At 66.5% G+C, this 57671-nt stretch carries 42 protein-coding genes and 3 riboswitches (2 of these 45 running past the window's edge); of the genes, 27 read left to right on the top strand and 15 right to left on the bottom strand.

Annotated elements, in window-relative coordinates; translation table 11 throughout:
* Positions 1–13413, top strand: the 3' portion of a protein-coding gene (locus tag NR187_RS08905; RefSeq protein WP_256806286.1) for a leukotoxin LktA family filamentous adhesin. It extends 2946 nt beyond the left edge of the window; only the last 13413 of its 16359 coding nucleotides appear in the window; its start codon lies off the left edge, out of view; its stop codon occupies positions 13411–13413.
* Positions 13414–13424: 11 nt separating this feature from the next.
* Positions 13425–15119, top strand: a complete 1695-nt coding sequence (locus NR187_RS08900) for a ShlB/FhaC/HecB family hemolysin secretion/activation protein (RefSeq protein ID WP_256806285.1) — start codon at positions 13425–13427, stop codon at positions 15117–15119.
* A gap of 126 nt (positions 15120–15245) precedes the next feature.
* On the opposite strand, the gene bluB is transcribed toward NR187_RS08900, so the two are convergent.
* From bluB to cobU, 3 genes are read right to left on the bottom strand one after another with little or no spacing between them, the layout of a single operon-like run.
* Complete coding sequence (gene bluB, locus NR187_RS08895; RefSeq protein ID WP_256806284.1) at positions 15246–15878, bottom strand: 5,6-dimethylbenzimidazole synthase; 633 nt, start codon at positions 15876–15878, stop codon at positions 15246–15248.
* 2 nt (positions 15879–15880) lie between these two features.
* Positions 15881–16663 carry an adenosylcobinamide-GDP ribazoletransferase gene (gene cobS, locus NR187_RS08890; protein WP_256806283.1) on the bottom strand — a complete coding sequence of 261 codons (783 nt, stop codon included), beginning with the start codon at positions 16661–16663 and terminating at the stop codon, positions 15881–15883.
* Positions 16660–17163 carry a bifunctional adenosylcobinamide kinase/adenosylcobinamide-phosphate guanylyltransferase gene (gene cobU, locus NR187_RS08885; RefSeq protein ID WP_256806282.1) on the bottom strand — a complete coding sequence of 168 codons (504 nt, stop codon included), beginning with the start codon at positions 17161–17163 and terminating at the stop codon, positions 16660–16662. Before cobU ends, cobS begins: the two co-directional genes overlap by 4 nt.
* A gap of 140 nt (positions 17164–17303) precedes the next feature.
* Between cobU and cbiB the strand changes: the two genes are divergently transcribed.
* Together cbiB and cobD are read left to right on the top strand one after the other, a co-directional pair.
* The gene (gene cbiB / locus NR187_RS08880) at positions 17304–18227 is read left to right on the top strand and encodes an adenosylcobinamide-phosphate synthase CbiB (protein WP_256806570.1); all 924 of its coding nucleotides are present in this window, start codon (positions 17304–17306) and stop codon (positions 18225–18227) included.
* Positions 18228–18238: 11 nt separating this feature from the next.
* Complete coding sequence (gene cobD, locus NR187_RS08875) at positions 18239–19204, top strand: threonine-phosphate decarboxylase CobD (RefSeq protein WP_256806281.1); 966 nt, start codon at positions 18239–18241, stop codon at positions 19202–19204.
* On the opposite strand, the gene NR187_RS08870 is transcribed toward cobD, so the two are convergent.
* Together NR187_RS08870 and cobO are read right to left on the bottom strand one after the other, a co-directional pair.
* Positions 19193–20641 carry a cobyric acid synthase gene (locus NR187_RS08870; protein ID WP_211383061.1) on the bottom strand — a complete coding sequence of 483 codons (1449 nt, stop codon included), beginning with the start codon at positions 20639–20641 and terminating at the stop codon, positions 19193–19195. The genes cobD and NR187_RS08870 overlap by 12 nt on opposite strands.
* Positions 20642–20651: 10 nt before the next feature.
* Entirely contained in the window at positions 20652–21287 is a 636-nt protein-coding gene (gene cobO, locus NR187_RS08865; RefSeq protein WP_211383062.1) for a cob(I)yrinic acid a,c-diamide adenosyltransferase, read from the bottom strand.
* Positions 21288–21327: 40 nt separating this feature from the next.
* A riboswitch (cobalamin riboswitch) is annotated at positions 21328–21546 on the top strand.
* Between the two features lie 94 nt (positions 21547–21640).
* On the opposite strand from cobO, the gene NR187_RS08860 reads away from it, so the two are divergent.
* The 7 genes from NR187_RS08860 to cobJ are packed head-to-tail and all read left to right on the top strand — an operon-like array spanning position 21641 to position 29562.
* The gene (locus NR187_RS08860; protein ID WP_211383063.1) at positions 21641–22015 is read left to right on the top strand and encodes a DUF1636 domain-containing protein; all 375 of its coding nucleotides are present in this window, start codon (positions 21641–21643) and stop codon (positions 22013–22015) included.
* Positions 22012–23061: a cobalamin biosynthesis protein CobW gene (cobW, locus tag NR187_RS08855; RefSeq protein ID WP_211383064.1), complete on the top strand. Its 1050-nt coding sequence runs from the start codon at positions 22012–22014 to the stop codon at positions 23059–23061. Before NR187_RS08860 ends, cobW begins: the two co-directional genes overlap by 4 nt.
* Complete coding sequence (gene cobN, locus NR187_RS08850) at positions 23061–26309, top strand: cobaltochelatase subunit CobN (protein ID WP_256806280.1); 3249 nt, start codon at positions 23061–23063, stop codon at positions 26307–26309. Before cobW ends, cobN begins: the two co-directional genes overlap by 1 nt.
* Positions 26306–27469 carry a precorrin-3B synthase gene (gene cobG / locus NR187_RS08845; RefSeq protein WP_256806279.1) on the top strand — a complete coding sequence of 388 codons (1164 nt, stop codon included), beginning with the start codon at positions 26306–26308 and terminating at the stop codon, positions 27467–27469. The genes cobN and cobG overlap by 4 nt, the downstream gene beginning before the upstream one ends.
* Entirely contained in the window at positions 27469–28098 is a 630-nt protein-coding gene (locus NR187_RS08840) for a precorrin-8X methylmutase (RefSeq protein ID WP_211383067.1), read from the top strand. The genes cobG and NR187_RS08840 overlap by 1 nt, the downstream gene beginning before the upstream one ends.
* Before the next feature lies 1 nt (position 28099).
* Positions 28100–28831, top strand: a complete 732-nt coding sequence (locus NR187_RS08835) for a precorrin-2 C(20)-methyltransferase (RefSeq protein ID WP_211383068.1) — start codon at positions 28100–28102, stop codon at positions 28829–28831.
* Positions 28828–29562, top strand: a complete 735-nt coding sequence (gene cobJ, locus NR187_RS08830; RefSeq protein WP_211383069.1) for a precorrin-3B C(17)-methyltransferase — start codon at positions 28828–28830, stop codon at positions 29560–29562. Before NR187_RS08835 ends, cobJ begins: the two co-directional genes overlap by 4 nt.
* Here cobJ and NR187_RS08825 read toward each other — a convergent pair.
* On the bottom strand, positions 29538–30284 hold the full coding sequence (locus NR187_RS08825; protein ID WP_211383070.1) for a cobalt-precorrin-6A reductase: 747 nt from the start codon (positions 30282–30284) through the stop codon (positions 29538–29540). The two genes, cobJ and NR187_RS08825, sit on opposite strands and share 25 nt — an antisense overlap.
* Between NR187_RS08825 and cbiT the strand changes: the two genes are divergently transcribed.
* The 8 genes from cbiT to cobT all read left to right on the top strand — a co-directional run bounded on the left by cbiT (position 30283) and on the right by cobT (position 37486).
* On the top strand, positions 30283–31464 hold the full coding sequence (cbiT, locus tag NR187_RS08820) for a precorrin-6Y C5,15-methyltransferase (decarboxylating) subunit CbiT (RefSeq protein ID WP_211383071.1): 1182 nt from the start codon (positions 30283–30285) through the stop codon (positions 31462–31464). The two genes, NR187_RS08825 and cbiT, sit on opposite strands and share 2 nt — an antisense overlap.
* A complete protein-coding gene (locus NR187_RS08815; RefSeq protein ID WP_211383072.1) occupies positions 31461–31829 on the top strand; it encodes a cobalamin biosynthesis protein in 369 nt (122 codons plus the stop codon). Before cbiT ends, NR187_RS08815 begins: the two co-directional genes overlap by 4 nt.
* Positions 31826–32608, top strand: coding sequence for a precorrin-4 C(11)-methyltransferase (gene cobM / locus NR187_RS08810; protein WP_211383073.1), 783 nt, complete (start codon positions 31826–31828; stop codon positions 32606–32608). Before NR187_RS08815 ends, cobM begins: the two co-directional genes overlap by 4 nt.
* Entirely contained in the window at positions 32608–33918 is a 1311-nt protein-coding gene (locus NR187_RS08805) for a cobyrinate a,c-diamide synthase (protein ID WP_211383074.1), read from the top strand. The genes cobM and NR187_RS08805 overlap by 1 nt, the downstream gene beginning before the upstream one ends.
* Positions 33915–34646 (top strand): uroporphyrinogen-III C-methyltransferase, encoded by a 732-nt coding sequence (gene cobA / locus NR187_RS08800; RefSeq protein WP_211383075.1) that lies wholly within the window; start codon positions 33915–33917, stop codon positions 34644–34646. The genes NR187_RS08805 and cobA overlap by 4 nt, the downstream gene beginning before the upstream one ends.
* 45 nt (positions 34647–34691) lie before the next feature.
* A riboswitch (cobalamin riboswitch) is annotated at positions 34692–34912 on the top strand.
* Between the two features lie 38 nt (positions 34913–34950).
* Positions 34951–35628: an energy-coupling factor ABC transporter permease gene (locus NR187_RS08795; protein ID WP_211383076.1), complete on the top strand. Its 678-nt coding sequence runs from the start codon at positions 34951–34953 to the stop codon at positions 35626–35628.
* A 45-nt stretch (positions 35629–35673) separates the two neighbouring features.
* Entirely contained in the window at positions 35674–36423 is a 750-nt protein-coding gene (gene cobF, locus NR187_RS08790) for a precorrin-6A synthase (deacetylating) (RefSeq protein WP_211383077.1), read from the top strand.
* 10 nt (positions 36424–36433) lie between these two features.
* The gene (gene cobT / locus NR187_RS08785; RefSeq protein ID WP_211383078.1) at positions 36434–37486 is read left to right on the top strand and encodes a nicotinate-nucleotide--dimethylbenzimidazole phosphoribosyltransferase; all 1053 of its coding nucleotides are present in this window, start codon (positions 36434–36436) and stop codon (positions 37484–37486) included.
* A gap of 6 nt (positions 37487–37492) precedes the next feature.
* Here cobT and NR187_RS08780 read toward each other — a convergent pair whose 3' ends face one another.
* A complete protein-coding gene (locus NR187_RS08780) occupies positions 37493–38065 on the bottom strand; it encodes a histidine phosphatase family protein (protein ID WP_211383079.1) in 573 nt (190 codons plus the stop codon).
* Between the two features lie 72 nt (positions 38066–38137).
* Positions 38138–38340, top strand: a riboswitch (cobalamin riboswitch).
* Positions 38341–38454: 114 nt separating this feature from the next.
* Here NR187_RS08780 and NR187_RS08775 point away from each other — a divergent pair.
* Positions 38455–40824 (top strand): TonB-dependent receptor, encoded by a 2370-nt coding sequence (locus NR187_RS08775; protein ID WP_256806278.1) that lies wholly within the window; start codon positions 38455–38457, stop codon positions 40822–40824.
* Between the two features lie 12 nt (positions 40825–40836).
* Complete coding sequence (locus NR187_RS08770) at positions 40837–42270, top strand: PepSY domain-containing protein (RefSeq protein WP_256806277.1); 1434 nt, start codon at positions 40837–40839, stop codon at positions 42268–42270.
* Position 42271: 1 nt separating this feature from the next.
* Here the strand turns inward: NR187_RS08770 and NR187_RS08765 are convergent, their stop codons facing one another.
* Both NR187_RS08765 and NR187_RS08760 read right to left on the bottom strand, forming a co-directional pair.
* Positions 42272–43645 (bottom strand): amidase, encoded by a 1374-nt coding sequence (locus NR187_RS08765; RefSeq protein WP_256806275.1) that lies wholly within the window; start codon positions 43643–43645, stop codon positions 42272–42274.
* The gene (locus NR187_RS08760; protein ID WP_256806274.1) at positions 43620–44822 is read right to left on the bottom strand and encodes an MFS transporter; all 1203 of its coding nucleotides are present in this window, start codon (positions 44820–44822) and stop codon (positions 43620–43622) included. Before NR187_RS08760 ends, NR187_RS08765 begins: the two co-directional genes overlap by 26 nt.
* A gap of 26 nt (positions 44823–44848) precedes the next feature.
* Between NR187_RS08760 and NR187_RS08755 the strand changes: the two genes are divergently transcribed.
* Positions 44849–45184, top strand: a complete 336-nt coding sequence (locus NR187_RS08755; RefSeq protein ID WP_211383084.1) for a hydroxyisourate hydrolase — start codon at positions 44849–44851, stop codon at positions 45182–45184.
* Here NR187_RS08755 and NR187_RS08750 read toward each other — a convergent pair whose 3' ends face one another.
* The 6 genes from NR187_RS08750 to NR187_RS08725 form a co-directional block, all read right to left on the bottom strand.
* Complete coding sequence (locus NR187_RS08750) at positions 45185–46000, bottom strand: ABC transporter permease (RefSeq protein WP_256806272.1); 816 nt, start codon at positions 45998–46000, stop codon at positions 45185–45187.
* Complete coding sequence (locus NR187_RS08745; RefSeq protein ID WP_256806271.1) at positions 46000–46863, bottom strand: ABC transporter permease; 864 nt, start codon at positions 46861–46863, stop codon at positions 46000–46002. The genes NR187_RS08750 and NR187_RS08745 overlap by 1 nt, the downstream gene beginning before the upstream one ends.
* 4 nt (positions 46864–46867) lie before the next feature.
* Complete coding sequence (locus NR187_RS08740; protein ID WP_211383087.1) at positions 46868–47914, bottom strand: ABC transporter substrate-binding protein; 1047 nt, start codon at positions 47912–47914, stop codon at positions 46868–46870.
* 30 nt (positions 47915–47944) lie between these two features.
* The gene (locus tag NR187_RS08735) at positions 47945–49039 is read right to left on the bottom strand and encodes an ABC transporter ATP-binding protein (protein WP_211383088.1); all 1095 of its coding nucleotides are present in this window, start codon (positions 49037–49039) and stop codon (positions 47945–47947) included.
* Positions 49040–49146: 107 nt separating this feature from the next.
* A complete protein-coding gene (locus tag NR187_RS08730; RefSeq protein ID WP_211383089.1) occupies positions 49147–49899 on the bottom strand; it encodes an aspartate/glutamate racemase family protein in 753 nt (250 codons plus the stop codon).
* Positions 49896–50612, bottom strand: a complete 717-nt coding sequence (locus NR187_RS08725) for a GntR family transcriptional regulator (RefSeq protein WP_211383090.1) — start codon at positions 50610–50612, stop codon at positions 49896–49898. The genes NR187_RS08730 and NR187_RS08725 overlap by 4 nt, the downstream gene beginning before the upstream one ends.
* A 200-nt stretch (positions 50613–50812) precedes the next feature.
* Between NR187_RS08725 and NR187_RS08720 the strand changes: the two genes are divergently transcribed.
* The 5 genes from NR187_RS08720 to NR187_RS08700 all read left to right on the top strand — a co-directional run.
* A complete protein-coding gene (locus NR187_RS08720) occupies positions 50813–51553 on the top strand; it encodes an aspartate/glutamate racemase family protein (RefSeq protein ID WP_211383091.1) in 741 nt (246 codons plus the stop codon).
* A gap of 26 nt (positions 51554–51579) precedes the next feature.
* Complete coding sequence (gene hydA, locus NR187_RS08715) at positions 51580–52989, top strand: dihydropyrimidinase (protein WP_211383543.1); 1410 nt, start codon at positions 51580–51582, stop codon at positions 52987–52989.
* 556 nt (positions 52990–53545) lie between these two features.
* A complete protein-coding gene (locus NR187_RS08710) occupies positions 53546–55555 on the top strand; it encodes a hydantoinase/oxoprolinase family protein (protein WP_256806269.1) in 2010 nt (669 codons plus the stop codon).
* Positions 55552–57132 carry a hydantoinase B/oxoprolinase family protein gene (locus NR187_RS08705; protein ID WP_256806267.1) on the top strand — a complete coding sequence of 527 codons (1581 nt, stop codon included), beginning with the start codon at positions 55552–55554 and terminating at the stop codon, positions 57130–57132. The genes NR187_RS08710 and NR187_RS08705 overlap by 4 nt, the downstream gene beginning before the upstream one ends.
* A gap of 10 nt (positions 57133–57142) precedes the next feature.
* Positions 57143–57671: the beginning of an aminotransferase class III-fold pyridoxal phosphate-dependent enzyme gene (locus tag NR187_RS08700; protein ID WP_256806266.1), read on the top strand. Its footprint extends 767 nt past the window's final position; 529 of the gene's 1296 nt are visible here — the first part of the coding sequence; its start codon is at positions 57143–57145; its stop codon lies beyond the right edge, outside the window.

Raw genomic sequence — 57671 nt, 5'->3', positions numbered from 1 at the left:
AACGGCGACGTCCACGCCTACGACTCCAGCATCCAGATCGCGGCGACGACGACGACGGCCTCGATCGACGCCGCCGGCAATGTCGGCACGCTCGGCTTCCTGCCCGGCAACACGTCCGGCGGCTCCTCGGTGGGCGGCTCGCTCAATTTCGTCCAGTTCAACACCAGCACGATCGCCGGCGTTTCCGACCAGGCGACGCTGCGGGCGGCGGACGACATCGCCGTCAACGCGATCACCTCGGACCAGTTTGTCGCGGTGGCGCCGTCGTCCGGAAAGGCGGCCGGCGCGCTGGCGCTGAACGGCATCACCTCGCTCGGCTTCCTCAACAACACGACGCACGCCTCGATCTCCAGCCAGGCCAGCGTCTTTTCTCCGACGCTCAACATCCTGGCGCAACAGGACCTGTCGGTCGTGACGATCGCCGGTGCGGTCAATGTTGGCGGCGGCTCGGCGGTTGGATTGTCCGTTGCCTATCTGGGCGCGAATATGGATACGTCCGCCTATATCGGCGACAACCATTCCGACATCCGGCCCGGGCCGTTCAGCACCGACGATCCGTTTGCCGGCAACAGCGGCGGAAGCGGTTCGGTCAACGTCGACAACCTCACGATCAGCGCCACCACCTCAGGCCGGATCACGTCAGCGGCCGTCGCGGCTTCGATTACCGAGCCCTCATTGTCCAGCTTCGCCGACAAGGCGGGCGCCGCCAGCGCCGCCGCGACCGGCGGGCCGGCCGGAATTGCGCTGGCTGCAAACAAGATCAGCTCGAGCTCCGGATCGAGCACGAACGGCTTCACCATGGACCTCGCGGGTAGTTCGTCGGTGAGCGACGTCTCGCTCGGAACCAGTGCTTATATAAGGAATACGTCGGTCAATAAATTCACCACGGCGACCGCGGCGAACACGGGCACGATCGTGCAGGCGCTCAACGACACGATCCTCAGCAACGGCTCCGGCTCCGCCGCGGCCAACATGTCGGGCTCGTCGGCTCAGGGAGCCGCCGTCGGCGCCGCCATTGCGGCTGCGATGTCCAGCAATGCCACGCTCGCCTATATCTACGGCACCACGATGCAGAACCAGACGTCTGTGACGGTGCAGGCGCTCAATGGCGGGTCGGAAACCGTCGTCGCCATCGGGGTTGCGGGCGGGACGTCAGCCAATGCGGCCGCGCTGTCGGGGTCGGTCGGCATCATGACGGACAGCGCCAACGCCTACATCGAGAGCTCGACCATCACGGGCTACGCGACGGGGACCAATCGCGCGATCGAGGTCGACGCCTATCAGACCACGAACATCGCAATCGGCGGCGGCTCGCTCTATGTGTCCGGCGGTAAGGCCGGTGTCGGCATCGGGCTGACTTACGCGTCGATTGCCGATCCCACGGGCGGCAATGCCACTGACGCGCATATCCGCAGCACGTCGATCTCGAACTATGACAGCCTGCTGGTGCTGGCCGACAGCGCCAGCGTCATTGCCGCCGGTGCGGCCACGGGCGGGGCAGGGGCCAACGGGCTTGCCGGTGCGATCGTCGTCGACGAGGTTACGCCCACGACGACGGCCTATATCAACAGCAGCTCGACTGTGAACATCAACGTCGGGCGCGTGACGGTGCTGGCGGACAGCGGCGCCGTGTCGGACCTCGATACCGCGCTCGGAAATCTCGTCAAGAAGTCGAACAATAATCATCTCGCATCGGACACGTGCACGGCCGCCGCCGGCAATGGCACGCAGAACTGCATCGATTTCAGCGCGGCGGCGCTCAACGATGGCATGGGTAACGGTCCGGGCGCCAGCATCATCTCCGTTGCGGGCACCATCCAGGCCGGCAAGAACAATGTCGGCGCCTCGATGGTGTACGATACCATCGCGACGACGCATTGGGCCTATATCGCCAACGTCCGGATGTCGGCCCTCGGCAGTGTCAGTGTGAATGCTGTCGACACCACGAAGATCCAGTCGGTCACAATCGGATTCGGCCTGGCGACCAGCCAGTTTGCCGGCGTCGGCGGCATGACGATCAGCTCGATCGCCAATACCGTTTCGGCGGCTATCGGAAACAGTCAGTCCGACACGACGCAATCGACCGTGACGGCCTCCAACATCTCCGTCAGTGCGAGCGACAATTCCAGCATCACCGGAACGGCCGCTATCGCGGGCGCCTCGACGCAGGGCAGCGCTGCTGGTCTCGCGCTCGTCTACAGCAGCATCGCCAACAATGTCGGCGCCGGCGTCACCGGCTCCAAGCTGACCGCCTCGGGCAATCTCGCCGTCAGCGCGAACTCGAACGCCAGCATCTCGACCGTTGCCGTCGGTATCGCGATGTCCTCGCAGGTCGGCCTGGCCGGTTCGGTCGCCACCAATCTGCTGGGAACCAACGTCACCGCCGGCATCACCGCTGCCGGCACCAACGGTATCAACGGCGCCGATGTGACCGCGAACAACAATGTTGCCGTGATCGCCGGCAACAACGACAAGGCGGCGGTATTTGGCGGCGCCGTGTCGATCAGCAAGGGCGCGGGCGGCGCCGCGGGCTCGCTGGTGACCAGTCAGATTACCGGAACCACCGCGGCCTATATCAGCGGGACGAACACCAAGGTCGATGCGCGCGGAACCAGCGCGACCGATACGCTGTCGGTCAACAACGGCACGCTCGTTCATGCCTTCGATCTCGGCGCCGCACAGACGCCGAGCGACAACACGCCGGACCTCTCCGAGAACCAGGACACGGTGCGCGGCCTTGCCGTCGTCGCGAGCTCGCACCAGGCGGTCGTGACCAACGTGGCGTCGCTCGCCGCAAGCAGCGGCATTGCGATCATGATCAACCCGATCACCAATGTGATGAGCGGAGCGACCCGGGCCTATATCGACAGCGCAGCCATCGACTCTCGCCTGACCTCGTCGACGCTGGCGCCGCAGATCGAGGTCGCCGCCTCGAGCTTCTCCTATTCCGGCGCGTTGGGCGTCGGCATCGTGCCGCCCACCGGTAGCGGCGGCGGCGGCGCCACCATCATCAGCACGACGATGTCACGCGACACGCGCGCCTACATTACCAATTCCACTGTCGGCGGCGTGTCCTCGTCGAGCCCGACGGTCGGCGCCGTCACCGTGAAGGCCAATGCCGAGCAGGACGCGTCCTCGATCGCGATCGGATTCAACACCGGCTCGGTCGGGCTGAACGTCTTCCAGGCAACGACGGAAGCCTATGTCGATGGCGGCGCGCTGACGGCGGCGTCACTCACGGTAAACGCCAACAACAACACCGGCATCTTCTCCGCGAATGGCTCCGGCGCCTATGGCAGCCAGGCCGCGATCGGCGCGGCGTTCCTGGTCCAGGTGTCATCAAACCGGACCGAGGCGTATGTCGGTGACGAGTTCCACTATCAGGGCAACGGCGCCGCGCATACGACCGCGCTCAATCTGAGCGGCGCGCTCGACGTCGAGGCCAACACGAAGAATCGCTTCGAGGCCTATGCGGTCGGCGGCGCGCTCTCGACCGGGACGGCCGCGATCGCCGGTATGGCCAACATCGAGATCGCCAGCAACACCACCATCGCCGGCGTCTACGACACGACCCTGCAATCGGTCACCGGCGGGGCCGCCGGCGCGGTCACCATCAACGCGAACGAGGACGTCGCGATCAAGGAGATCGCCGGCGCGCTCGCGATCGGTGCCAGCGGAGGCGGCGTCGGCGTCGGAGCGGCCGCCAATGTCATCGTGTTCAAGAGCCAGACCACTGCCGAAAGCCGCAACAGCAATCTGAACTCGTCCGGTGCGATCAATGTCGGCGCGCTCAGCACCAAGGAAGTGCTGTCCTACGCGGTCACCGCCGGCATCGGCGGCAGCGTCGGCATCGGTGCGACCGTCGGCGTCATCATCATCGGCACCAACACGGCCGATCCGGATACGCAGGGCGAGCAGACCGGCCAGCTCAATCAGGGCGGCAACGGCACCATCGCGTCAGTAAACGCCGGCACCAATTCCTCGCACGGCAGCAACGCGGTCGCGAGCGGCACAGCTGGCAATCCGAACAATGCCAATGTGACGTCGACCTACGACGTCAGCAGCGTGCTCACGGGCGGCAATGACGGCGTCACCGCGCAGATCGCGGGCGGCAACGTCACGGGTTCTGAGGTCCATGTCGCCGCCACCAGCGCCAATGCGGCCAAGATGTACCTGCTCGGCGCCGGCTTCGCAAAGAACGTCGGCATCGGTGCTGGCATCGGCTACACCAGCGTCGACAGCAGCGTGCTGGCCAATCTGAGCGCGGTCGTGTCCGCGCCCTCCGTCAGCGTCGCGGCGGTCGTCAAGGACGCCAGCACCGGGCCTTATGCCGGCAAGACCATCGACACCGAGGCGATCGCCGGCGGCGCGGCGCTTTACTTCGGCGCGGACGCGGCCGTGGCGGTCGGTAACGTTGCCAACACCGTGATGGCACAGCTCGGCGGCCAGGTCACCGGCACCGGCGGCACCGGCGTCGCCGTCATGGCGCAGGACTCCTCGACCCAGGTCGTCTTCACCGGCGGCGTCACCGGCGGCGCCGTGGCCGTCGGCGCTTCCGTCGCCACCGCGGGACGATCGAGCTCGGTCGCGGCGAAGGTTCTGGACGACGCCACCGTCAATGCCTCGACGCTGGCGGTCGGTGCATCCGGCGCCGGCACCATGACCACGACGTCAACCGCACTCGGCGGCGGTATCGTCGCCGGCGTTGGTGCGGACGCAGAGGCGCACGAGAACTCGTCCGTACTGGCCGAGATCGGATCGGGCGCCTCGATCACCACGTCCGCGACCGGCGTCGGCACGCTGGTGACCGCGTCGATCATGCCCAATCTGTCGAGCAGCGCGATCGGCGTCTCGGTCGGCGGCGGCGCGGTCGGCGTGGCCGTCGCCAAGTCTACGGTCGGAGCCACGGTCACGGCCGATGTCGGCGACAATGCCGACTTCTCGGGCGGTGCGCTCGCCGTGACCGCCATGGCGCTGGTTCCGACCAGCGGCACGACGACCTACGCCTGGGCGCTCGCAGGGGGCGGCGGCTCGCTGATCGGCGCGCAGGGCAGTTTGGCCATGGCTTCCGAGAACGCGACGGTCAGCGCGTACGGCGGAACCGGGATTACGCTTCCCAACGGCGATGTGGTGATTGCGGCTGAAAACGACAGCAGCCAATACGCCCAGGCGACCGGCCTTTCGACCGGGTTCCTGGCACTGGGTGCGACCGTCGCCCAGACGTCGTCGATCGCGCATACCTACGCCTATCTGGGGGCGCCCGCGGATATGGACGCGACCCATCTCAATCACACCGACTACACCGGCATCCTGCAGATCACGGCCACCGGCAAGGATACCAACGTCTCCAGCGCAACGGTCGGCGCGGGCGGCACTTACGCCGGCGCCGCGGCGGTCGCGACGACGAGTTCGACCGCCGTGACAGATGCGCGGTTCGACGGTGGCGCGACGGATGACACGCTCTATTTCGGCGGTCTCAATATCCAGGCCAAGCACACCACGAATTATGCCGCCAGCGGCGACGCCTATCAGGCGTCCACGGCCGGCGTCTCCGCCGGCAACGCGCAGAACGACGTCGACTCGACCACCACTGCCGAGATCGGAACGCATCTGATCATCAACTCGGCTGGCGGCGACATGGTCGTCATCTCCAACGACATCGTCAACCAGGCCGGCGGCGGCGCGCGGTCGGGCTCCGGCGGCTCGTTCTCGGGCGCTGCCGCGCTCAGCGACTCCCACGTCACCCAGACGGTCACCACCAATATCGGCGCCGGCACGGTCCTGAGCCTGAACGGCGATCCGCGGACCTCGGCGGCGGTGATCAACATCGAGGCCTACAACACGCTGAACACCAACGACACGGCGAGCCTGGCCACGGCCAGCTTCTTCGCCGGTGGCGGCGCCGAATCCAACATGACGGCGAACGCCACGCTTGCGGTCAACATCAATGCCCGCGAGCTGTTCAGCGTCGGCAAGATCTATATCGGCACGGCTGCGAAGATGGCGGCGGCCAACAATGCCAACGCCAGTCTCTACGGCGCGATCGCCGGCGTCGGTGCCAGCACCAACAGCTGGGTCCACGCGGACCAGGCCGTCAATGTCGGCGACCACGCCAAGGTCGAGGCCTGGGGCCAGATCAACATCTATGCCGGCATGTCGGGCGATACCATCACCTTCAGCAGCGTGCAGGCAACCGCGACGACGGTGGTCTACAACAACACCGCCGTTCCGATCTCCGCGCTCTACCGCGGCACGGCCAATGCCGGCGACACCACGAGCCTGACACTCGCCAACACCTCGAGCGTGCTCGGCGTACAGAACATTGCCCTGGGAGCGACCCAGGGTCAGGTCACGGCCTCCGGCAACGGCAGCAACTACAATCCGTATCTGGGCATCTTCAGCGCCAAGAACAGCGACAACCACAGCCACACCAGCGGAACCGGCGATGTCGCGCTCAATGGCCTGGTGGTGGCGGGCATCAACAACGATATCACAATCACGATCGACATCGGTGCGAGTGCGCCGACCGCGAGCACGACGAGTGCTTACTCGTCACTGCTGTCCGGCGGTTCGTCGACACCCACCCTCGAATATGTCGCCGACGTCGATCACTTCAACCCGATGATGAGCTGGAACCATCAGGTGGTCCAGTACACCATCGTCGGCGGCTTCAATCCCTACCAGAACGTCGTCAACCAGCTCGTCACGCTGACCGGCCTGACCGAGACGCAAATCCGCTCGCAGCTCGCGGCGGCGACGCCCGCGGCGCCAGCGACGATGTCGCCGTCCGGCACCGATCCGACCGGCGACATCCAGCGCCAGATCAACACATTGATCCAGCAGGCGCCGTATACCTCCGACTCCCCCGGCAACGCCTTCGCATTCGGCGACATGCTGGTATCCGCCGGCAACGTCTCGATCCTGGCGCAGAAGCTGACTGGAAACAGCGGCACGAACCCCGCGGCGCCCGCGGTCATCGCGCGCAGCTCGCCGATGATCAAGATCGAGAACAAGGGCCTCGACTTCATCGACCTGGCCAACCTCACGGTCACCAATGTGACCGGAGGAAACATCACCTATCGCCAGATCGACCATGTCGACCCGGATTCGCACTCCAATGTGACCTTCACCGCCACACCGAGCGCGACGCCGATCATCGACATCTCGGCCACTTACAACCGCCTGGATCCCTTCAGCGGGCTCGGCGTCGACCAGAACGGCAACCAGCTGACCCGCACGCCCGACATCTACTTCGACGGCGCCGTCAATAACGAGAACGGCCTGCTCAAGATCACCAACAATCTCGGCAGCATCGTCGCGTCGCAGTCGCTCAATGCCGCGACCGTCCAGATGGTGGCGCCCAACGGCTCGTTCGTCTTCCTGGGCGGCCTTGGCAGCTTCTACACCTCCAACCACGATGTTCTCTCGCAATGGGCGGGTGTCGAATTCAAGCCGGCTGACGATGACACGCTGACGGCGGTCATGGCGGCGGCGACCTATCTCGGCGCCTATGGCGACTACGCGACCAGCCCGCATATCGGCGCGGGCGGCGGCCACCCGTATTCCTACTATTGCTGCGTCGACGGCAATACCGGCGTTCAGCAAACGGCGAGCAGCAGCACGATCTTCACCGCGCGCATGCTGGATCTGTACTACGACGGCCTGTCGCTCTATTCGGCGATCTTCCTGCCGATGGGCCAGGGTGCGCCGGGCAACGGTAATCCCAACGCCGGCAGCGTGCCTAACGCCGCTACGCTCGCGATCATGGAAGGGCCGACGGTTCAGACCATCTCCACCGCGCCGTGGGAACGGGATACCTATACCGGCCAGGGCGTCTACAGCAACACGACCTACGATTACACCACGACCTCGACAGATTCCCAGGGCAACACCACCACCACCAACCACACGTCCACGTTCTACTCGCCATTCAATTGCGCGGGGTGTTCTGCCTACTTCCAGGTCGTCAATATCCAGCCCGACGTGATCACGCCGAGGACCGCGCAATCGAACTCTTCCTCGAACAATAGCTCGACCGCGACCGCGGGGTACCAAACGCCCGCTAACGCGCCTTTCATCTTCGGCAAGGCGATCATCATCTCGGCTGGCGTCATCAACATCAACGGCACCATCCAGAGCGGCACGAGCAGCGATTACTCGGTCGATATCGGCGGCGCCGCGTTGACCGCTATCAACACCCTCAAGACCAGCAACAATGGCGCGGACTTTGCCCAGGCCCAGGCCAACGCGCGGAACGGCAGCTATTACGACATCACGGCCTCTGCGACGACGGAGGCCGCCAGCGACATCAAGATCGGGGTGAAGTACAACGCTCTCACCGACCAGATCATGGTGAACGGCGTGGTGCAGGGCTCGGGCGGCTACGTCTATTTGAACGGAAAGATCATCTCGACCTCGACCCAGGATGGAGTTTCCCAGGGCACTATCGCGGTCAAAGGCGGCGCCGGCTCGATCACGGTCAACAACTCAACCGGGCTCCAGCTCGTCACCAACACCATCAATACCGGCGTCAGCGCGCCGAGCGTGATCGAGATCGTCGATCAGCTCCAGCAGCAGACGACGTGGTACGTCTACAATCCTTCCGCTGCGGGCAGCCAGCAGGTGTCGACGTATCGGACGAGCGGCGTCAATGCGAGCCAGTACACCGACTCGATGCTGACCGGCCTCAGCGGCACGGCAGGCATCCAGTACGCGCCGAAGGCAAACATGTATTACCAGTGGGTCGATACGGCCACGCTCGATCGTCCGACGGACTCGACGCAGTTCGACTACGGCTGGCATTACACGCCTAATTCGACCACCGGGCAGAACTGGACCCGCACGATCAGCCTCGTTTCGAATGTGATGCAGGCCACGGGCGGCGGCGGCAACACCGGCCAATTGCAAAGCAGCAACTTCCAGGAAGTCGTCACCGCGACCGGCGGCTATCACAGCGGCGGCGGCGGCACCCATCCCGAGAAGTGCTGCGGCGCGGACGGCCAATACAATTGGTACCAGGAGATCTACGATCACCTGACCCTGACGCTGACGAATACGGTCAAGGCGTCGAACCCGATCAACATCTCGTTCAGCGGCGGCGGCAACAGCACGGTTTCGGTCACTTCGAACTCCGGCATCGTCGTCAACGGTCCGATCAACAACCTCTCGGGCACGACGACGGTCAGCGCCACCGGAGCCAATTCGGCCGTCACCTCCGGCGCGGACGCGAACAACCCGATGATATCGGGCAGGAGCGTGATTCTCTCGGCGGATGGCGGTATCGGCACGATCGGCGCGAACGGTGTTCCCGTCCAGGTGCAGGTCTATGGCGGCAGCCTGACGGCTAGTTCGATCGACCACGACATCGCGATCGCGGCCATCGGCTCGCTTTCGATCAACCAGGTGAAAGTGAATTCGGCAGGCAGCGCGCCGCCGCAGGGCAGCGTCTCTATCTCGGCGACCGGCGACATCAACTCGGCGTCCCCCTACAACGGCGCCAACCCCGTCGTGACCGGCAAGAACGTCGAGATCGACTCCACCGCCGGCGCGATCGGCGCGACGAGCAGCGTCGTCAATGGCGCGTCTACCCTGACCAACATCAATCCGCTGGTGATCCAGGCGACGGGCACCGCGCAGGCCGGCGGCAGCGTCGATGGCGGCGTTCTCGACAGCGCCTCGGCCACCGGCACCTACATCGTCCAGTCCAAGGGCGATTTGCGCCTCGGCACGGTCCAGTCGAGCGGCGGCCCGGTGTTCCTGGAGGCGGCCGGCTCCGACGGCAATCAGGCCAACATCCTGAACGGCCGGGCAGCGGTGGGTCTCACCCAGGCGCAGAGCCAGCATCTCCAGGACGTCTGGGCCAGCCTCGACCTGCTCAGCGGCAACGCCGCCACCAACGCCGTCAACAGCTACCAGTCAATGGTGACGTCGGCCTATAACGACTACTTCCAGCTCAAGAACATCGCCTTCGCGAACGGCAGCACCTACAACCCGACCTCGGTGGGCCTGACGGTGCTTCGGGCGCAAGTGGCTGCCAAGCTCGGCATCGATCCGGCCAACGTCTCGACGATGGACATGAAAGTCGAGGCCACCACGCGGTTCCTGAGGGACCAGTTCCTGCTCGGCAAGATCACCACCGACGAGCTCAAGAGCTCGCTGACGGCACTGCTTGGCACCGCCCCCGCAGATCCGCTGGGGGCCGTGTTCGGCAGCTCGCTGTCGTCGGCGTTGTTCACGAAGCTGTTCGACGGCGTCTCCACGGCCAATCAGCGCATGCCGAGCAACACGGCGCTGCAGACAGCGCTGAACTCCTACAATGCGGGCTACGCCTACACGCTCGCATCGACCGAGCGGGTCTACGGCATCATCACCGCCGGCGCGCAGTGGACGCAGAGCCAGCTCGCCTACACCGTGTCCTCGTCGGCCGTCGGCGCCGCACCGCCGCCGATCGACGAGAACGTCGTTGCCAATGTCAGCGCGAACCAGATCATGCTCTACGCGCCGCGCGGCTCGGTCGGCAATTCGGCCGCGCCCCAGACTTTCAACTTCACCAGCGTCGATTCCTCGGCGCTGTCGCCGGAGCAGAGGGGATTGCTCGCGACGGCGGGTCCCGGCCAGCTCACCGTCGGCGCGACCACCGACCCGACGACCCATGTCGTGACCTATACGGTCAGCTTGTCGCAGCAGAACCTCGTCGTTGTCGACAATCCGATCGCGATCTCGGCCAAGGCGCTGACGAATGTGTATCTCGGCAGCAAGAACAGCCTCACGCTCGGCGGCATCACCGCGAACTATGGCCCGATCGCGGCCGCACAGGCCAACGGCATCGAGGTCACCGGCCGCGGCGACGTCAAGCTCGACGCTGTAACCAGCATCAGCGCCGCCGCCGGCGTGACCGGCACTCCGGTGATATCAGGCGATATCGGCAACCTGACCCTGATCGCCGAGCATGGCAATGTCGGCGCCTCAGGGGCAGCCGGAAGCAATCCCGCGACCAACGCGAACGCGATCCAGATCGCCTTCGCCGACCCGGCCAACGACCAGCTCGACCAGGTCTCGTCCGCTCAGGGCATTTATGTGAAGCAGACCACCGGCGATCTCATCCTCGGCAATATCTCCGCCGGCAATGCGATCCAGCTCGCGGCGAGCGGCAGCATCTACGCCGAAGCCGGCTTCACGGACCGTTCGGCGATCCATATCCTGGGCACCGACCTTGATCTGCGCGCCGGCGGCAACATCGGCTTCAATGGCTCCATCTTCCAGCCCTTGCAGGTGAATATCTCGGGCAGCGTAACCGGCTCGGCGTTCGGCGATCTCAGCATCCTGGCGGTCACCGGCGATCTCGTGATCGGCGCGAGCGGCGCCTACGGGACGGTGACGGCCGGCGGCGCACTGACGTTGAACGTGCCGCGCGGTGCGCTCACCATCAATGCCGACATCACCAGCGACGGCCTGATGCAACTGCTCGCCAACCGCGGTTTGACCTTCGCCGCCTGCTCCAGCGCAGCGCCGGTGGTTGCGACCAGCAGCTCCGACGGTATGACGCTGGTCGCCGCGACGCTGTCGATGGGCACCTATTCGGCCATCAACGCGGCCGGCGTGATCTCGGTGACCACCACGGGCGATGCGACGATCGGCCAGCTGAATTCGTCGCTGTCCTATGCGGCGGCTTCGAACGCGCCCTCGATCATCGTCACTGCCGGTGGCGTCGCCTCGCTCGGAGCGATCATCGACAATGGCGACGGCCAGACCAAGTTCGTCGCGTCCGGCGCGGGCGCCGAAGTTTCGTTGAGCGCATCGAACGGCATCGGCAGCGCGACGAGCCGGTACGACTTCAACGCTGCGCGGCTGTCGGCAAGCACGAGCGATGGCGACATCTATCTGAAGGCTCTGACCGACACCGAGGCGAGCCTGCTGTCCGCGATAAAGGGCAGCGTGGACATCGTCGGCACAGGCGAGCTGACGCTCGATCAGGTGCTGGCGGGCACGGCAACCGGGGCGAGCGGCTTCTTCAGCGCCGTTACCAACAATGGCAGCATCGTCATTGGAACCGCCGACACCAGCGGCTCGCAGACGGTCCACGCCAGCCAGAACGTCACGTTCAAGGCGCTGGCGGCCACTGGCAATAGCGGCGACATCGGCAACGTCACCGTCACTGCCGACAACGGCTTCATCCTGGCGCAGACAGTGATGGCGGGCGGCGTGCCGACACTCGGCTCGGTCTCGGCCAACGGCTCGGCGCGGCTGATCGCGGCAGGGACCAACACCGGTCATAACCTCACGGCGTCGACCGGCAACGCGGTGCTGCAGGGCACCGTCGTCAATTGGGACAATCTCAATGTCGGCGGTTCGCTCGGCATGACCGCGACGACAGGTGCGATCACGCTCGGCACCGCCGTCAGCGGCGGCACGCAGACCCTGCACGCCGCGGGCGACATCGTATTCGCCCAGCTCACCACCACAGGCATCCCCGGGGATGCCGGTGATATCGACCTGCGCGCAGATGCCGGTTCGATCCGGGGTGGATCGATCTTCGCCAACGGCGACACGCACTTCGCTTCGGCGGGATCGGTCTCGCTCGACCGGATCAGCGGCTCCACGATCAAGCTGTCCTCGCCGGGTGACCTGACCATCGGCTTCGTCAGCGTGCGGAAAGAGCTCGACCTCGCGGCCGACACGATCAACGTCAGGGGCGAGCAGATCCGCTCGACGCCGCAGATCCCGCTGATCATGAACGTGACGGGCTACAACGGCGGCACCGCGACCTCGGCCAACGTCTCGATCGATCCTGACAGCATCATCATCAACCAGTTCAGGGTGGTGGACGCCAACTTCTGGACCGACGCGCGGGCCGTCGCGATCCTGAGCGGCTATGTGCCTGGTCAGCTCATGCTCACCACGGCGACCCAGCAGGTGTTGCTCAACAACCGTACGCCGGCTCCGTCCAACTGGCCGACGCTCCAGCTCTATCAACCGGGTGGCGTGTTCACGATGAGCCAGGTCGGCAACGCCAATGTCAGCAACGCCTATGTGGTGTTCTACACCGGTGACATCTCGGCGACTGTCACCAACTACGGGCCGACCCACACCTGCTGCAACGACTTCACCGGCGCCAGCATGATCCGCAACATCTCCGTCGACGGCGAGGGCAGCGAGAGCATCGAGACCTGGCTCGCGAAGAAGGACGGGGGCACGTTCTACCTGCTCGGTCTCTCCGGCCAGGCACGGCTCGACGCGCTGCTGACGCCGCGGCCGGTCGAGACCATCGGTTCCGGGCCAGCCGTCAACATCGAGGGATTGAGCGACATGCGCAAGCTGCGCCGCCAGGGGCAGCGCGCGGGGCGCACGGGCTGGAAGGACGCGGCGGTTGAGACGACGAAGCCGGCGGTCGGCCGGCTCGCACAGGCGTGGTAATGGGATTCGGGATGCGGATTTGGGGGGCAGCTTTTGGGGTCGGGCTTGCAGCTTGCTGCATCGCAGCCTCGCGCGCGCAAGTTCCCTCGATCAACCCCGGCGTGATCCAGAACGACATCGACCGGCAGCGCCGCCAGCTCGAGCAGCGGAGCGCGCCGCCCAAGCTCAACGGGCCGGCCGTGATCGGCGGCGAGCGGGAAAAGTCCCAGCTCCTGAAGCCGGGCGGGCCGAAATTCCGCCTGCGCAAGGTCGAGTTCAGCGGGTCCAAGTTCATCACGCCGGCCGAGTTCGATGAGATCGCGAAGAAATATGTCGGCAAGAACGTCGACATCGCCGCGCTGTTGCAGCTCGTCGCCGACATCAACGCCATCTACACCGAGCGCGGCATCGTCACGGGTATCGCGACGCTGCCCGAGCAGGATGCCAAGGGCGGCATCGTCCGCGTCAAGCTGACCGAGGGCCGGCTTCAGAAGACGACCATCGAGGGCAACAAGCAGACCCGCACCGACTACATCCTTCAGCGTGTCAAGGAGCCCGAAGGCGAGGTCCTCGACGTTCCAAAACTCAATCGCGACGTGATCTGGTTCAACCGGACCAACGACGTGCAGATCAAGGCGCTGCTCCAGCCCGGCACGAGCTTCGGCCTGACCGACCTCCAGTTCGCGGTGATCGAGCCGCCGGTCGACACCCTGCAGCTGTTCACCGACAACCAGGGCGTCGAGAACACCGGACGCTGGGAGGGCGGGGCCTTCTACAAGCGCCACGGCCTGTTCGGCGTCGACGACCGCCTGACCTTCTACGGCGTGCGTTCCGACGGCAATCTCAACGGCAACGTCGCCTACAGCGTTCCGGTCAATCCCTGGGGCGGCCGCGTCGGCGTCAGCTACACCGAAGGCAAGATCAAGATCATCCAGGGACCGTTCGTCTCGCTCGACGTCACCGGCCGCTCGAGCCAGGCCGCGGTCAATTTCAGCCAGCCGGTCTGGGTGACGCAGAACTGGCTGGTGCTGCTCAACGCCGCCGAGACCGAAGGCAAGACTGTGAGCCGCTTCGCCACCGTCGCCGTCACCGACGATCACTACGACAAGGCCACGGCAGGCTTCTCGGTGACCAATTCCGGCGACGCCTATTCGATCACGGTCTCTCCGGCCGTGAACTATATCGAATGGCAGGACCATGTGCTCGGCAACAACCGCTCGTTCAACACCTATACCGGCTCGTTGATCGCGACCAGCGCCGCCGGGCCGGCGAATTTCAGCACAAATTTGCTGGCGAGCTGGCAGTACACGCAGGAGAAGCTGCTGCCGGGCGACCAGATATTCTCGATCGGCGGTCCCACCACCGTGCGCGGTTATCCCTCCAACTCGGCGTCCGGCGACAGCGGCTATTACTTCAACGCCGAACTGCACTACAACTGGTCGCAATGGCTCAGGGGTTTCGACACCTACGTCTTCACCGACTGGGGCGCGGTGTATTCGACATTCCCGGGGGTCACCGAGCTGAGTTCGGTCGGTGTCGGCTTCTCCTGGACCTACGCGTCGTTCCTGACATTCGAGGCAAATTACGCGACGCCGCTGAAGGTGGCGGTCTCGACCCAGAAGCACTACGAGGCCTATGGCCGCGTGATCTTCCGCCCGCTGTTGATGTTCCAGAAGCCGGAAAATCCGACGCCTGTGGCGGCGGTTGCCGGCAAGAGCAAGTCGTAGAGGCGGATTGCTCTCTCTCGGTCGTCATTGCGAGCGCAGCGAAGCAAACCAGAATCTTTCCGCCAATGAACTCTGGTTGCTTCGCTGCGCTCGCAATGACGGACAATGAATCTTCGACGCGGCTGATTAGCGCCGCACCGTGAATTCCTCTGCTCCCCGCCTATGTTCCCATTTCGCCTGCTCGAGCTCAGGCTGGTCGCATTCGACTTCCGGATAGCCGATGCAGAGATAAGCGATGAATTTCCAGGAGTCCGGCACGTCGAGAATGGTGTGGATGCGATCCGGATTGAGGATCGATACCCAGCCGAGGCCGATGCCGTCGGCGCGCGCGCCGAGCCACATCGCGGTGATCGCGGCGACCACGGAGTATTCCGTCGTCTCCGGCATGGTCGCGCGGCCGAGGCCGTGACCGATGTCGCTGGCCTTGTCGGCGAACACGGCGAGGTGGCCTGGGGCCTGTTCGAGGCCCGACAGTTTCAGCGTGGCATAGCGCGCGGCGCGCTCGCCGGCGTAGGCATTCAATGCATCGGCGTTGCACGCTTTGAAATCGTCGATCACGGCGCGGCGCCGCGCGGCATCCTCGACGATGACAAAGCGCCAGGGCTGGCTGAGGCCGACCGAAGGCGAAAGGCAGGCGGTTTCGATCAGCCGCGCGATGGCGCCGTCCGGCAGCGGGTTCGTTCGAAAGCGGCGCACGTCGCGGCGCCACACGAACAACTCGCGCAAGTGCTGACGGAAGGTGTCGTCAAACTCGACCATGATCAGTCTCCCATCCGGAACGATGCCGCCACCAGCAGGATGAGGATCTCGCCGCTCTGCTCGAACGCGCCGAGGATGTCGCCGGTCTGCCCGCCGATCTGGCGGACGGCGAGCCGCGCCAGGATCAGGCCGGCGAGGGACAGCAGGATCAGGCCGACGAGCGCCTTGCCCGGCCCGAGCGCGAGGGCGAGGGTGAGCGTTCCGACAGCAAAGGCGATGGCGATGCTGCGGCGCGGCGGCTCTCCGGCGCTCGCCGACAGACCGTCGGGGCGCGCCGGCGCGACCAGCGACATGAAGGCCGGTACTCCGGCGCGGGCCGCGGCATGCGCAGCGCAGAGCGCCAGCGTGACCGTCCACTGGTTGGCGATGACGGCGAGCGCGCTCCAGCGCAGGCCGAACGACAGGACTAGCGCGCAGACGCCATAAGTGCCGATCCGGCTGTCGCGCATGATCTCGAGCTTGCGCTCGCGGGTTCGCCCGCCGCCGAGCCCGTCGGCGGTATCAGCAAGACCGTCCTCGTGCAGCGCTCCGGTGATGAGAGCAGTCGCGGCCAGCGCGAGCAGGGCGGCAGGGCCCGGCGTCAATCCCAGCCTGCTCGCGATCGTATAGGCCGCAGCGCCCGCGAGGCCGACCAGCAGTCCGGCGACCGGAACGGCCCAGGTCGCGCGCGCAACGGCGCCGTCACCGGCGGGCTTCGACGATGCCACCGGCAGGATCGTGACGAAGGACACAGCGATCCTGAGATCGGCGACGATGTCTTTCAGAAGTTCGGCGCGCGGCATCATTTCAGTTTCATCGGCAGGCCCGCGACGATGAACTCGACCTCGTCGGCAGCGGCCGCGACGGTCTGGTTCATGATCCCGGCGGCGTCGCGAAAGCTGCGTGCCAGTGCGTTGTCGGGCACGATGCCGAGGCCTACCTCGTTGGTGACGAAGACGACGGGACTTTTGAGGCGGGGCAAGGCGGCGGCGAGTTCGCTCACCTCGCGTTCCCAGGCGCGCTCCGCATGCATCAGGTTGGAGAGCCACAGCGTCAGGCAGTCCACGAGCCTCGCGCCGCCGCCATCGGTTGCGGCCAGCACCTCGACGAGATCGAGCGGCACCTCGCGTTCGATCCAGTCGGTTCCGCGGCGTGCACGGTGCTTGGCGATGCGCGCCTCCATTTCCGCATCGAGGGCCTCGGCCGTCGCGACATAGACGGGCTGCCCGGGGAAGGCGCGCGCGCGCGTTTCCGCGCGCTTGCTCTTGCCCGATCGCGCTCCGCCTGTGATCAAGATGACGGCCATGAAGGTCTCCTGCCGGCCAGCACTAATCACCAAACGAGGCCAAAGACAAAGCCGAAATCAGACGGGCAGGGGCTTGCGCTCCGGCCGTGCTTTGCGCAACAGGGGCGGGACAGGAGGCGTGCGTGGGTTTTGCGGGTGCGATGGCGGTAGCGATAGCGGTGGATGCCCTCATGGGCTGGCCGTTATGGCTGTTCGCGCGGATCGGCCACCCCGTGACCTGGCTCGGCCGGCTTATTTCCACGATCGATGACGCATGCAATCGGCCGTCCGATCCGCCGGCGCTCCGTCGCGCCGCGGGTATCGCCGGCGCCCTCGCGGTGATCGCGCTCTCCGTCGCGCTCGGCTGGGCGCTTCAGTCCCTGCTTTCCCTGGGCTGGATCCAGATCGTGCTGGTCGGCGTCCTGGCCTGGCCGCTGGTCGCGCTACGCTCGCTGCACGACCATGTCGCCGCAGTCGCGGCGCCTTTGCAAGCCGGCGACATCGCCGCAGCGCGCGACGCGGTGTCGCGCATCGTCGGTCGCGATCCCGCGGCGCTCGACGAAGCCGGCATCGCGCGCGCGGCGCTCGAGAGCCTCGCCGAGAATGCATCCGACGGCATCGTGGCGCCGGTGTTCTGGGGCGCGCTGTTCGGCTTGCCGGGAATCTTCGGCTACAAGGCGATCAATACGCTGGACTCCATGATCGGCCATCGCAACGAACGGCACGAGGCCTTCGGCTGGGCGGCGGCGCGCATCGACGATGCCGCCAATGTCATTCCGGCGCGCCTGACCGGATTTCTGTTCGTGCTGCTCGCGCCACGACGCTTTGAGGCGCTGTCATGCATGACGCGGGATGCACGCCGTCATCGCTCGCCGAACGCCGGGTGGCCGGAAGCGGCCATGGCGGGCGCGCTCGGCGTGCGGCTCAGCGGTCCGCGCATCTATCATGGCAGCATCACCAACGAGCCCTGGCTCAACGAAGGCGCGCGCGATCCGCTTGGCCCCGATATCGGCGCGGGACTGACGGTCTACCGCCGTGCCATGATGCTGCTCGCCGGAATCCTTGCGATCCTGGCTTTCGCGTGAAAGAACAAAAGATGCGCGAGCACGGTGGAAATCTCGATCTGGCCCGGCAGCGGTTCGGCGGGCGCGCGGGGGACTGGATCGATCTGTCGACCGGGATAAACCGGCTGCCTTATCCCGTCGGCGAGATCGGCGCGCATTATTGGAATGCATTGCCGTCGCGCGCCGAGATCGAAGCGCTGCACCACGCTGCGCAGCACGCTTACGGCACAAGCGCACCGGTCGTCGCGATGGGCGGCGCACAGGCCGCCATTCAGTTGCTGCCGCAACTGGCGCGGCCCGGCCGCGCCCGGATCCTCGCGCCGACCTACAACGAATATGCCGGCGTGCTATCGGCCGCGGGCTGGGATGTCCAGGAAGTCGATGAATTCGACGCGATGGCGGGCGCGGATATTGCGATCGTCGTCAATCCGAATAATCCGGACGGCCGGTGCCATTTGCAAAAGGATTTGCTCGCACTGCTGCCGCGCGTCGGCCGTCTCGTGATCGACGAGAGCTTTGTCGATGCCGTTCCGCAACTATCGCTCGCGCCGGAAGCGGCCCAGCCGGGACTGCTGATCTTGCGCTCGTTCGGAAAGTTTTATGGCCTCGCCGGTCTGCGACTCGGGTTTGCTATCGGCAATGCGGCCGACATCGGCAGGCTCTCGGCAATGTCGGGGCCATGGCCGGTCTCGGGAGTGGCGATCGCAATCGGCTGCCGCGCGTTGGCTGACAATTCGTGGGCGGAGGCCACGTCCGCGCGGCTCGTGCGGGACTGTGTTCGCCTCGACGTGCTGGTGCAAGCCCAGGGCTGGCGGCTCGTCGGCGGAACGCCGCTGTTTCGTCTCTACGAGACGCCCGACGCGCTCGCCGCGCAGGAGGAACTGGCGCGCGGCCAGATCTGGTCGCGTGTGTTCGCAAAGGAGCCGACATGGCTGCGGCTCGGGCTTCCCGGCAGCGAGGCCGAATGGACGCGCCTTGCCGAGGTGCTAGCGCGCTAGCGCGAGCAGGCCTTCGACATCGAGATGGGTTTCGACGTGAGCGGCGAGCGCATCGAGCGCGCTCTCGACCCTGGCATGATAGGGCTCGTCGCCCGTGGGAATGTCGAGCTTTGCCAAAAACGCCTTGCGAAAATCATCCGAGGTGAACAGGCCGTGCAGATAACTCCCTTGCACGCGTCCATCACGCGAGATCGCCCCTTCCGGTTCGCCATTCAATCTTGCGAATGGCTGCGCGCGATCCGGCCCGTCGGTGCGGCCGATGTGGATTTCGTAAGCCTCGATCGGCCGATTGGTCGCCGCATGCACCGCGGAGACGCGCGTCAGCGTCTTCTGCGGGGTCATCTCCGTGGTGACATCCAGAAGTCCGAGCCCCGCCGTGTCGCCGGCTGGGCCCTCGATCCCATCAGGATCCGCAACGCTGCGTCCGAGCATTTGATAGCCGCCGCAGAGGCCGAGGACGTGGCCGCCGCGGCGGTGATGGGCCAGGAGATCGATGTCCCAGCCCTGCGCGCGCAGGAATGCGAGATCGCCGCGGGTGGATTTGGAGCCCGGAATGATGACGAGGCGCACGTCACCGGGGATGGCTTCGCCCGGGCGCACCATCACGAGGTCGACGCCAGGCTCGAGCTTGAGCGGATCGAGATCGTCGAAATTGGCGATCCGTGACAGCGCGAGGCAGGCGATCTTGCACTGGCCCGGCTTTCGCGCATCACTCAGGCCCAGCGCGTCCTCGGCCGGCAGCTCGCCGGCGCGCGTGAACCAGGGCAGCACGCCAAGGCCGCGCCACGCGGTCTTCGCTTCGATCAGCCTGTAGCCGTCGTCGAACAGCGTGGGATCGCCGCGGAACTTGTTGATGACAAAGCCCCGGATCATCGCGGCATCGTCAGGGTCGATCACCGTCTTGATGCCGACGAGCTGGGCGATGACGCCGCCACGATCGATGTCGCCGACCAGCACGACCGGCACGTCGGCCTTGCGCGCAAAGCCCATATTGGCGATGTCGGCCTTGCGCAGGTTGACTTCGGCGGGACTGCCGGCGCCTTCCACCAGCACGAGATCGGCGCGCGCCTTCAACCGCGCGAAACTCTCCAGCACCGCGCCCATCAGTGACGGCTTCATCGCCGCATATTCGCGCGCACGCGCGGTCGCGATGCGTTTTCCCTGCACGATCACCTGCGCGCCGACGTCAGTCTCGGGCTTCAAGAGCACCGGGTTCATGTCGGTGTGCGGCTCGACGCCGGCGGCGAGCGCCTGCAGCGCCTGGGCGCGGCCGATCTCGCCGCCATCGACGGTGACGGCGGCATTGTTCGACATGTTCTGCGGCTTGAATGGCAGCACGCGCAGGCCGCGCCGCGTGAAGGCGCGCGCGAGGCCGGCGACGATAAGCGACTTGCCCACGTCCGAGCCGGCTCCCTGGATCATCAATGCGCGCGCCATCGTGGAAGACTTAGAACTCGACGCCGGCTTGCGCCTTGATGCCGGAGCGGAACGGATGTTTCACCAGCGTCATCTCGGTGACGAGATCGGCGATCTCGATCAGCTCGTCCTTGGCGTTGCGCCCGGTGAGCACGACATGGGTCATCGGCGGCTTCGAAGTCGTCAGGAACTCGACCACCTCGGCGATATCGAGATAATCGTAACGCAACGCGATGTTGATCTCGTCGAGCACGACCATGCGCAGGCTGGAATCGAGGATCAGCTCCTTGGCCTTCTCCCAGCCGGCGAGTGCGGCGGCGACGTCGCGGGCGCGGTCCTGCGTCTCCCAGGTGAAGCCTTCGCCCATGGCGTGGAACTGGCAGAGATCCCCGAAATGGCCGGTGAGCAGACGCCGCTCGCCGGTGTCCCAGGCACCCTTGATGAACTGCACGACTGCGCAGGGGAAGCCATGGGCGACGCAGCGGACGATCATGCCGAAGGCCGAGGAGGATTTGCCCTTGCCGGCGCCGGTGTGGACGATGACGAGGCCCTTCTCGCCGCTCTTGGTCGCCATGATCTTGTCGCGGGCGACCTTCTTCTTCGCCATTTTCGCGGCGTGGCGGGCGTCGGTTTCCTCGGCCGTCTGGGTATCCGGTTCAGGCGTCATCGTACCTCGTCCTTCGGCTTGACAAGAGGCGGCCGGGGGCAAATGGTGGCCCGGCGTTGGTTCCTGTCCTATGACAGGCGAAGAGGGAATGCGATAGGGTCCGAATCGGCAAGATTTGGGTCCAAAATGCAGCCGCCCCCGCGACCGTGACCGGAGAGATGCCCGAAGCCACTGATCCCCTGGGGATCGGGAAGGCGGGGATCGAAGGGGAAACCCTGCTCCGCAAGCCGGGAGACCTGCCAGCGCGGACGATCTTGGACCGGCGGACGGGGTGTTCCGCGACGGGGAAACGGACCTTCGCAAGAACGGTTCGTGGGCCTCTTCGCTTCCCGCTGTTTATTATGGAAGAGGCGATGACCGTCACACTTCACGTCTGCATCACCTGCCGCGCCGGTCAGACGCTTGACGAGGGCGAGACGACGCCCGGCAAGCGCCTGCATGGCGCGATCATCGAGGCCGGCGTGCCCGACGGAGTCAATGTGGTTCCCGTCGAATGCCTGTCGGCATGCAGCCAGGGTTGCTCGGTCGCGCTCAGCGCGCCCGGCCGCTGGTCCTACGTCTATGGCCGTCTCTCGGATGCGAACGCGCAAGACGTCGTCGCGGGGGCTGCAGCTTACGCCGCAGCATCTGACGGAATCGTACCGTGGCGCAGCCGCCCGGAAATCTTCCGCAAGCAGTCGCTTGCCCGCATTCCCCCCATCGCCGTCGTGCCGGAGGCCGCCGAATGAATTCGCTCGCAAAAGTCCCGGTCACGGTGGTCACGGGCTTCCTCGGTTCCGGCAAGACGACGCTGATCCAGCATCTGCTCGCCAACCCCAACGGCAAGAAGCTTGCCGTGCTCGTCAACGAGTTCGGCAGCGAGGGCGTCGACGGCGAAATCCTGAAATCCTGCGCCGATGCCAATTGCCCGGAAGAGAACATCATCGAGCTCGCCAATGGCTGCATCTGCTGCACCGTCGCCGACGATTTCATTCCGACCATGGAGAAGTTGCTGTCGCGACCCGTCAGACCAGATCACATCCTGATCGAGACCTCGGGCCTGGCGTTGCCAAAGCCGCTGCTCAAGGCATTCGACTGGCCAGAGATCCGCTCGCGCATCACGGTCGATGGCGTGATCGCGCTCGCCGACGCCGAGGCCGTCGCCGCCGGCCGCTTCGCGCCCGACCCGATTGCTGTCGAAGCGCAGCGCGCGGCCGACGAAAATCTCGATCACGAGACGCCGCTGTCGGAAGTGTTCGAGGACCAGATCGCCTGCGCCGATATCGTGCTGCTGACCAAGGCCGATCTTGCCGGCAGCGCGGGCATTGAAGCCGCCAAGGCGGCGATCACAGCCGAGATGCCGCGCCTCGTGCCGATGCTGGCGATCACCGACGGCGCGATCGATGCGCGTGTGATCCTTGGTCTCGGCGCTGCGGCGGAGAATGATCTCGCCGCGCGTCCCTCGCACCACGACGGCGAGGAGGATCACGAGCACGACGATTTTGCCTCGGTCGTGATCGATCTTCCTGAAATCACCGACATCGACGCACTGGTGGCGTCGGTGCAGCGTCTGGCGAGGGAGCAGAGCGTGCTGCGCGTCAAGGGCTATATCGCAGTGGAAGGCAAGCCGATGCGTCTCTTGCTGCAAGCGGTCGGCGAGCGCGTGCGGCACCAGTTCGACAAGCCCTGGGGTGCGGGTATCAGGCAGTCAAAGCTCGTCGTGATCGGCGAGCACGGCGATATCGACGAGGCCGCGATAAGAGCGGGACTCGGACTTTCAGGACCCGGCATCTGATGCACGTCGTTTTCCGCGAGAGCCGTGGTCTCGAGGAGACCGCGACGCCAAGGGACATCGGCCAGGACCCGGCCGATCTCGTGGTGCTCTCGTATTCGGATTCCGACCTTGCCGCATTCGCGGCGGGCTGGCGCCGCGGCCGCGACAGCCTGCCATCGTTGCGGCTCGTCAATCTTGCGGAACTGCGTCATCCGCTCTCGGTCGACACCTATGTCGAGCGCACGCTGTCACAGGCGCGCGGCATTCTGGTGCGCCTGATCGGCGGTGAGTCCTACTGGCCCTACGGCCTCGCAACCCTTCAGCAACTCGCGCAGGCGCGGGGTATCGTGCTCGCCGTGCTGCCGGCCGACGGTCGCGATGACACGCGGCTGGATGCGTACTCGACCTTGCCGGTCTCGACGCTGCGGCGGCTCAAGGTGCTCTGCGATACCGGCGGTCCCGTCGCGGCCCAGGCTGCGATCGCGCAGCTTGCGCTCGCCTCCGGCCTCTATGCCGGACCGGTCGTCGGCGAGATGATCGTTCCCGAGATGGGCTTTTATGATCCCGCGCGTGGTGTGATTGCCGCACCGTCGGACGGCGAGGGCAGGCCGCGCGCGCTGGTGACCTTCTATCGGTCCTATCTCACCGCCGCGGACACCGGCCCGGTCGACGCCCTGATTGCCGCGCTTCGTGAGAAGGGATTTGACGCATACGGCGCGTTTGTCACCTCGCTGAAGGCGGCGGGCGTCGCGGGCTGGCTGCAGGATAATTTTGCGAAGACTCCTCCCGCAGCGATCATCAATGCGACGGCGTTCTCGGCCATCGGCGACGACGGAACGACGCCGTTCGACGCCGTACCATGTCCGGTGTTCCAGGTCGCGCTCTCCACGGCGCGGCGCGAGGACTGGGCGGCGTCGCTGCGCGGCCTGTCGCCCGGCGACCTTGCGATGCATGTGGTGCTGCCCGAGGTCGACGGCCGCCTGTTCGCGGGCGTGGTGAGCTTCAAGTCGGCCGCAATGCGCGATCCCGATCTGCAATTTTCGCATCTCGCTCACAGGCCCGACGAGGAGCGCGTAGAGGCCGTCGCTGCGCGCGTTGCAGCCTGGCGGCGCCTTGCGGAGACGCCGGCCGCCCAGAAGCGGATGGCGCTCGTGCTCTCGACCTATCCGGGACGTCCGCACCAGATCGCGCATGCGGTTGGTCTCGATGCGCTCGCTTCGGTCGAGGCTTTGGTATCCGACCTCGCCGATTGCGGCTTCGAAGTTGGACCGGTCCACGCGCTCGGCGAGACGCTGCTGGAGCGGCAACTGGCCTGGAATGTCGCCGATTACAGCGCCGCGCTCTCGCACCTGCCGCAATCGTTGCAGGATGATCTCGCGCGAGCCTGGGGCGCGCCGGAGACCGATCCGAGCTGTCGCGACAGCGCGTTCCACTTCGCCGCGATCCAGTCCGGCCGCTCGATCATCGCGGTTCAGCCGGAGCGCGGCGATGCGACCACGCGCGATTCCGACTATCACGATCTCGCCCGCACGCCGCGGCATGCCTATGTCGCGTTCTATCTGTGGCTTCGCGCACAGCGCATTGACGCTGTCGTGCACATGGGCGCGCACGGCACGCTGGAATGGCTGCCCGGAAAATCCGTGGCGCTGTCACCGAGCTGCTGGCCGGATGCTCTGGTCGGCGATTTGCCAATCATCTATCCCTTCATCGTCAACGACCCCGGCGAGGCCGCGCAGGCGAAGCGGCGCTTAGGTGCCGTCACCATTGGCCATCTGCCGCCGCCGCTGGCAGCATCAGCGGTGCCGGAAGGGCTGCGAAGGCTCGAACACCTTCTCGACGAGTACTCGACGGCCGATGGCCTCGATCCCGCCCGCCGCCAGCGTCTGATTGCCGCGATCCGCGACGAGGCGCGCGCCGCAGGCCTCGAAGACGATCTCGGCCTCGATGCATCGGCAGCACCGGCCGAAGCGATCCCGCGGATCGATCGCTTCGTCTGCGATCTCAAGGAAAGCCAGTTCGGCGACGGTTTGCATGTGTTCGGCCGCGGTGCCTGCGGCAACGCGGAACGGGACGCGCTCCGTGCCGCGCTCGCCGGTAAACGTGTTCTGCCGGGGCCTTCAGGCTCTCCTTACCGCGGGCGCCAGGACGTGCTGCCGACCGGGCGCAACCTCTATGCCGTCGACCCGCGCGCGGTGCCGACGCCGTCGGCGCATGCGCAGGGCATCAAGCTCGCGGAAGAGCTGCTCCGCCGCCATTTACAGGATCATGGCGACTGGCCGAAAGGCCTCGTGGTCGATCTCTGGGGCTCGGCGACGATGCGCACGGCCGGCGAGGAGTTCGCGATGGCGCTGCATCTGGCCGGCCTCGCGCCGCGCTGGGATCACGCCTCCGGTCGCGTCACGGGCTACGACATCATCGCTCCGGCCGAACTCGGCCGTCCCCGCATCGACGTCACGCTGCGCGTCTCGGGCCTGTTTCGCGACGTCTTCGCGAACCTTGCGCAATTGTTCGAAGCCGCTTCCGAGGCGCTCGCGGCGCGCGATGAGGAGGGCGATGAAAATCCATACCGCGATCGTGCATCCCGCGTGTTCGCGCCGCGACCGGGGCAATACGGCGTCGGCCTTTCGGCGATCCCGGATGCCTTCACGGCCGAGACGCGCGACGCGGCCGGCGAAGCCTGGCTGTGGGCGTCCTCCTGGGCGTTCTCTGCCGACGGCGAGATCAAGCCCGATCGTGCGGGCATCGAACAGCGGCTCGCGTCGGCCGATGCCTTTGTCCACGTCCAGGATCTGCCGGAGACCGATCTTCTGCTCGCCGCCGACTATGCCGCGCATGAAGCCGGCGTTGCTGCGGCTTCGGCACATCTCGGTACGACGGGCCCGTCACTCTATCATCTCGATACGACCCGGCCCGAGCAGCCGCATGCGCGCACGCTGACCGAGGAAATCTCCCGCGTGGTCCGCGCGCGCGCTGCCAACCCGGCCTGGATCGCCGGCATGATGCGTCACGGTTTTCGTGGCGCCGCCGAAATCACCGCGACGCTCGAGCACATGGCCGCATTCGCGCACCTGGCCGGCGCCGTGCCGCCGCATCTGTTCGATCTCTATTACGATGCGACGCTTGGCCATGACGACGTCCGCGCCTTCATGGCGCACGAAAATCCGGCGGCGCTCGCTGCGATGGAGACATGCTTCACGCGCCTGCATGAGGCGTCACTCTGGCGAACGCGCCGCAATTCGATCGCGGCGGCGTTGCGGGAGGCGTCATGAGCGCTTCCGTGGTCAAGGGTTGGTGTCCCGGCGCACTGCGCCCGATGCAATCGGGCGACGGCCTCGTGGTCCGCGTGCGGCCGTTCGGTGGGCGGCTCGATGCGGCACAAATTTCCGGACTGGCCCATCTTGCCGAACGCCATGGCAACGGTCTGATCGACGTCACCAGCCGCGCCAATCTCCAGATCAGGGGCGTCAACGACAGCAGCCATCGGCGGCTGCTCGACGGCCTTTCGCAACTGGCTCTGCTCGACCCGGACGCTGACACCGAATCCCGCCGCAATATCCTCGTGACGCCGTTCTGGCGCACCGGCGACGAGACCCAATTGCTCGCCGCCGAGCTCGAAGAGGCGCTCGCGGAGTGCAAGCTCGACCTTCCGACCAAGTTCGGCTTCGCCATCGATGACGGCACCGCGCGCGTGCTTGCGGGCGATTCCGCGGATGTGCGGATCGAGCGTGATCGTTCCGGCGGGCTGCTGGTGCGAGCCGATGGCGACAAGCTCGGCCGCCCGGTCGCGCGCGGCGAGGCCGTGACCACCGCGCTCGCGCTCGCCGAATGGTTCGTGGTCTCGGGCGGCGCCAAAGGCGGACGAGGGCGGATGGCTGCGCATCTTGCCGCCGGGGCAACCTTGCCTGCGGCATTGCGCGGCGAGGCCGAGCCCGCCCCGATCATGGCCGCGGCGCGTCCCGGCCTCTATTCGCAAGGTGCGATGGTCGGCGTCGCCTTTGGACAGATGCCGCATGCGACGCTCAACCAGCTCGCCGGTTGCGGACATGCGCTGCGCATGACGCCATGGCGGATGGTTCTGAGCGAAGCCAAGCGCGTGATGCCGAACGCGACCGGCCTGATCACCGAGGCCTACGACCCCGCGCTGCGCGTCATCGCCTGCAGCGGCGCGCCACGCTGTCGTGAGGCGCATGCCGATACGCGCGGCCTTGCCGCGGCCCTGGCCCCGAACATAGGCGCAGCCGCACGCCTTCACGTCTCCGGCTGCGCCAAGGGCTGCGCCCATTCCGGTGCGGCGGCCATCACGCTGGTCGCGACCGGCGCGGGCTTCGACCTCGTGCGCGCCGGGTCGACGCGCGATGAACCGATCCTGCGTGGGCTGAACCGCGACGACATCGTCAGGGATCCCTCCATCCTGATGGGAGGACACTGATGCCGCATCGCTACGAGACAGACGGCGCTGCGATCTATCGGCAATCCTTCGCCACCATCCGGGCTGAAGCGAATCTCGCGCACTTCACGCCGGACGAGGAGCAGGTCGTGGTGCGGATGATCCATGCCGCCGGCATGGTCGGCCTCGAAGCGCATATCCGCTTCACGCCAGGCATGGCCGTCGCTGCCCGCGCGGCCTTGCAGAAGGGCGCACCGATCCTGTGCGACGCGCGCATGGTCTCCGAAGGAATTACGCGCGCGAGATTGCCGGCGGCCAACGCCGTGATCTGCACGCTCGGCGACGAGACCGTTCCCGCGCTGGCGCAATCCATGCGCAACACGCGCTCAGCCGCAGCGCTGGAACTGTGGCGGCCGCATCTGGGTGGCGCGATCGTTGCGATCGGCAACGCGCCGACGGCGCTGTTTCATCTCCTCAACATGCTGGAAAATCGCGACTGCCCGCGGCCGGCGGCGATCATCGGCTGCCCGGTCGGCTTTGTCGGCGCGGCCGAATCCAAGGCTGCGCTGATGACCGATCCGCCGGTGCCGGCGCTGACGGTCGAGGGCCGTCTCGGCGGTTCCGCGATCACGGTCGCCGCCGTGAATGCGCTGGCGAGCCGGAGCGAGTAAGATGGGACGCATCATCTGCTGCGGTCTCGGCCCCGGTGCCCCCGATATGATGAGCGTGCGCGCCGACCGCACGGTGCGCGGTGCGGAGCACGTCGCCTATTTCCGCAAGAAGGGCAGGCCGGGACAGGCGCGGCGCATCGTCGAGGGCATGCTCGGAAGCGGCGTCACCGAATATCCCATGGAGTATCCGGTCACGACCGAGATCGCCTTCGACAGTCCTGAATACGTGCAGCTGCTCGCCGGCTTCTACGACGAATGGGCCGAGCGGCTGGCGCAGCTGGCGCGCGCGGTCGACGTCGTCGTGCTCTGCGAGGGCGATCCCTACTTCTACGGCTCTTTCATGCATCTGCACACGCGCCTGCAGGGCCGCGTCGAGATCGAGGTGATCGCGGGCATTCCCGGCATGGTGGGCTGCTGGAATGGTGTGGGACAGCCGATCGCGCTTGGCGACGACGTGACGACGGTGCTGATGGGCACGCTGGCCGAGGACGAGCTCGAACGGCGTATGCGCGATTCCGACGCAATCGTGATCATGAAGACCGGCCGCAATCTCGCAAAGGTGCGCCGCGCGCTCGCTGCCGCCGGCCGGCTGGACGATGCCTGGCTGGTCGAGCGTGGCACCATGCCCGGCGAGCGCGTGGTGCGGCTCGCCGCCATCGATGCCGCCGATTGTCCTTACTTTGCGATCGTGCTGGTGCACGGCAAGGGCCGGCATCCGGACGCCGCCGAATGACGGGCACGCTGACCATCGCGGGCCTCGGGCCGGGCAATGATGCGCTGGTGACGCCCGAGGTTTCCGCCGCGCTGGCGGCCGCGACCGACATTCTGGGCTACGCTCCCTATGTCGCGCGCGTGCCGCCGCGGGCTGGGCTCAACCTGCATCCGTCGGACAATCGCGAAGAGCTGCAGCGTGCCGGCGAAGCCCTGCGGCTGGCTGCCGAAGGCGGTCAGGTCGTCGTCGTGTCTTCCGGCGATCCCGGCGTGTTCGCAATGGCCTCAGCCGTATTCGAGGCGCTCGAACGGGCGCCGCAATGGCAGGAGCTGCCGATCCGCGTGTTGCCCGGCATCACCGCGATGCTGGCGGCGGCTGCGCGCGCCGGCGCGCCGCTCGGCCATGATTTCTGCGCGATCAACCTCTCCGACAATCTCAAGCCCTGGGCGGTGATCGAGAAGCGCTTGCGGCTCGCGGCGGAAGGCGATTTTGCCATTGCGATGTACAATCCGCGTTCGGCAAGCCGGCCGGAGGGATTTGGCCGCGCGCTTGCGGTGCTGAAGGAAGCCGGCTGCGGCGGGCGCCTCGTGATCTTCGCGCGCGCGATCAGCGCGGCTGACGAGACAATCGAGATCGTGACGCTGGACGACGCGACGCCCGAGATGGCCGACATGCGCACGCTGGTGATCGTCGGCAATTCGCAGACACGCCGCGTCGGCCGCTGGGTTTATGCGCCGAGGCAGGCGCGATGACCGAGCCACTGCATGATTTCGGCGACGCTCTCGACCCGCCGGCGCTCGGGCAATTCCGGGCGCGAGATCATGATCACGGGCAGGCTCAGCATGCGGGCCGCATCGATCTTGGCACGCGCGCCGTCGCCGCCGGAATTGCGGGCGACGATCCAGGCGATGCCGCGCGCGGGCAGCATCTCCAGCTCGGCGTCAAGCGTGAACGGCCCACGCGACACGATCACATCGGCCGGGAACGGCAGCGGCGCCTCGGGCGGATCGACGAAGCGCAGCGTGTAGGCGTGCTGCGGCCTGGTCGCGAACGGCGCGATGTGCTGGCGACCGATGGCGAGGAACACGTTTGCGGGCCGCTCGGGCAGTGCGACGACGGCGGCGTTGACGTCCGGCACTTCGATCCAGTTGTCGCCGGACGCTTGGGCCCAAGGCGCACGCTCCAGTGCGATCAGCGGCGTGCCGGTTTCCGCGCACGCTTCAATCGCGTTGCGGCTCATCTCGGCGGCGAAGGGATGCGTCGCGTCGATGACATGCGTGATGGCTTCCGCGCGGATGTAGTCGGTAAGCCCGCGTACGCCACCGAAACCGCCGATGCGGGTCGGCAGCGGCTGGTCGGCGGGCGCGCGGGTGCGACCGCCATAGGAATAGACGGCGTCGATGCGCGCGCGAGCGATTTCAACGGCGAGCAAGCTAGCATCGCTCGTTCCGCCCAGAATGAGGGCGCGTGTCATGGCTGATCCCTGGCTAACCATCATCGGTATCGGTGAAGATGGCCTTGCCGGGCTGTCGGAGGCAAGCCGAAAGGCGCTGCGTGAGGCCGAAACCGTCTTCGGCGGCGAGCGTCACCTCGCGCTTGCGGGTGTGACCGGGCGCGGCCACCTGTGGCCGGTGCCGTTCGATGCGGACGTTGTGCTGACTTGTCGCGGCAGTCGGACGGTAGTGCTCGCGTCCGGCGATCCGTTTTGGCACGGCGCCGGCGCCGGCCTTGCCGAAAAGCTGGATGCAAGCGAGTGGATCGCGCATTCGGCGCCCTCGACGTTTTCACTCGCTGCCGCGCGGCTCGGCTGGCGCCTCGAAGCAATTGCTTGTCTTGGTCTCCACGCCGCGCCGTTCGAGCGTCTCGTACCGCTTCTGGCGCATGATGCGCGCATCATTTGTCTCGTGCGCGACGGCAAGGCGGCCGGCGATCTCGCGAAGTGGCTGAGCGCGCGCGGATGGGGCGCCTCGGCATTCTGGACTCTCGCGGCGCTCGGTGGGCCGCGCGAAAGCATCAGGATGCATCGCACCGACGGTTTTGCTAATGATGTCGCTGGAGACCTGGTCGCGGTCGCCGTCGAGGCAAAGGGCGCCCAAGGCATTCCCCGCAGCTCCGGCCTACCAGACGATCTGTTCGTCCATGACGGCCAGATCACCAAGCGGCCGGTGCGCGCGCTTGCGCTCTCGGCGCTGGCGCCGCGTTCCGGAGCGAGGCTGTGGGATATCGGTGCCGGCTCGGGCTCGATCTCGGTCGAGTGGGCGCTGTGCGGCGGGACGGCGACCGCGATCGAGGCGCGCGAGGATCGCGCCGCCAACATCCGGGGCAACGCGGCGCAATTCGGATTGGCGCATCGGATCGATGTCATCGCGGGCGAAGCGCCCGCAGCTCTGGTCGCGCTGGACGCACCTGACGCCGTCTTCATCGGCGGTGGCCTCGATAGCGCGGTGTTCGATGCCATCTGGTCGCGCATAGCACCCGGCACGCGGCTCGTCGCGCATGCCGTGACGCTGGAGACGGAAGCACTGCTCGGCGAACTGCACCAGCGCCACGGCGGCGAGCTGATGCGGGTCGAGATCGCCCGTGCCGGTTCGCTCGGCCGCTACCGGTCCTGGGAGGCGGCGCGGCCGGTCGTGCAGTGGAGTGCGGTCCGATGAAAGTTGCCGGACTCGGGTTCAAGAAGGACGTCACGCTGGCTTCGCTGCGCGAGGCGCTGCTGGCGGCCGGCGGCACTGCAGGCCTCGCGGCGTTAGCGACCGTCAGCGACAAGGCCGACACGGAGGCGCTGAAGCAGCTTGCGCGCGAATGCGGTGTGCCGATCAGGGCCGTTCCGCCCGCCGCGCTTGCAGGCATCCCGACGCCGACCCAGTCAGAGCTCATCAGCGAAAAATTCGGCACAGGATCCGTTGCCGAAGCTGCGGCGCTCGCGGCAGCCGGGTCCGGCGCGCGGCTGATCGCGGCGCGCGTGGTCTCCCAGGATCGCACCGCGACCGCGGCGATCGCGGAAGGAGACGGCCCATGACGGTGCATTTCATCGGTGCCGGGCCGGGCGCTCCAGATCTGCTGACGTTGCGCGGACGCGACCTCATCGCCGCCTGTCCGGTCTGCCTCTATGCGGGCTCGCTGGTGCCCGAGGGCGTCTTGGCGCATTGCCCGCCAGGGGCGCGCATCGTCAACACCGCGCCTTTGTCGCTCGACGAGATCATCGCGGAAATCACGGCCGCGCATGCGGAAGGTAAGGATATCGTGCGCCTGCATTCCGGCGATCTCTCGATCTGGTCGGCGATGGGCGAACAGCTCCGGCGCCTGCGCGCCCTCGGGATTCCATATACGGTGACGCCAGGCGTGCCTTCGTTCTCCGCCGCCGCGGCAGCGCTCGAAGCCGAACTCACGTTGCCCGGGCTTGCCCAATCGGTGGTGCTCACGCGCACGCCGGGCCGCGCCAGCGCGATGCCTGAAGGCGAGAAGCTCGCCGCATTCGCTGCCACCGGCGCGGTGCTTGCCATCCATCTGTCGATCCATCTGCTCGACAAGGTGATCGCAGAGCTGACGCCGCATTACGGCGCCGACTGCCCGGTCGCGATCGTCTGGCGCGCGAGCTGGCCGGACCAGCGCATCGTTCGCGCGACGCTGGCGACGCTCGATGCCGCTGTCGGCGCCGAGATGGAGCGCACCGCGCTGATCCTGGTCGGCAGGACACTGGGCGCGGCGGACTTCGACGAGAGCCGCCTCTATGCCGCCGATTACGATCGCCGCTACCGGCCGGTCGGCGCCGAGCCGCGCTTTCCGGAGGTGTCGTGATGGCAGCAGGCCTCGTCATCTCCGCACCGGCCTCCGGCGTCGGCAAGACCACGCTGACGCTGGCGCTCGCCCGCGCCTGGCGCAATCGCGGATTGAACGTGCAGTGCTTCAAGAGCGGGCCCGACTATATCGATCCTGCTTTCCACGCCGCCGCCACGGGACGCGCCTCCGTCAACGTCGATAGCTGGGCGATGGATCGCGGGGCAATCGCGCATCTCGTCGACCGCGGCGCTGACGCCGACGTCGTGCTGGCCGAGGGCTCGATGGGCCTGTTCGACGGCGTCGCCGCGCGAGGTGTCTCCGGCACCGGCGCCACCGCCGACATTGCGGAGATGCTGGGCTGGCCGGTGGTGCTGGTGATCGATCCTTCCGGCCAGGCGCAGACGGCGGCCGCGATCGCCGCGGGCCTGCGCGACTACCGCCCCGGCGTGCGCCTTGCCGGCGTGGTGCTGAACCGCGTCGCGAGCCCGCGCCACGAAGACCTCGTGCGGCGTGCGCTCAACGATGCCGGCATCGCCGTGTTCGGCGCTCTGCCGCGCCATGCCGAGATCAGTCTGCCGAAACGGCATCTCGGCCTGGTGCAGGCCGAGGAGCAGGCGGAGATCGGCAAGCTGATCGACGAAGCTGCGCGCTTCGTCACCGAGCACGTCGATCTCGATGCGGTGCTTCGATCGGCAGCCAGCTGGTCGCCGCAACCCGCCGCGAACGCCTTCAACGTGACGCCGCCCGGCCAGCGCATCGCGCTTGCCCGCGACCCCGCATTCTCGTTCGTCTATCCGCATATGCTGGAGGCGTGGCGTGCGGCGGGCGCCGAGATATCGACATTCTCGCCGCTTGCCGATGAAGGTCCTGATGCGGGTGCGGATGTGTGCTGGCTGCCCGGCGGGTATCCCGAGCTGCATGCCGGGACGATCGCTGGCAATGCCCGCTTCCGCGACGGATTGCGCGCCTTCGCCGAGACGCGACCGGTGCACGGCGAATGCGGAGGCTATATGGTGCTGGGAGCCGCTCTGACCGACGCCGACGGCATCAGTCATGAGATGACGGGCCTGCTTGGCCTCGAAACGAGCTTTGCCAAACGCCGCATGCATCTCGGTTACCGTCTCGCCGCGCTCGCCGTGCCGATGCCGGGGCACCAGGTCGGCGCACGCCTGCGCGGCCACGAGTTCCACTATTCCACTATCGCGGCGCAGCCCGATACACCTCTGGCGGTCGTGCATGACGCCACCGGCGCGGTCATCGCCGAGACCGGCTCCCGCCGCGGGCATGCCACCGGCACGTTCTTCCATCTGATCGCGGAGGACCGGTGAGCGGCTTTGTCACTTTCATCTCCGCCGGACCCGGCGACCCCGAGCTTCTCACGCTCAAGGGCGCCGCCCGGCTGCGCGAGGCCGACGTCGTGCTTTATGACGACCTCGCATCCGGCGCGATCCTCGATCTGGCCCGGCCCGGCGCCAATCTCGTCGCGGTGGGAAAACGGGCAGGCCGGCCCTCGACCAAGCAGCACCACGTCAACCGCCTGCTGGTCGACTATGCGGCTACGGGGTCGCGCGTGGTGCGGCTGAAGTCGGGCGATGCCGGCATCTTCGGCCGGCTCGAGGAGGAGCTCGACACCTTGCGCGAAGCCGGCATCGGCTACGAGATCATCCCCGGCGTCACCTCGGCCTGTGTGGCCGCGGCCCATGCCGGCATTCCCCTGACCCGGCGCCACACCTCGCGCCGGGTGCAGTTTGTGACCGGCGCCGATGTCACCGGCGAGCTGCCGCAAAACCTGAACTGGGCGGCGCTGGCCGATCCGGAGGCGACGACCGTGGTCTATATGGGCCGCCGCACGTTTCCGGCGCTTGTCGCGAAATTGATCGAGCACGGCCTCTCGCCGACCACCCCGGCGCTGTTCGCCGAATCTCTCGGCCGCCCCGACGAGCGGCTGGTTCGCACCACGATTGCCGAGCTTGCCGAGCAGCTTGGGCGAGGCGGCGCCGCTTCGACGGCGGCCGTGATCCTGTTCGGCGCGCTGGCGGGGGATTATCCGTCATGACGGCGTCGGCGGCCCTTCGCCCCTTGACGCCGGCTCCGCGAAAGGGGCACACAGGAGATGCATGGTGCTCCACGCGGCGCAAAGCGCCGGAGCATAATCGGGAATGGGGGTGGGCGGACCCAGTTGCGGCGCCCAAAACCCCAGCCGCCCCCGCGACTGTAAGCGGTGAGGGGCTCCGAACCGCCACTGGGCCGAAGGGTTCGGGAAGGCCGGAGAACCCCAGTGAACCGCGAGCCAGGAGACCGGCCGTGCACGTTTTGAGGCCAAGGCCGTCGGGTGTGACGGCAGGAAGGATCTGAGAGCCATGCATATCGAACCCGGGATCGTGACGGGCGCCAAGCTCGTGTTGAGTTACGCAACCGGCATCGCCGCAGGCGGCGTTGCCCTGAAGCTCGCGGCCGAGACCGTGCGCGAGCAGGGGATCACGTCGTTCGCGGCGCGAACGCTCGCCACCACCGGCCTGGTGTTCACCTTCTTCGAGATCATGCCGCACTTCCCGGTCGGGGTCTCCGAGGTGCACTTCATCCTCGGCTCGACCTTGTTCCTGCTGTTCGGCGCGGCGCCCGCGGCCTTCGGCCTCGCGATTGGCCTGCTGCTCCAGGGGATGTTCTTCGAGCCGGCCGACCTGCCGCAATACGGCATGAACGTCACCACGCTGCTGGTGCCGCTGTTCGCGATCCAGGCAATCGCCGCGCGGATCATTGCCCGCAACACCGCCTATGTCGATCTCAGGTATCGCCAGGCGCTGGCGCTTTCGACGACCTATCAGGCCGGCGTCATCGCCTGGGTGGCGTTCTGGGCGCTCTACGGCTCCGGTTTTGCCGTGACCAACCTCGTCAACATCGCGACTTTCGCGGCGTCCTATGCGCTGGTCATCGTGATCGAGCCGCTCGCCGATCTCGCCGTGCTGGCGCTGGCGAAGTCGTTGCGCGGCGTCACCGCGCCCGGCCTCGTCACCCCGCGTCTGCACAACGCGGCTTAAGAGACAAGCGAAAGGCGGCCGTCATGGCCGCCTTTCGCGGGCAAGATGCTCACGCTCTCCCTGATAGGCATCGGTTGCGGCGATCCCGAGCAACTCACGCGCGCCGCGATCCGCGCCATCAACGCGGCCGATCTCATCCTGATTCCGCGCAAGGGGACGGCCAAGTCCGATCTCGCCGATCTCAGGCGCACGATCTGCGCGGATGTCCTTACCAACCAAACGACTGATATCGCCGAGTTCGATCTTCCCGTGCGCGATGCGGCCGAAGCGGACTACCGCAAGGGCGTGGACGATTGGCACGATGCCGTGGCCGCAACCTGGTCGCAGACGATCGCAAATCGCCTCGAGGGCGAGGGCAAGGTCGCACTGCTGATCTGGGGCGATCCCTCGCTCTATGATTCCTCGCTACGCATCGCGCGGCGGCTCAATCCATTGCCTGAGATCGAGGTCGTGCCCGGCATCACCTCGATCCAGACGCTGTGCGCGGCGCATGCGCTGCCGCTCAACGACGTCGGTGAGCCGTTCCTTGTCACGACAGGACGCCGTTTGCGCGAAGGCGGCTGGCCGCAAGGCGTCGATACAGTGGTAGTGATGCTTGACGGTGGCACCGCGTTCCAGTCGCTCGATGCTGGCGAGCTTCATATCTACTGGGGCGCCTATCTCGGCATGCCCGACCAGATCATCATGTCCGGCGTTCTGGCAGAGATCGGCCCGCGCATCGTCGCTGCGCGACAGGACGCGCGCGAGCGTCACGGCTGGATCATGGACAGCTACATCCTCAAGCGCAGGCCGTAAGCGAGGCACGATGCTCCCCGAATGGGTCTCCCAGGAATGCCCCGAGATCTCGGCGGTCCACCGCGAGGCGGCGATCGCGCGGCAGGCGCAACTCACGAAACCAACCGGCGCGCTCGGCCGGCTCGAGCAACTCGCGATCGAGCTTGCGGGCCTGCAGGCGACCGAACAGCCGCGCGCGGCGCGGGTGCCGATCATCATCTTCGCCGGCGATCACGGCATCGTCGCGCAGGGCGTGTCGGCCTATCCGCAAGAAGTGACCATCGCGATGATGGCGAATTTTGCGTCCGGCGGCGCCGCGATCTCGGTGCTGGCGCGTGAGCTTGGCTCCAGCCTGGAGGTCGTCGACGTCGGCACGCTGGCGCAGGAGGAGACGGCAGGCATCGTGACCGACAAGCCGCGTCGCGGCACGCGTGATTTCAGCGTCGAGGCCGCGCTCGCAGCTGCAGAGCTGGCATTTGCTTTCGAAGCCGGCCGACGAGCGGTCATGCGCGCGCGGTCCGGGCAGCCCGATCTTCTGATCTTCGGCGAGATGGGCATCGGCAACACCACAACGTCCGCGGCGATTGCAGCCAGCCTGCTCGGCGTGAGCGCCGAGGAGATCGCGGGCAGCGGCACCGGCGTCGATGCGGCCGGCCGGGCGCACAAGGCGCGGGTGATCGACGCTGCGATAGCCCGCCATGGCGTTGCGGGCGCATCGCCCGAAAAGATACTGTGTGCCGTCGGCGGTCTCGAGATCGCAGCGATCGCAGGCGCGATCATCGCGGCCGCGCAAGCGCGCATTCCCGTGCTGATCGACGGTTTCATCGTGTCGGTGGCGGCGCTGGTCGCGGCGCGGCTCAATCCGTCGTGCCAGCCGTTCCAGCTCGCCTCCCACCTCTCGGCGGAGCAGGGGCATCGGCTGGTGCTGCGCGCGCTGAATGTGCAGCCGCTGATCAGCCTCGATCTCAGGCTCGGCGAAGGATCGGGCGCCGCGATCGCGCTGCCGCTGGTGCGGTCGGCCTGCACCCTCCACAACGACATGGCGACGTTTGCGCAGGCCAATGTGCCGGATCGTCCAGCCTGATCCGGCTCAAACCATTCGCTGATTGACGGACACGACGCGCCAGCCGGTTGCGAGCCGGTCGATCCGGGTCAGCGACAGCGGATCGATCACGAAGCGCAGGGCCGCTTGTGGCGCGAGATCCAGCGCGACGCACAGCGCCGCGCGGATCGTGCCGGAATGCACGACAAGCGTCGCGGCCCCGGTTCCGATCCCCGACAGTCCCGTCCGGACACGCGCGACCTGATCCTCGAAGCTTTCGCCGCCGGGCGGCCGTTCGCAAGCCGGATCGCTCCAGAACCGCGCATAGGTCTCGCCGCCGGCCGCTGCGAGATCGTCGTGCCGCCGGCCGGTCCAGTCGCCAAAGTCCTGCTCACCGAATTGGGCCATCTGCACCGGTTCGAGTCCCAGTGCGCGCGCCGTCTCAACCGTGCGGCGCGCCGGGCTGGCATAGCCCGCGCCGTCGCGTGGCAGTCTCTGTCGCAGCGCCTCCAACTGTGCGCGATCGCCAAGATCGGCCGGCGCGTCGGCGGCATGGATCGTCCCGGGAATGCCGTCGACGCGCGCATGCCGTATCAGCCAGAGGAAGGTCTCGCCTTCCATGCTTATCTCCAAGGAAGTTGGTCGCTGTGGCAATAACGCCGCAACTGGCACATTGACTCTGTCTGGATCGTAATCCTAGATGCTCGCGACGGTTTCCCCGAGAGGGGATGAAAAGGGAATGCGGTGCGGGGAATTTGTCCCCAATGCCGTGGCTGCCCCCGCAACTGTAAGCGGCGAATCTTGCGTCACGAGCCACTGGGTATCTCGGTCCCGGGAAGGCGACGGAAGGTAATGACCCGCGAGCCAGGAGACCTGCCGTCAGCCGTGGTCACACGCGAAGATGTCGGTCGGGGAGTACAGACATTCGGCTTCATCGGAAGGCTGACAGGCCCAGGGTGAGACCTCGTTCGCTGTGACGTGCCACTGACGTCACACCGAGGTCCAAAGCCGTGTCTTCCATCCGTATTGTACGACCGCGCCGCTTCCTGCTCGCTTCCGCTGCTCTCACATCGCTCGCAGCCGCCGACCTGCCCGCTGTCGTCGCGCAGCAGGCCCGCGAACCCCTGCCGCCGGTTGAGGTGTCGCCGGCCCAATCCCGCAGGCAGGCGAGGCCAGCCGGTCGCGAGGGGCAAACCGCACGCCGCGCCTCATCGCGCAGGTCCGCTGGCACAGCGGCAGAGCCAAAGCCCACGGTGCCGGGTGCGGCAGCGCCGGAACAAACGCCGACACCGCTCAACAGCAACGCGGTGGCGGAGAGCGCCTCGCGGCTCGGCCTGACCGTGCGGGAGACCCCCGCCACCGTCGAGGTGATCTCAGCCGAGACCATGCGCGATCAGGGCTACCGCACCGTCTCCGACGTGGCGCAAGGCGCCGTCGGAGTCACCGCCGGCGACAATCCGGCCGAACCCTCGGCCTTCTCGATGCGCGGCTTCACCAACAGCCAGATCAACACGCTCTACAACGGCATCAAGATCGGCCCGCAGAACATGACCTCGCGGATCATGGACACCGCCAATCTCGAAGCTGTGGAAATCCTCAAGGGCCCGGCCTCGCTGATCTCGGGCGAGGGCGCCGCTGGCGGCGCGATCAACTTCGTCAACAAGCAGCCGCACACGGGGCCGATCCGCAGCGAAGCCGATTTCTCCTGGGACTCGCTGAACTCGTTCCGCGCCCATTACGGGTCCGGCGGCAGCACCAATGTGCAGGGGCTGGACTATCGCTTCGACATCAGCCGCTCCTCGCTCAACGGCTTTGCCGACGATACCAACACCAGGACCCTCGACGTCTCCGGTCAGCTCAACTACCGCATCTCCGACAGCCTCAAGGTCTGGGGCGCGATCGAGTACCGGGAAGACCGCTCCAAGGCTTATTGGGGCGCGCCATTGGTGCCGGTGGCCTTCAGCGGCTCGCACGCGACGGCAGGCATCGTCTCGGGCACTTATGTCTCGAGCTTCAACCCGTCGAATCTCGGGTCGATCACGATCGACGACCGCACCTTCAACACCAACTACAACGTCCTCGATAATCGCAACGTGGCGCAGGAGGTCTGGCTGCGTGGTGGCTTCGAGTTGAAGCTTGCCCCCGACCTGACGTTGAAGAGCCAGGCCTATGCCTACGGCGCCGAGCGCTCCTGGTTCAACAACGAGGTCGAGGCGTTCAACACCGCGACGAACACGGTTGATCGCAGCCGCTTCTATGTGGCGCACAGCCAGCGTCTGGTCGGCAACATCACCGACCTGACCTGGGATGCGAACATCGCAGGCTTCGACAATCGTCTCGTCACGACGCTGTCGTCGAGCTATCTCGACTTCGTCAGGCCGGGTGCCGCCAACTTTCCCGGTGATTCCGTTGATCTCGTTGATCCCAACCGCGGCTTCTACGGCCTGCTGACGACCAAGCAGCAGACCGCGCGTATCGACAACGAGGCGCTGTCGTTCGAGGATCGGCTGAAGCTCACGCGCAGCTTCGCGCTGGTTGGTGGTCTCCGTGTGGAGCATATCGGGCTCGATCGCAACTCGACCGACGTCAACGGTCTGGAGAACGCGAATTTTCCGTTCTCGAAATCCTGGGCGCCGGTCACCGGCCGCATCGGCTACACCTGGGAGGCCGTTCCGGGCCTGACCTTCTTCAGCCAGTACGCCACCGGCGCCGACATCTCCGCCAACAATATTTTCCTGCTTGGGCCCACCCAGCCGCTCGACCTGACGACTGCGCGTACCTATGAGACCGGGGTCAAGCACCTGTTCTGGGACAACCGGGCGGAGTGGTCGTTCTCCGCTTACGACATCCAGCGCAAGAACGTCTACGCCGCCGCCGGCGGCATGGCGCTCAACATCGCCGGGCGGCAGGAGTCGAAGGGCATGGAACTTGCCGCTTCGGTGCGCCCGATCGAGCCGCTGCGGCTCTGGGGTAATATCGCCTATGTCGATGCCCGCTACGCCGACTACAATTTCGTCGGTGGCTCGTTCTCCGGCAACACGCCGCCGAACGTGCCGCGCATCGTTGCCAATGCCGGCGCATCGTACCGGTTCTTCACGCCTTGGCCGGTGGAGGTCGGCATCACCGGCCGCTACGTCGGCGACCGCTACAATACCGACGCCAACACCGTGACCATGAATGCCTACACCGTCGGCGATGTCTACGCCTTCGTCGATATCCCCAGGACGGTCTTCAATGCGGTTGACCAGGCTCGCCTGACTTTCCGGGTGCGCAACTTCACCGACAAGCGCTACGCGATCTGGGGCGACCCGTTTTATCCCGATCAGATCCTGTTGGGTGCGCCGCGCACCTACGAGCTCTCGGCCGCGTTCAAATGGTGAGGCGCTGACCGGATGATGAGCGCGATCGTCCTGCTGCATCGCTGGCTCGGGGTCGCGTTCTGTCTCCTGTTCGCGATGTGGTTCGCGAGCGGAATCGTGATGCACTTCGTTCCGTTTCCGTCGCTGGCGGAAACGGAACGCTTTGCCGGACTCGTGCCGCTGGATCGCGCGCAGGTGAGGATCTCGGTCGCCGATGCCGTGACCGCGACCGGAATTGCCGATGCCAGCCGCGTTCGCCTGGTCCAGCGCAGCGACGGGCCGGTCTATATCGTCTCAGGACCATCGCGCACAGGCGCAGTCCACGCCTCCGACGGAGCCGGCGCGTCTGTCGCCTCGTCCGATATTGCGCTGGCCATCGCGCAAGACCACGCCCGCCGGCGCGGGCTCGACGCCGCGCGGGCGATGATCCTCGCCCACGCGGATTATGACCAATGGAGCGTGCCGAACGGCTTTGACCGCCATCGGCCCTTGTTTCGCATTGCCCTGGGCGATGCCGCGGGAACGGAGGTCTATGTCTCGTCGCTGACCGGCGAGATCGTCCTGGATACGACGCGGAAGGAACGAGGCTGGAATCTCGTCGGCAGCGTGCTGCACTGGATCTATCCGACGGCTTTGAGGAGCAACTGGCCGCTGTGGGATCGCGTGGTCTGGACCTTGTCGCTGCTGGCCTTGAGTGCGGCGGTGCTCGGCGCGGTGCTCGGGATCGCGCGGGTGAAATTGCGCAGGTACAAGGTGTCGTCGCCTTATCGTGGCTGGCACGCGCTCCATCATCTCATGGGCCTTGCGGCAATGACGTTCGTCCTGACCTGGATCTTCAGCGGTTGGCTCTCCATGGATCACGGGAGGCTGTTCTCGCGCGGGCAGTTGACCGCAGCCGAAGCCGGCGCGATGAATGCCCGGCCGGACTGGACGGCGGCCTCATCGTTCGGTCAGCAGCCGCTATCGCCGTCGGCCCGCGAAATCGAATGGTTCGTCTTCAACGGCAATGTCTATCGGCGGGATCGGATCGACCTTGATGGTCAGACATTGATCGAGGCGGAAGAGGCGCCCCGCGCGGGGCCTGCGGGATTTCTGGATGTGCACGAGGTCCAGAGGCTGACCGCGCGCCTTGCGGCCGGCTGCGGCGCACCCTCCGTCCTTGCTGATAACGACGACTACCCCGCCCAGTCCATCGTTCCCGGCGCGCCCGTCTACCGCTCCCGCTGCGGTGATCTCTGGTTCGACATCGACGGCGCCGACGGCAGCCTGTTGCAACGGCTGGACGCCTCCCGGCGGGCCTATCGCTGGTTCTACAGCGCGCTGCACACGCTCGATTTCCCTGTCCTCATGGCGCATCCGCGTCTGCGCGACGTCCTGATCGTCGGGCTTTGTGCACTCGGCCTGGTGTTCTCCGTCACCGGCATCGTGATCGGCTGGCGGCGTTTGCGGGCGACTTTCGTGACGTGAATTACACCCGCAGCAGCGCCTCGATATGTCGTGCGGCGCACAGCAATGTGCGGTCCTGTCCGCGCCGGGCGATGATCTGGAGGCCGAAAGGAAGTCCGGCCTTATCACGCCCGCAGGGGATCGAGATCGCCGGCAGCCGGGCGTGATTGACGAAGGGCGTGAATACGGCGTGCCCGCGGGGGCTCGCCGGGCGACCGCCGATCATGTCGGGTCCGAGCTGGGTGAACGGCCAGGCGACGCAGGGCACCGTCGGGGCCAGCAGCAGGTCGGTTTCGGTGAAGAAAGTCGCAAAAGCATGGGCGATCGACGTGCTGGCGACCAGCGCCCGGGCGACATCGCTGCCTGACCAGGCGAGACCGCGTTCGACCTGTTTGGCGATATCAGGATCGAAAGCGGCCGGATCCTTGCGAAAGGCATCGCCGTAGAGAGCGGAAAGGCCCGCGTGCTGAAGCGGCATGATTGCGTCTTCCGTCGCATCCGGCGGCCAGACGGGATCGCGTCGTGCGAGAGGTAAACCTGCGGCGGCGAGACGCGCAATCGCGGAGGCGAGGCCATTTGCGACGACATCGTCGACTGCGACGTCGAGCCCGAGACGCGGCGAGAACGCGATGCGCAGGCTGGAGATGTCCCTGGCATCTTGCGCGATGCTCGCCGAGTCCGGATCGCGCGGATCGTCGCCGGCCAAGGTTTCGAACGCCAGGGCGATATCGCCGACATCAATGGCGATCGGCGCAATGACGGACAGGCCGAAGAATGGCTCGGCGAAACCGGGCCCATAGGGGATCGCGCCGAAGGACGGCTTGAAGCCGGCGACGCCGACATGGGCCGGAGGCCTGCGGCTGGAGCCGCCGGCATCGGTGCCGATCGCGAGTGGCACAAGGCCGGCTGCGACGGCTGCGGCGGGTCCGCCCGAAGAGCCGCCCGGCGTCAGCGCGGGATTTTGCGGATGCCGCGTTGGCCCGAACAGCGGCGACGTCGTGACGCCCTTGCTGGCGAACTCGGATGTCGCTCCTATGCCGACAACGACCGCGCCGGCGCGACGCAGCCGCTCGATCGCGATGGCATCGCGTGGCGCGACAAAATCGGCAAACAGACGCGAGCCTTGCGTTACACGCCAGCCGCCGACCCAGATGTTGTCCTTGACGATGACGGGGACACCGGCGAGAGGCATCATCCCGCCGGCGCGCAGGCGATCGTCGACCGCGGCGGCATCGGCGAGTGTGCGGGCGGGATCGGTTGTGACGACCGCGTTCAACGCCTTGCCGGCCTCGATCCGGGCGAGCGCGGCCCTGGCTGTCTCGACGGCGCTCGTCCGCCCGGCCGTAACGTCGGCTGCGATCTCCCGCGCGCTATCTGCCGGCTTTGTCTTTGTCATGGTCCCCCCAGATCAGCGCCAATGTGCCGCACAGCGCAAGACAGGCCAAGGCGACAAAGGCCGCGCCGAGGCTGGCTGCACCATCGAGGATCGATACCAGCGCCGGCGCGGCCAGCAGGCCCAAATAGGAGGCGGTCAGCACCGCGCCCGTGGTCTCGCCGATCCGGTTCTGCGGCGCGAGGCGCGCGATCTCGGCGATGAAGACACCGTTCCACCCCGAGGCCGTCAGGCCGAACAATGCGGCGAACGCAAACTGACCGGGGCGGCCGAGCGATGCGCCGTCGAGGCCAAGCAGCGCGGCGCAGATGGCCATGCCGAGGCCAATGACGATGAGCACCATGCGCGAAGCGTCGAGGCGCATCGCGACATAGCCCCAACCGAGCCGGCCGACCAGGCCGCCGGCCTGCGCGCAGGCAAGCGCCATCCCGGCCTCGATGTGGCTGAGGCCAAGCTCGCGGGTGCCGAGCGTGACGAAGATGGTGTTGAGCGACACCTGCATCGCGCTGAACGGCATCGAGGCCAGCGCCAGCATCGCGATCCGCCGGTCCGCGGTCACCAGCGCCAGCCGGGCGCGCAGATCGAGCTTCGGCGGCGGCGCGATCTTGCCGGCGTAGGCCGGCCGCAGCCATTCGAACAGGGCGATCGCCAGAAGAGCGCAGGCACCGACGGCCGCATAGCACCAGGCGGGGCCAAACGAGATGGCGAGTGCGGGCAGCGCGAGCGAGCCGAAGACCGCGCCAATCTGGTTGCCGGTCTGGCGCACCGAGAACACGAAGGCGCGCCGCTCGGCGGTGACGAGCCGCGCCAGCAACGCCGCGCTCGCGGGCGTCTCGGGCCCCATGGCAAGACCGAGGCAGAGGCCTGCTGCAAGCAGCGCGGCGGTCGATCCGAGCGACGCCAGCGCCATGCTGGCGACGATGGCCACCGCGCACAGGCTCGCGATCCGGAGCGAGCCGAGCCGCGCGATGAAGCCGCCGCCCCAGAACGAGGCGGGGATGCCGACGGCGAACACCGCGCATGAGAACATCGAGAGCTGCCAGACCTCGATATGGGCGCGCGGCGCCACCACGCCCGGCGCAAACAAGGCCAGCGCCACCAGCGCCTGAAGCCAGGTCATTGCTCCGAGCGCCGGCAGCAAAGCGGACGCTGGCCGAGCGGCCAGGTTTGCGTCTACCATGGCGCTGCGCTCACGGGAGGAACATTGTGGCAGGCGGCATTTCCATTCACGCGGTCGATGTGGCGAGCGGACGTCCCGCGCAGGGGCTGCGCGTCGAGATATGGCGGATCGATCCGGACTCCTCGCGCGTCGCCGACGGGCGGCTCGGCGCAAATGGTGTACTCGATCATCCCATTGTCCAGGGCGCTGGTGTGACGGCAGGCGAGTACGAGGTCCTGTTTCATCTCGGAGAGTTCTTTGGCGACGGCGACGGTTTTCTCACGGTGACGCCGTTCCGCTTCCGCATCAAGCACGTCGACGAGCATTTTCATCTGCCGCTGAAATTCACGCGCTGGGGCTATTCGCTGTTCCGCGGCGCCTGATCAGTTGGTCAGCCGCCGCGACAGTCCCGTGACGCGCTCCATGACCGCGACCATCGCGACCGTCGCGATGATCAGCACGCTCGAAAGTGCTGCGATGGTGACGTCGAGCTTGCCTTCGAGGTCCTGCCACATCCGGATCGGCAGCATGTCGGTTGCGGCATCGCGCAGGAACAGCGAGACCGGCACGTTGTCGAACGACGACATGAAGGCGATGAAGGCCCCGGCAATGATGCCGGGCCGGATCAGCGGCAGCACGATGCGGCGGAACGTGTAGAGCCGGCTCGCGCCCAGCACCGCCGAGCTTTCGAGCAGGGTCGGTTCGAGCTGGGCCAGCGCCGCAACGGTGTTGCGCACGACATAGGGGACGCAGACCACGGTGTGGCCGATCACCAGCGTCAGCGGCGACACCGGCAGGCCGACCAGCGAGAACAACATCAGCGCGGCGAGACCGAAAGCCAGCGCCGGAAGTACCAGCGGCGACATGAAGAGGGAATCGAGCAGCCGCGCCGACAGCGTCCGCGATCGCGAGATCGCAAGTGCCGCCGCAACGCCGAGCACGACGGACAGGCCCGTTGCCCAAAGCGCGACGATCAGGCTGTTCTTCGCCGCGAAGTGGAGCTGCCAGGCATCCCAGAGCTCGGCGTACCAGCGCAACGAATAACCCGGCGGCGGGAACCGCAGCGAGAAGCCACTGGTGAAGGAGACGATCAGGACCACCAGCGACGGTGCAATGATGATGATCAACGCGATGATCGCGATGACGGTCATGACGAATTCGAAACTGATCGCTTCCAGGGTGCGCTTGCGCCCACTCATCACGCGCCTCCATAGCCGCGCGACATGCGGCCGAGCGTGGTGAAGACGGATACGACCGCGAGCACGGCGAGCAGGAAGATGATCGAGATCGCGGACGCGAACGGCCAGTTCTGCAGTGTGGACGCCTGCTGATAAAGATACATCGGCATGAACAGCATCTGCCCTCCGCCGATCAGCGACTGGGTGATGAAGGCGGTGATCGCGGCGGCATAGGTCAGCGTGCAGCCGGCGATCACGCCGGGCAGCGACAGCGGCAGCACGACCCTGAAGAAGGTCCGCCAGCTCCCGGCGCCGAGCGAGCAGGAGGCGTCGTCGAGATTGGGGTCGATCCGGCCGAGCGCGGTGATCAGGGGCAGTGTCATCAGCGGCATCTGCACCTGAGCCAGCGCGATCACCACGCCGAACTGGGTATAGAGCAGTTTCAGCGGCGTATCGATGATTCCGAGCGACTGCAGCGTCGCATTGATGATGCCCTGGCGCCCCAGGATCACGATCCAGGCGAAGGTGCGCACCACGACGCTGGTCAGGAGCGGCAGCAGCACGATCAGGATGATGATGGTCTGCAGCCGCGGCCCGACCCGCTGGTAGAGCCAGGCGATGGGAAAGCCGAGCACGAGGCAGACGGCCGTCACCTCGGCCCCCAGCAGCAGCGTCGAGCCGAGCACCCCTAAACTGAAAGGATCGGTGAGGAAGTGCAGGTACTGGCCGAGCCCCCAATGGAGCGCGGCCGTGTCGTTGTGCAGCGAGAGCCAGAGCAGCTGCAGCAGCGGCGCCACGAAGAAGACCAGGAAGAACAGCGCCAGCGGCGCTGCCAATCCCATCCCGTAGGACGTCACGTCCCGTGATGCCGGTGCTGTGCCCATGGCGCTAGATCTTGATCTCGCGGTTGAAACGCTCGATCCAGGCCGAGCGCTGCTCGTTGATCTTTTTCCAGTCCTGGAACACGAACTTTTGCTTCAGCTCGGCGGTATCCTTGGCCAGCACGCGCGCGATCTCGCCGCCCATCTTGACCTTCGAGTTGGTCGGCACGATCAGATAAGGCGGGTTCATCAGCGTGGTCTGCACCTCCGGCGTCAGCGACGCTTCGATCAGCTTGAACGCGAGTTCGCGGTTGGGCGAGTTCTTGACGATGTGGATCGTGGTCTTGAAGGCGATGGCACCTTCCTTCGGCGCCACGAACTCGACCGGCACGCCGCGCGCTTTCAGGATCTGGATCGCGTTGAAATTGCCGGGCGAGATGTCGATCTGGCCCTGCTGGAACAGGGTCGCGAGCGCGCCGGGATTGGCGGCCACGGCGGCGAGATTGGGCTTCAACTCCTCCAGCGCCTTGAAGCCCGGATCGACATTGGCCTCGGAGCCGCCGCGCATCTTGGCGATCTCGACCAGCCAGCCGGTGCCGAGCGTCGAGTTCAGATTGGTGATGCCGACGCGGCCCTTGAACTCGGATTTCCACAGATCGGCCCAGGAGGTCGGCGGCGTCTTGATCGTTTCGGGATTGTAGGTGAGGCCGACGACCTGGAAGAACGGGGCGGGGCCCATCGGCTCCTGCGCCTCGGCGATCAGGTCCTTGTAATAGGCGCTCTTCTCGACCGGGTACGGCTCGACCAGATCCTGGCCGATCGCGACAAGCGCCGGACCGGGATCGTGCAGCATGACGTCGATCGGCGGATTGGCCTTGGCCGCATTGACCTTGGCGATCTGGTCGACCGACAGCATCGGATCGAGCACGACCGCCGCGTCGGCGCTGGCTTTGCGGAACGCCGGCACCAGCACGGCCTTGTGCGCTTCCTCCCAGCTTCCGGTGAAGGTTGCAAACACCAGTGGGCGGGCCTGGGCGTAGCTCAGCCCGGGAAACGCCTTCATGGCGCCGAGGGTGAGTGCGGTCGTCATCAGGCTTCGGCGGTTCATGATCATGTTCGAACTCCCTTTGGACAAAGACTGGATCTAAAGCGTTGCAGGAAAGGCGTTGGCGAGCGACGGGGCGAGCGGTGCGAGGCGCACCGCGGCGCCGCTCTCCAGCGCGCGCGTCTCGCCGATACGCGCCTGGGAAACTTTGACGCCGGAGCCGTCGGCGGTGGTGACCTCGTGGACGACGGTGGCCCCTAGCGGCAGCGACATGCCGACCACGCCGGCAAAGCCGGTCTCGTCGCCGACGAATTGCAGATGCTCGGGCCGGATACAGACGGTGACGCGGCCGCCTTCGGTCAGGGCGCCGCCCGCTGGCCGCGCGATGATCTCCGCGCCGGCGTCGAGGCGCACCTTTGCAGCGGTTCGGTCTGCCGATACCACAACGCCGGGCATCCGGTTGCTGGCGCCGACAAAGGTGTTCACAAACAGCGTCTGCGGACGATCATAGACGTCCGATGGCGACCCGAACTGCTCGAGCTTGCCATGACTGAGCACGGCGACGCGGTCGGCCATCGACAACGCCTCTTCCTGGTCGTGCGTCACGATCAACGTCGTGATCCCGGAGACGCGCTGCAACCGCTTGACCTCGATCTGCATGTCGAGCCGCAGGTTCTTGTCGAGCGCGGCAAAGGGCTCGTCGAGCAGCAGGATCGACGGCTTGATCGCGAGCGCGCGGGCGAGTGCGACACGCTGCTGCTGGCCACCGGAAAGCTGCCGCGGCAGCCGCTCCGACATTGTCGGCAATTGCACCAGTTCGAGCAGGCGCTGGGCCTCGCGCTGGCGCGTCGCCTTATCGACACCGCGGGCGGCGAGGCCGTAGCCGACGTTCTCGCTGATCGAGAGATGTGGAAACAGTGCGTAGTTCTGGAACACGATGCCGACGGCGCGGCGGTTCGGCGGCAGTGCGTCGACGATGTCGTCGCCGATGATGATCCGCCCCTGGCTCTGCGCGATGAAGCCGGCGATGATCCGCAGCAGGGTGGTCTTGCCGCAGCCGGAGGGGCCGAGTAGCGCAATGATCTCGCCGCCCTTGATGTCGAGATTGATGTTCTCGACGGCAAGCGCGCCGCTCGGATAGCGGTGGGTCACCGCGTCGACGACGAGCGAACGGCCGCCTTGCGTTTCAGCCATGGTGTTGCCTCCCGTTCTCCTCGGAGAGAAAGCAAGTCTCGTGCCCTGGTCTGCCGCCAGCCGTGCAACTGAAAACCGATCGTACCGCTCGCATCGTCAGACCCTTCTCACTGGTTGTCGCGATGCTCGAGCCGGGCGGCGAGCACCTCGGCCAGGCCAATGGTCGGTTTGGCAGCAGGCCTTCGGAACGTCCCCGCGGTGGCCTTGCGCAGGCGCAGCGCAACCAGCGCCTCGGCCTGCTTCACTGAGGCCGCCACTTGATCAACCACAGGGACGGGGACCCGGTGGGCGACGCGCTCGGCGAGACCCGAAAGCGGGGCGCCCGCGAAGATCAGAACGTCGGCCTCGTCCTCGACGATCGCACGTTGCGCGAGCTCGACGAGCACATCCTCCTTTTCGGTGCCGACCTCGGAGATCGCTTGGAACGGCGTATCGAGCATGCGGATACCGGCGCAGCGCTCCCACAGCCCGTGGGCGCGGACGCATTCCTCGTACCAGGGCCCAAGGGCCTGTGCGAAAGTGACGATGGCAAAGCGGCGCCCGGCCATGCACGCCGTCAGCATCGCCGCTTCTGCCATGCCGACCACGGGAATGTCGAAGGTCTCGCGTGCGGCGAACAGGCCTGGGTCACCAAAGGCTGCGATAATCGCAGCGTCGACGTTCCGCTGCTGCTCGGCCAGCATCTCCAGCGCGATCGCGCCGCCGATCTGGGCCTCGGTGCGAGTCGAGATATAGGGCACACCGCGCGTCGCGGTGCAGGGGATCAGCTCGGTGCCGGGGGACGCCGCGCGCTGTCCGACGCCCGTCATCAGCCGGGTGACCTCGGTGCTGGTGTTCGGGTTGAGCAGCAGAAGCTTCATGATTGCGACGCCGTCCGCCTGGGTTGGGATTTGGCGAGGACTTCGAGCAGCGCCGTGCCGGTGCGTGCGACATGAGCGCCGAGCAGGCGGCCGGCCGCCTCGCCGTCGCGCGCCTCGAGCGCGGCAAGAATACCGGCGTGCTCGTCGACGGAATTGCTCCAGCGGCGGTCGGCACCGAGTGCGAGGTAGCGCGCGCGCTCGGCGCGGGAGATCAGCGTCTCATGCGCCTCGCGTAGCGGCGTGTTGCGGGCCATACGGACGATGGTGTTGTGGATCTCGCCATTGATGGCGAAGTAGTCGTCGAGCTTGCCGTTACGGTGATGACCCTCCATCCGGGTCTGAAGCGTGCGCAAGCGGGCAAGATCGCGCTCGGTGGCGCGCTCCGCGGCGAGCTCTGCGGCAAGTCGCTCGATGCCGGCCAGCGCCTCGAACAATTCCGAGATCCCGCCGACCGCGATATCGGCGATGCGCGGGCTGCGGTTGGGACGGAGCTCGATCAATCCTTCGGCGGCGAGCACCTTTATCGCTTCGCGCAAGGGGGTGCGCGACACGCCGAGCGACTTCGACAGCTTGGTCTCCTGGGTCTGCGATCCCGGCGGCAACTCGCCGCGAATGATCATCGTCCGCATCCGCGTGGCGGCACGCTCGTGCAAGCCCATCCGCTTGAGTTTGGGCGACTTTCGTCCCGGGTTTGGTTCGGATTTCTGCTGCACGCCGGACTTCCTGCCTGCGCATGATCCTATCCACTCCCAGCCAAATACGATGCCCAAATTGGCGACGTATGTGGCTCAAAACAAATGCATATCGAACAAATTGTATGCAGCATGCAGATTGCGGCTTGCGTAGCGCGATGCCGGCAAGGATGATCTTTCGAGGGGGCAATCGCGCCCCCGCAATGGAGCGTCCGTGATCGATGTCAGTCCTGCGCAAGCGTCTCGGCATGATCACGCCGTCTTCCAATTCGGTGCTGGAGCCGGTCACCAGCGCCATGCTTCACGGCGTCGACGGCGTTACCGCACATTTCTCCCGTTTCCGCGTCACCGAGATCGCGCTCGACGCGGCAGCGCTGAGTCAGTTCGATGCATCGGTGATGCTGCCCGCCGCTGACCTTCTCGCCGATGCCAGGGTCGACGCCATCGCCTGGAACGGTACGTCGGCGAGCTGGCTCGGCATCGGTCGCGACAGGAGCCTTTGCGAGGCGATCACGGCGCGCACCGGCGTGCCGGCGACAACCTCGACGCTCGCCTGCATCGACGCCGCCCGCGCGGTTCGAGCCGAACGCGTCGCGCTCGTCTCGCCCTATACGGATGACGTGCAGCGGCGCATCGCCGACGTCTGGGCACGCGAGGGTATCGCGCCACACGTCGAGCGACACCTCGGCCTGCGCGACAATTTCTCGTTCGGCGAGGTCGCGCCCGCGACGATCGCGGACATGATCCGTGCGGTGGCGGCGGAGGGTGCCGACGCCGTCGTCATCCTCTGCACCAATCTGGACGGCGCAGCGCTTGCGGCCTCGCTCGAGCAGGAGCTGAATATCGTTGTGCTCGACTCCGTTGCAGTCACGCTGTGGCGAAGCCTCGGCCTCGCCGGTGGCGACATCGCGGCCCTTGCGCCGTGGGGACGGATATTCCAGACAATGCCGATCATCAAATGACGGAGACGCACGTGCTTCAAGGTCAAGTGACGCAGCTCGATCTCGCCATTCGCGGCGGCACCATCGTAACGGCCAGCGACGAGTTTCGCGCCGATATCGGCATCCGCGACGGCCAGATCGTTGCCATCGCCGACAGCATCGAGGGCGCGGCGCGCGAGATCGACGCGACGGGCCTGCTGGCGCTGCCGGGCGGGATCGACAGCCACGTCCACATCTCGCAAGCCTCAGGCCCCGACGTGGTGATGGCCGACGATTTTGCCTCGGCGACGCGCGCGGCGGCAGCCGGCGGCAACACCATGGTGCTGCCCTTCGCGCTCCAGGAGAAGGGCACCTCGCTGCGGACCTGCGTCGAGAACTACCGCAAGCTTGCCGAGGGCGAGTGCTATATCGACACCGCGTTCCACCTCATCATCTCCGATCCGACCGCGGTCGTGCTCGGGCAGGAGCTGCCGGCTCTCGTCAAGGACGGCTACACCTCGTTCAAGGTTTTCATGACCTATGACGACCTCGTGCTCAGCGACAAGCAGTTGCTGGAGGTGTTCGACGTCGCGCGCCGCGAGGAGGCGCTGGTCATGGTCCATTGCGAGGGCTATGACGCCATCCGTTTCCTCACCGCCAAGCTCGAACGCGAAGGCCATATCGCGCCCTATTATCACGGCACCTCGCGCCCCCAGGCCGTCGAGCGCGAGGCGACGCATCGGGCCATCAGCCATGCCGAGGTGATCGGCGTCCCCATCATGATCGTACACGTCTCCGGGCGAGAGGCCATGGAGCAGGTGCGCTGGGCCCAGCAGCGCGGATTGCCGGTCCATGCGGAGACCTGCCCGCAATACATCACGCTCACGGCCGACGACATGAAGGGCCTGAACATGGACATCACGGGCGCGAAGTATGTCTGCTCGCCGCCGCCGCGCGATGCCGAGAGCCAGCAGGCGATCTGGGAAGGCATCACATCAGGCGTTTTCCAGACCTTTTCGTCCGACCATTGTCCGTTCCGCTACGACGATCCCAAGGGCAAGCTGACGCCGAATTCCCGCACCTCGTTTCGCTGGGTGCCGAACGGCATTCCCGGTGTCGAGACGCGGCTGCCGATCCTGTTCTCGGAAGGCGTCTCGAAGGGACGGATCAGCTTGCAGAAATTCGTCGAGCTGACCGCGACCAACCATGCGCGCATCTACGGCCTTTATCCGCGCAAGGGCTCGATCGGCGTCGGCTTCGATGCGGATATCGTGCTGTGGGATCCCAGGCTGACCAGGCCGATCCGGCAGGTCGACCTGCATCACGGCGCGGACTATACGCCCTGGGAAGGGTTTGACGTCACCGGCTGGCCCGTCACCACCATCGCGCGCGGGCGCGTCGTGTACGAGCAGGGCAAAATCGTGGGCGACAAAGGGGCGGGCCGGGTGCTCAGCCGCGGCAAGTCCAGCCTGGTGTGATGCGCCACGAAGGTGCGCGGCCACTGCTCGCGACAATCGCAGCCGGCATTGGCGGCAACGCACCATGCGACCCTCCACGTCGCATCTTATTGTTCGTACAATAAAGAGAGGCTGAGCCGACCGTCGTGCATAGCTCATAGGCATTCGGATGGTCCGCAGCGCCGGTTGATCGCCTGCAAATTAGACAGTCGATCTCGGGCACTCGGATTGCAACGCAGCAGGCTCGCGAGTTTCGTGCAGAAAAACCCGTGGTGCGCTGCACTTTTCTCGCGTGGGACGGTTAGCGTTTGCCTGCTCTTTGCGCGAGCAGCACTGCACCAAAATGGGCAGCTGATGCCGCGGCGCGACGGCGTCGGTCACGCGCTGGAGTGGCGGATTGCGACAACTCCGGCCCTTTCCCGAGCCCGTGGCTCTGTCGCACCCTCGCAGACAGTGGCATGAGAAGGGATGCAAGATGAGCGCTCCCGGTTTGGCATTGGACTCGGCATTGAACTTGGCGACGGACGGGAAGGACCCGGCGTCCGGTTCGGACGTCATCCGTGACTGACCCTTGGACATGAGCACTGACGAAAATCGCTGGGAAGTCGGCACCGATATCGGTGGCACCTTCACCGACATCATCGCGATCCGGCGCGATACCGCTGAGGCGCGGATTGCGAAAGTGCCGTCGCGCCCGCAGGCGCCGGTCCAGGCGATGCTGGAAGCGATCGAAGCGGTGGGGCTGCGCAAGAGCGAGGTCAAGCGCTTCGTCCACGGCACCACGCGCGTGACCAACGCGATCGTCGAGGGCCGGCTGCCGAAGGTGGCGCTGGTCGCGACCGAAGGATTTGCCGACGTGCTGGAGATCGCGCGCTATCGCCGCCGCGATCTCTATCGTCTCGACGTGCCGCCGAAATCGCCGCCGCTGGTGCCGCCTGAACGATGTTTTGGGCTTGTCGAGCGTCTCGATCACGAGGGCGGGGTGCTGAAGGCGCTGGATGAAACGGAAATCCGGCGTCTGGTGGCCTGGCTGAAGCAGACCGGCGTCCAGAGTGTCGCGGTCGCTCTGCTTCACGCCTATGCCAATCCCATCCACGAAAAAATCCTCGGCGAACGCCTCAAGGACGTCGTTGCCCACGTCTCGCTGTCGCACGAGGTCAATCCCGAGGCGCGCGAATACGAGCGCACGTCGGCAACCGTGTTCAATGCGGCTGCGATGCCGATCGCTGTCGAATATCTCAGCGAGCTCGAGCAGCGCCTGCCGATCGGGCCTGGCCTGCAGGTGTTTCATTCGGCCGGCGCCATGATCCCGATCTCCGCCGTGAAGCGGCGGCCGCTGGTGATGGCGATGTCCGGCCCGGCGGCCGGCGTCTCGGCCTCCGTCAGCATCGCGCGCCAGCTCGGCACGTCGCGCATGCTGACTTTCGACATGGGCGGCACGACGACGGACGTGTGCCTGATCGTCGACGGCCAGGCCGAAATGACCGACGGCCGCATGCTCGGCGACAAGCCGTTGCGCCAGCCGATGCTCGCGGTTCATTCCATCGGGGCGGGTGGCGGCTCGATCGTGCGCAATGGTCCGGGTGGCCTGACGGTCGGGCCGGAAAGCGCCGGCTCCGAGCCGGGACCGGCCTGCTACGGCCGCGGCGGCACCGAACCTACGATCACCGACGCCAATGCCGTGCTCGGCTACCTCAATCCCGAGACGAAGCTCGGCGACCGGATCGGGATCGATATCAAGGCTGCTGCTGACGTCATTGATCCCATTGCGCGCGCATTGGGACTGAGACTGACCGAAACCGCGCTCGGCATCGTCAAGGTCGCGAACGCGACAATGGCCCGCGCGCTCCGCCGCGTCACCGTCGAGCGCGGAATCGACGGGCGCGACTGCATGCTGCTCGCCTTCGGCGGCGGCGGTCCGATGCACGCTGCGGGTCTTGCCGATCTCTACGGGATTGCAGAGGTCGTCGTGCCGAGCGCCTCGAGTGCGTTCTCGGCGCTGGGTTGTCTCACCGCCGACTTCAGCTTCCTCCAGCAGCAGACACTCCGCGCGGCGCTGGACGGCATCGATCTCGCCCGCGCGTCGGAGCGCATCGACACGCTGATCGAAGATGCCTCGGCGCCGCTGATCGCCAATGGCATCGCCAAGGCTGAAATCCAGATCGAGCTGGTGGCCTTGATGCGCTACGCGGCGCAGAATGACGCCATTCCGGTGTCGTTCGCCTTACCGCTGGATGTGGCCAGGCTGAAGAAGGACTTCCTGGCGCGGCATCACGAGCTCTTCGGCTATGCGACGAGCGAGAGTTGCGTCATCGAATCTGTGCGGGTGCAAGCGCGCCGCCCGTCCACGACCGTGGTGAGCCGGCCGGCGACCGCCGTCAGGGCGGTGTCCAGCGGTCGCCGCGTTTGCTCGTTCGAAGGCTTCCACGACATCGCAACAGCCATCATCGACCGCGCCTCGTTGACCGACATCGTCGGCGGTCCGGCCATCATCGAAGACGCGTGGTCGACGGTGGTGGTGCCGCCGGGTTGGCAGGCGAGGCCGGACGTTTCAGGCAATCTGTTCCTGACGCGGAGGGCGGCATGAAGCTCGATCCTTTCGTCGTCGAGGTCATCCGCCACGGTCTTTCCGCCGCGGCCGAGGAGATGAGCCTGGTGATGACGCGGTCGGCGCGCTCGCCGCTGCTGCGCGAGGCCGGCGACCTGTCGTCGGCGATCACGGACGGCCGCGGCGATCTGGTCGGGCAGGGCCGCGACATCCCGATCCATCTCGGCGCGATGGCCTATACGGTTCCCGAATTGCTGAAAGTGGTGCCGCGCGATAGCCTGAACGACGGTGACGCGCTGATATACAATGTCGGCGCGCTCGGCGGCAATCATCTCAACGACGTCAAGGTCGTGCGGCCCGTCTTCGTCGACAGCGAGATCGTGGCGTTTGCGATCAGCCTTGCGCACTGGCCCGATATCGGCGGCACCTGGCCCGGCAGCTATTTCGCAAGGGCCATCGACACCTTCCAGGAAGCGATGCGGATTCCGCCGGTGCTGATCGCAACTTCCGCCGGCGTCAACACACCGATCGTGCAGTTGCTCAAGGCAAACGTCCGCGATCCCGAATCCTGCGAGGGCGACCTTCTCGCCCAGATCGCGGCGACCAAGGCCGGCGAGAAGCGTATCGTCGAGCTTTGCCGCGAGCACGGCAAGGCGGTCTTCATGGCGACGCAGTTGCGCCTGCACGATCTCTCCGAAATCGAGATGCGCGAGGCGTTGCGCGACCTGCCGGACGGTGTTTACGAAGGCGAGGACCATCTCGACGACGGCAGCGAGAACAATGCGCCGGCGCGGATCCACGTGAAAATCACCATCGCGGGTGACGAGGCGACCTTCGACCTCTCCGAAAGCTGCGACCGCGTCTCCAATTTCTGCAATACGACGCCGTTCATGGCGCGCTCGGCGGTGGCCTATGCCGCGCGCATCATGAGCGGGCGCGATATGCACCAGAACGCCGGCGCGCTACGGCCACTGACCATCATCACGCGCCCGGGCTCGATCCTGGAGCCGGGCTGGGCCGCGTCCGTCGCCGCCGGCAACCACGAGACCTCCATGCGCATCGTCGATGCGATCTTTCGCGCCATGCAGCACACCATTCCAGAGCGCCTGTCGGCGGGCGGGGCGACCACGGCGGGCGTGCTGTTCTTCGCCGAACCGCGCCAAAACGGCTCGTGGAAGATGCTCTACGAGGTTCACGGCGGCGGCGAGGGCGCGCGGCACGATCGGGCCGGTATCTCGGCAACCCGGGTGCATCTGTCCAACACCTCGAACACGCCGGTCGAAGTCATCGAGGCGAACTACGCCATCCGCCTCGAGCAGCAGGCCATTCGCCGGCATTCCGGCGGCGCCGGCGCGCATCGCGGTGGCGACGGTGTCGTTCGCACCTATCGCATCCTTGCCCCCTCGATGCATCTGACTACCTGCATCGAGCGCATGGTGATTCCTCCGTTCGGCATGCAGGGCGGCGAACCCGGCAAGGCCTGTCGGATCTCGTTGATCAGGCAGGGCGGAAACGTTCCGATCGACGGCAAGTCGAACCTGGTGTTGCAGCAGGGTGATCTCGTCACGGTCGAGACTTGCGGCGGCGGTGGTTACGGCGCCGTGGCCGCGGAATGAAGGTATTGCGATGAGCAGATTGTTGCGAACCGGGCTGAATGCGGGCGACAGCGCACCCATGACTGTGGTCGGCGGCGAGGGCGTGTACTTTCATCTCGCTGACGGCCGCAAGCTCATTGACGGCAGCAACACCGGCGGCGGCCTCGGCCATCGCCATCCCGCGATGGTGGAGGCGATCCGCCGCGCGGCGGATACGCCGATCGTCAACGAAGGCTGGACCTGGGTCGGCCGCGAGCAGGCCGCCGACGACCTGATGGCCACTGCCTTCAACGGCGAACAGGATTGGGTCGGCGCGGTGCGCTTCTGCATCAGCGGCAGCGAGGCCAACGACATGGCGCTGTCGCTCTGCCAGGCTCTCACACAGCGCTCGGCGCTGGCGACACGCGAGCGCGCCTATCACGGTATCACCGGCCTGTCTCGCAGCATGACGGTGCAGCCGCAATGGCATGGCGGGCTCGCGGTGCACTCAGGCGGCTCGAAGCTGCCGGCGCCGATGGCGCCCGTGCGGGTTCTCCCGGCGCCGGATGGCGCGATCTATG

The organism is Bradyrhizobium sp. Bra64 (genome assembly GCF_024519875.1).
Taxonomy (GTDB): Bacteria; Pseudomonadota; Alphaproteobacteria; order Rhizobiales; family Xanthobacteraceae; genus Bradyrhizobium; species Bradyrhizobium japonicum_G.
The sequence above is the reverse complement of the archived record's forward strand: the minus strand, read 5'-3'. Positions and strand labels throughout refer to the sequence as shown.

Excerpts from the sequence above, each read along its gene's own strand:
- cobN (WP_256806280.1), top strand. The coding sequence starts at position 23,061 with ATGCACGTCGTTTTCCGCGAGAGCCGTGGTCTCGAGGAGACCGCGACG.
- cobT (WP_211383078.1), top strand. The coding sequence starts at position 36,434 with ATGCTCCCCGAATGGGTCTCCCAGGAATGCCCCGAGATCTCGGCGGTC.
- NR187_RS08710 (WP_256806269.1), top strand. The coding sequence starts at position 53,546 with ATGAGCACTGACGAAAATCGCTGGGAAGTCGGCACCGATATCGGTGGC.
- NR187_RS08900 (WP_256806285.1), top strand. The coding sequence starts at position 13,425 with ATGCGGATTTGGGGGGCAGCTTTTGGGGTCGGGCTTGCAGCTTGCTGC.
- NR187_RS08730 (WP_211383089.1), bottom strand. The coding sequence starts at position 49,899 with ATGAAGCTTCTGCTGCTCAACCCGAACACCAGCACCGAGGTCACCCGG.
- NR187_RS08795 (WP_211383076.1), top strand. The coding sequence starts at position 34,951 with ATGCATATCGAACCCGGGATCGTGACGGGCGCCAAGCTCGTGTTGAGT.
- NR187_RS08805 (WP_211383074.1), top strand. The coding sequence starts at position 32,608 with ATGGCAGCAGGCCTCGTCATCTCCGCACCGGCCTCCGGCGTCGGCAAG.
- NR187_RS08760 (WP_256806274.1), bottom strand. The coding sequence starts at position 44,822 with ATGGTAGACGCAAACCTGGCCGCTCGGCCAGCGTCCGCTTTGCTGCCG.
- NR187_RS08745 (WP_256806271.1), bottom strand. The coding sequence starts at position 46,863 with ATGGGCACAGCACCGGCATCACGGGACGTGACGTCCTACGGGATGGGA.
- bluB (WP_256806284.1), bottom strand. The coding sequence starts at position 15,878 with ATGGTCGAGTTTGACGACACCTTCCGTCAGCACTTGCGCGAGTTGTTC.
- cobO (WP_211383062.1), bottom strand. The coding sequence starts at position 21,287 with ATGACGCCTGAACCGGATACCCAGACGGCCGAGGAAACCGACGCCCGC.
- NR187_RS08735 (WP_211383088.1), bottom strand. The coding sequence starts at position 49,039 with ATGGCTGAAACGCAAGGCGGCCGTTCGCTCGTCGTCGACGCGGTGACC.
- NR187_RS08860 (WP_211383063.1), top strand. The coding sequence starts at position 21,641 with ATGACCGTCACACTTCACGTCTGCATCACCTGCCGCGCCGGTCAGACG.
- NR187_RS08840 (WP_211383067.1), top strand. The coding sequence starts at position 27,469 with ATGCCGCATCGCTACGAGACAGACGGCGCTGCGATCTATCGGCAATCC.
- cobG (WP_256806279.1), top strand. The coding sequence starts at position 26,306 with ATGAGCGCTTCCGTGGTCAAGGGTTGGTGTCCCGGCGCACTGCGCCCG.
- NR187_RS08870 (WP_211383061.1), bottom strand. The coding sequence starts at position 20,641 with ATGGCGCGCGCATTGATGATCCAGGGAGCCGGCTCGGACGTGGGCAAG.
- NR187_RS08780 (WP_211383079.1), bottom strand. The coding sequence starts at position 38,065 with ATGGAAGGCGAGACCTTCCTCTGGCTGATACGGCATGCGCGCGTCGAC.
- cobJ (WP_211383069.1), top strand. The coding sequence starts at position 28,828 with ATGACGGGCACGCTGACCATCGCGGGCCTCGGGCCGGGCAATGATGCG.
- cobS (WP_256806283.1), bottom strand. The coding sequence starts at position 16,663 with ATGATGCCGCGCGCCGAACTTCTGAAAGACATCGTCGCCGATCTCAGG.
- NR187_RS08825 (WP_211383070.1), bottom strand. The coding sequence starts at position 30,284 with ATGACACGCGCCCTCATTCTGGGCGGAACGAGCGATGCTAGCTTGCTC.
- cbiB (WP_256806570.1), top strand. The coding sequence starts at position 17,304 with ATGGCGGTAGCGATAGCGGTGGATGCCCTCATGGGCTGGCCGTTATGG.
- NR187_RS08750 (WP_256806272.1), bottom strand. The coding sequence starts at position 46,000 with ATGAGTGGGCGCAAGCGCACCCTGGAAGCGATCAGTTTCGAATTCGTC.
- cobW (WP_211383064.1), top strand. The coding sequence starts at position 22,012 with ATGAATTCGCTCGCAAAAGTCCCGGTCACGGTGGTCACGGGCTTCCTC.
- NR187_RS08720 (WP_211383091.1), top strand. The coding sequence starts at position 50,813 with ATGTCAGTCCTGCGCAAGCGTCTCGGCATGATCACGCCGTCTTCCAAT.
- NR187_RS08770 (WP_256806277.1), top strand. The coding sequence starts at position 40,837 with ATGATGAGCGCGATCGTCCTGCTGCATCGCTGGCTCGGGGTCGCGTTC.
- NR187_RS08705 (WP_256806267.1), top strand. The coding sequence starts at position 55,552 with ATGAAGCTCGATCCTTTCGTCGTCGAGGTCATCCGCCACGGTCTTTCC.
- cobD (WP_256806281.1), top strand. The coding sequence starts at position 18,239 with ATGCGCGAGCACGGTGGAAATCTCGATCTGGCCCGGCAGCGGTTCGGC.
- NR187_RS08835 (WP_211383068.1), top strand. The coding sequence starts at position 28,100 with ATGGGACGCATCATCTGCTGCGGTCTCGGCCCCGGTGCCCCCGATATG.
- cobF (WP_211383077.1), top strand. The coding sequence starts at position 35,674 with ATGCTCACGCTCTCCCTGATAGGCATCGGTTGCGGCGATCCCGAGCAA.
- cobU (WP_256806282.1), bottom strand. The coding sequence starts at position 17,163 with ATGGCCGTCATCTTGATCACAGGCGGAGCGCGATCGGGCAAGAGCAAG.
- cbiT (WP_211383071.1), top strand. The coding sequence starts at position 30,283 with ATGGCTGATCCCTGGCTAACCATCATCGGTATCGGTGAAGATGGCCTT.
- NR187_RS08740 (WP_211383087.1), bottom strand. The coding sequence starts at position 47,914 with ATGATCATGAACCGCCGAAGCCTGATGACGACCGCACTCACCCTCGGC.
- cobM (WP_211383073.1), top strand. The coding sequence starts at position 31,826 with ATGACGGTGCATTTCATCGGTGCCGGGCCGGGCGCTCCAGATCTGCTG.
- NR187_RS08765 (WP_256806275.1), bottom strand. The coding sequence starts at position 43,645 with ATGACAAAGACAAAGCCGGCAGATAGCGCGCGGGAGATCGCAGCCGAC.
- NR187_RS08815 (WP_211383072.1), top strand. The coding sequence starts at position 31,461 with ATGAAAGTTGCCGGACTCGGGTTCAAGAAGGACGTCACGCTGGCTTCG.